The following is a 57671-nucleotide window of genomic DNA, read 5'->3' as shown; positions in this document are numbered from 1 at the left end:
CCACCGGAATCAGCCAGGGGCTGGCCTATGGCCGCGCCATCGACCTCGGTCAGCTGGAGCTTCGGCCGAAGATCGGACTGGAAGGGCTGCGTACCACCCGTACAATCACCGAGTCGACGACCTACGCGCTCGACACCACAATCTCCACCGCTGGCGGCCTGCCGACGGTGAGCCTCGGCCAGACTGAGCGGCTACGATCCACTTATCTCGCGCTGATGCTCGGCGCTGATGCAAGCCGCCCGATTGGAAACGGCTGGGCCCTCGATGCAGGCCTCTCCATCGGACGCGGGCATATGACCGGGCGCTACAGTGGGGCCAGCACTATCAGCATCTCCGGCACCACGTCGGCCAGTCAGCAGACCGCCGAACAGCGCTATTCCGCCTCCTCCTGGATGGGCCGTACCAGCATCGGACTGAGCCGTAAAGTCTCGCCCAACCTACGGGTTTCCATGGGGATTTTCGTCTCCTACCTCTCGGCAGTGCCAAGCCTCGTCACCGTGTCTTCGGGCAGTGGCTCCGCCGGCTCAGGCACCACTACGACAGCCTCGCTCAACGCCGGGGGGCAGGTGCAATATACCCGCTCGGTGGTCGAGCATTCGCAGCTAGCTACCGGGATCAGCTTAGGCCTCGTCTACCGGTTCTGATGTCGGTTCTTACCGGGACGCGGCCCTCGAGGCGCTTCATGGCAAAAAAGGGTGCTGCCAGCGCCCCACGGAAAGGGGTGGGATCGCCCGCAGCACCCATATCCTCGATCCGGCGGCCGGTATCTCGTCGGGGATGGGAGAGGACAGGACCATCTGCCATCGGATCGTTCCGAGGATATAAACAGTACATCGCATCTAGTGCGGATCCGCGATGACGACGCGCAATGGCCTGCATTTTCTGCAAAAATTCCGATCTTCTTGCGGTAGTAGAACCAGCGGGGGAAAGAGTGGCGCGCGGGCCGGTTGATTCCATTCAAAATCTATCGTGCTATACTAAATATGAATGAAGGTGCGGCCGCTTCCACGGCCGAGGATGGGTCCAGGCGTAAAGGTCTTAGCGTTGAGGGCTGTTTCTAGCGCGGGGGCCGCATGACCAGGAAAACGCCAAATCCGGGCGTTGTGAAAATGGGCGACGGAGGCCCTGATGATCGCTTCCAGCGGCTGCTGGAAGCGTTCCCTGAGCCATTGCGCGATCGATTGACGGCCGAGCTGAAGCGCGTGGCCATGGCCGAGGGCACTGTTCTGGTTGAGGATGGCGACACGCCGAGCCAGATAGGTTACGTGCTAAGCGGTCTTCTGGGGATGACCAAACACCTGCCCGACGGGCGGCGCCACATCATTGGCCTGCTTGCCCCCACCGACATGTACGGTCGCTTCCACGAGCAGCAGTTCAGCCACCGGATCGAGGCGCTCGCGCCCTCCGAGGTCTTGACCTGCCCGCGCGACCTTTTCGAGACTCTGCTGCGCGAAGCCCCTGCGGCGGAACGGCTGTTTCTGATCGACATGCTCGACGAACTCGATGCCGCGCGGGAATGGCTGCTGGTGCTAGGTGGACCTAAGGTCGTTCAGCGTGTTGCCTCGTTCCTGCTCGTGCTCAGCCGCCGCAAGCTGCGCGCGCGCGGCCGCGACGCGGCCGCGCACGATCAGCCGTTGAACCTACGGCTGGACATCCGCCGTGCCGATCTGGCCCAGTATCTGGGTGCGCGTGCGGAATCGCTCAGCCGCGCATTCCACGAGCTGGCCGAGGCCGGAGCGATCCGAATCAACGACCCTTACGATTTCGACGTGACGGACTTGGAGGGGCTGGCATATTTTGCCGGCCACGACCTCGCTGCTGATAGCGATTATCCCGGGCCGGGAGACCGCGACCCTTGACCGCCGCCACTGGCGCGGGCCTCCCTGTGCTGCTTCACGCCGGGAGCCCTCATTATCCGTTCCTCAGATGCCACGGTCGCGCAACTCGCGATTCAGATCTTCGATCCGGTCATCAAGCTCGGCCAACAGGAACTGCACCTGCTGTTCATTGCGCCTGCGCTCGGTGATGTCGACCTGCGCGCCGGTCAGCCGCTGCGGTCGGTCGTTTGCGTCACGTTCCACCAGTCCGCGGGCGAGAACGTAAAGCACCGTGCCGTCCGGTCGCACCACCCTCCAATCGCCTTCCAGAACCCCGGATTCTAAGGCGATCTCAATCGCGCTAACGGCGCGGGGCAGGTCCTCGGGGTGAATGGTGGCGATCCAATCTTCATAGGTGCCGCCGAATTCCCCCGGCTGCAGGCCGAGGATGTTCATAAGCTCCGGGCTCCAATGGCCCTCATTGGAGTTGATAATCCAGTCGAAGGTGCCGACTCCGGCCGCCTCCTGGGCCAGCCGCAGCCGGGTCTCGGCGTGGTGCAGGTCCGCCTCTACCTGCTTAGAGGCGCGATGGGCGGCATCGGCGCGACTGCGCTCAACCGCTTCCCAGGCGCGGCAGGCGGCCTCCTGGGCGATGGATATCTCCTCCACGCTCCAGTCGCGCGGGTGGCCCTGACCAAGTGTCACCGCTGCCATCAGCCGGCCGGAGCACAGAACCGGCACGCTGACCTGCGACCTTGCCGCGAGGTCGAGGAACCGCTTGCCGGCCCGCGGCCTGTCGCCCTCCGCCAGGCTCTGACCCGCCCGCAGTCGCGCCACATCCTGAGCGAATTCGCCAAGATCATAATCGTCGATCCGCATCGGCACGCCGTCGGCCCGGCGGAAATCGGTGCGCAGCCGTGCCACGCCCTTGTCGATGTCGATCTGGCAGAAGCCCGCGCGGTCGGCGCCAAGGTAATCCCTGAGCATACCCGCGGCAGCGGCCTGAATCTCCATCGGGTCCTCCAGCCGGCCCAGGCCGTCAATAAGGTGTAGCATAAAGGTGCTTCGATGCTCCCGCGGCCGCTCGGGCCCAAGGCCTAGGGTCGAGGCCGGGCGAGGGGAGCCGGGCCCGAGCTGCACCAGCATTCCCTGGCCAACCCCGGTCTCGCCCACCACTGGCGTGCAGGTAGCCGATGTCGACAAGTCGCAGGCGCCAAACAGCTTCAGCGTGTCGAACAGCTCGCCCGCCTCGCCTGCCTCCATCCGCTCTAGCCGGGTCAGGTAGCGAGCGTGCAGGTCATGCGACAGCCACGCGGCTGGCCGCCCCAGAAGCGCGGGCGGCAGGCTGATGAAGGTCGCGGCCCATGCATCGTTGTAGAACATCAGCCCGTCCTCCCCCCAGAACAGGCATGCCGCCGTGGCGGAATAGAGCACCAGCTCCACGACGGTGCGTAGCCGCTCGGGCCAGGTCTCGATCGGACCAAGCGCCGTTTGCGACCAATCAATGGATCTGATGTCCTCAGCCAGCCGCCCGGGCCTCGTCAATTCGCGCATGTTCCCACCCAAACGTCGCCGCAGCGCGTTGGTCCGGCACCTTGCAGGGAAGCGGCCCAGGAATCTAACCTTTTCTGTATTTTTTTGAGGATTTGATTGAGTTCAGCGCGGCAGGCCTCCCGTCTGTCGCAGCCCGCGACCGGGCCAGGCATCACGCATCCGGGCCTTTTCCCGCATTTTTCCACAGGGCGACCCACATAGCACGGGCGCGAGCGTTGCGGCCTGCGCCGGCCGCTCGCCCGCCAGGGTCGGGGGAGGCGGCTCGCCCCGAGAAGCCCGGTGCAGACATCCATATCTTCCGCCGGAGGGGCAGGGGGCTCCAATATCTGCCCTATACCCGCCTGTATCCATCAGACCCAACAGTGTCGCTGGCGGCCAGCGCTAAACGGGCATGCGGGAAACGGTTGGTCGCGAGGGGCGCGCGTACTGCCCGCCCGGCGCCCATATCCACAGAGATGCCGCGCGAATGTATCCACCAATGGCCCCCGCCGCTCGGGATGTCCGCATTTCAGGCATCCGCACGGCGTAGTCCACGGTTCAAACAGGTCATTTTATCCCTCATCTGAACCGTAGGCCGCCGTGATTCGGCCAGCATGCGACCGCGTCGGGCCTTGCCTTTCGCTCGCGAACGTATTCTCAGAGGGAGAGAGGAGCGGGACAGGCCCGGGAAGACGTGCCCGGGCGCCGGCTTGGTCACAATCCTGGGGGCAGCATGATCGATCTTCCGCAATCTGGCTTGTTCGTTGGCCGCGTCTGGCGCGCTGGCATTGGCCCCGCGCTCGTCACCCTGCGCGATAAGCATGTCTTCGACATCACTACTCGGGCTGCGCCGACCATGCGCGATCTGCTCGAACATCCGGACCCGGCCGGCTTCGTCGCAGACTTGCCCGGCGAAGACATTGGCGGGCTTGAAGAGATCGCGCGCGCGTCCGTCGAGCCATGGGAGGGAGAGGCTACCCGGCTACTCTCCCCCTCAGACCTACAGGCGCTGAAGGCCTGCGGAGTGACTTTCGCCCGCTCTATGGTGGAGCGCGTGATCGAGGAACGTGCGGCGGGCGACCCGGCGAAGGCCGAGGAGATCCGCGCTCGCGTCGCTCGCGCGATCGGCGACAGCCTGCGCGACCTCGTCCCAGGCTCTTCAGAAGCCGCCGAGGTAAAGCGCCTTCTGCAAGCCGAAGGCCTTTGGTCGCAATATCTGGAGGTCGGCATCGGTCCCGATGCCGAAGTCTTCACCAAGTCGCAGCCGATGAGCGCGGTCGGCTGGGGCGCCTCGGTTGGCCTGCACCCGATCAGCCATTGGAACAACCCCGAACCGGAGCTGGTGCTCGCCGTCTCCAGCACCGGACGGATCGTGGGCGCCACGCTGGGCAATGACGTAAACCTGCGCGATGTCGAAGGCCGCTCGGCTCTGCTTCTGGGCAAGGCAAAGGACAACAATGCCTCCGCCGCGCTTGGGCCCTTTATCCGGCTCCTCGATCGCGACTTCACTCTCGATCATCTCCGCCGGCTGGAGCTGACCATGGTAGTGGAGGGAGAGGACGGCTTCCGTTTGGACGGGCGCTCCTCAGTCGCGGAGATGAGCCGCGATCCGATCGATCTTGTCCGCCAGACCCGAGGGCGGCACCATCAGTACCCCGATGGTTTCATGCTCTATCTCGGCACGATGTTTGCACCAATCCAGGACCGCGATGCGCCGGGGCAGGGGTTTACCCATCACGCAGGCGATCTCGTCTCGATCTCCTGCTCGGAGCTCGGCACGCTCACGAACCGCGTGCGGCTGTCCACGGAGGCACCGGAATGGACCTTTGGGACCGCCGCGCTGATGCGCAATCTGGCCGGGCGGGGGCTGCTCTAGACCGCGCTAGCACAAAGCGGCGAGGATAATTCACTTAGCGAATCCAGTGCGTTAGATTGGTGCTATGCTGAGACCCTCTTCCACCTGCTATCGCACGATGAACTGGTCCGCCTATAGCGCGGCGCTGTGCCAGCGGAGTTCGCTCTCGGTCTGGTTTGATCCCGACACGGTCTGGCACGCCGGAAAACCGGCAAACGGGGACGACCCGAGACGTTCTCCGATGCAGCGGTCCAGGTCTGCCTCACGCTGAAAGTGCTGTTCGGGCACCAGCTGCGGAAGACAGTCAGACTGGCCGAGAGCCTGATCCGGAATGCGCAGGCTGGGCTCGACTGGTCGGTGCCGGACTATTTGACCCTGTGCACGCGGCAGGCGTGGATCAGGGTGCAGATTCTCTATCGCTCTTCAGGCAAGCCCTTGAACCTGCCTATCGATCGCACCGGCATCAAGTTCCGTGGCGATGGCGGATGGCGCTCCGCCTGTTCAGGACTGAAACGAGCCGCCGGATCGTTTCCAAGACGCCCTTCACCCTGCAAGCATGTTCCGTCACGTCGGAGGCAATGGAGGAAGGTTCATATCACCATGGACGCCGAGACTGGCGACTTACACGCGGTCGAGTTCACCTCGAGCCCGTCAAGGGGACAGCCCGCTGCTGCCGGACCTGCTGGCCCAAATTCTCGAGGAGGAAGGGATCGCCCCCCGTCACCACGGATGGCGCGCCTGACACGCGACGATGCCAAGCCGAAATCATCGACCATCCCGCCGATACCATCATCCCCATCCGCCATAACGGCCGTGCATGGAAAGAAAATTGCCCGGCCGCGACTGTCCAAAACAAGATCCTACGCACAACGGGCCATCTGGGCAGGGCACACTGGAAGCGATTGGGGGGCAATCACGTCCGAAGTCGGGTCGAGGCTTGGATGAATTGCCTGAAGCGTTTCGGCGAGTGGATCGTGTCACGAGACCCCGATCGACAGACCGCCGAATTCCAGATCCGCATCACTATCATGAACGCCTTCACCGCCCTCGGCAGGGCGGAAATCGAAGCCATCACCTGAACGACAGTGGGAAGGGGCCGATCCAGGCCAGAGGCTGAATTGCGCAACACCGCCTATTGGATGGAAGCATGTATTGCCTCGAAACCCCGCAAAGTGGTTACAAGTGTTATGATGTTTGATCGTCGGGGACGATTTTGGATTTGATCTCCCGCCCTGAGCAGCAGCTCTGAAGCCTCAACATTGCACGTCGGTCGCCAAACCTGCTAGCCCACGGATTTTCATGGATTTGGATGTCACCTACCGACTAGGATGCCTCAACACTTTTGAAATCACCGACTTGGCACGATCGTGGCGGACTTGAATGGATACCGGTGAACTGTCCAATGTGGTGCACGTGCCAGAGCACGCGGGCAGGATCGTACGGTCCCGGTTAGGTTTGTCTGGGTCGGACCCTTTGAGGGTGACGTTTGTCCCGGGACCGGGAGATGTCGCGGGAACCTTCGACTACTGGCGCTCAGGTCAACACGACCCCAGGGTTCCATGCATCACCTATTCCTTGATGTTCTACGAACTGATGACGCAGCTGAACGCATATTGTCAGATCATCGCCCACCACAGGATAGGGGATTCCGCGGCCGCGGCAGGCAAACGGTTTCGCTTCGACCAGGTCAACGAGAGGTCCGCGAAAGGCTGGATCGATCGCGTGCGAAGCCGCGCGGCACTGGCGGACGAAATCGTTGACCTGACGAACGACTTCAACCCTCATGTCGTCGTCATCTCGACGCACGCCCCAAAACGATCATGGCAGCCCCTGTCCCGAGGAAGGACGCTGATACTATCGATGCATAACACCTTTTGGCCGATGCAGCGCCCACCGCGGACCCTGAAGGGTCGGCTTCGCAAGGCCATGCTTATCCACATGGCCCGGTCGCTGGACGGGGCGATCTGCACCTCGCACGAATGCGCCCGGCAAATTGCGGCCTTGACCGGTGGCCGCTTCGAGGCGGAGGTTGAGTGCCCTCAGATCCTGCGAGAGCAGGCCCTGATCGAACCCGACGCGGTGCGCGACCTTCTATTCTTGGGGCGGATCGAAAGATTTAAGGGCGTGTTCATGCTGATCGACGTGTTCGAACAGCTCGCGGCGGCCTATCCCTACTTGACGCTCACTCTTGCAGGGTCTGGCTCGGCGGACACGGCGGTCACGCAACGGATTGCCGCATCCCCGCACCGGGACAAGATATCGTTCGTTGGCAGCCTGGAGAGCGAACAGGTTCATGCCGCCATTGCCGCTGCCGATCTTCTGATCTGCCCGACCATGGCGAGCTTTAACGAAGGCTTGGCCCTGGTCGGATTCGAGGCCGCCTCTCACGGTGTGCCTTCGGTACTCAGCTCGGTCGTCCCAGCGGCAGATCTGCTCGCGGACAGCTGCGTCGTCTATGAAGCCGACAACCCTGAGGCCCTTGCGGCGGCAATGAATGGGCTGATCGCAGACAAGAAGGCCTATCGGGATCTTTGCGCGGCAACCGCTTCGGTCAGGCAAAAGATCTTCGATCGATCGCTGTCCTGGGGGTCAGGCTTGTTCAATGCGCTCGCGAAAGACCCTACCTCCGGCGACACAGTCCGATCTGAACAGGTTATGGGTTATTGATTTTGCACGATTATGGTGATGTTCGGGTCGCTTTTGACTGCAAGGTTCCGCATAATTTCTTTTATGAAAACCCCGCGGATTTGGAAGCCGCGATGAAGCATCGTCCGCGTACCGAGGAAAGAGACGCAAATCCGACCAACGCCCGGCTCTACGAAAAGGCCTTTGAACCAGAGGTGGCAGATGCACCCCACAAACCCCAGTAGCGGCCACGCAAGCAGGGATTTGATCAGTTAGGGCATCCGAAACTACCGGACGAAGGCGGGCGTCAGTCGAAGATCCACAGGAGGAAGAACTGATAAGGTAGCCTACAGCGGACAGAGATGCGGCCCCTTAAGCAACTCGCGGACCAGAATGGACCACTAAAGAATATCCTAACAGACCTGATGCTCGACCGCGAAATGGTGATGAGTCAGCCGATAGTCACACGAGCACCATGCCATTGCTACACATATCATATTGAATTTATTGAGGAACGCCGTACGAAGCGGGCTGACCACATTCTACCATCATGCAGTCTTCAATGCTTCCCCCAAACAATCGTTGAGATCTCCGAGGCATAGGATTTGGGCAATCTGCATCGGTGAAAATTGAATTTTGTAAGCATGTTCCACAGCTTCAATTAGCTGAAGATGCGCAAGTGAATCCCAGCCAGTGGTATTGTATGGGTTCGAAGCCATAGAGAGTGTTTCGACCGGCACGTTGAAGCACTTCGCCGCAATAGAGAGGACATCCAGCTTCGGCGCGGCCGTTTCTCGCGAGAGCATTGCGAGTTCTTCGAGTTTTACCTTTCCGCTTGCCCCTCGTGGAAGGCTGTCCACAATATGGTACTCGCGCGGCGCCCGCTCAGCGGAAAGTGACAAGCGGCAGTGTGCGGCCAAGTCGGCTTCGCTGATCGTATGTGCTGGTGAAATAACGACGGCAGCCACTAGTCGCTCACCCATCGCCTCATCTGGCACTCCGAATGCGACTGCTTCCAAAACGCCGGGCATGGACGATAAAACCTGCGTTGCGGCCTCCGGATGGATGGTGTTCCCTGCTGACACGATAGACGTTTTCTTGCGCCCGACAAATTCGAAAAGCCCACTCTCATTGATCCGCATGTAGTCGCCAGTATAAAACGAGCCACTCTTGAGGACAGAACCAGTTACCTCTGGCGCATTGAAATAGCCTTGCATCACAGTCGGCCCTGAAAGCACCAGCTCTCCAGTCTCGCCCGCGGCCACTTCAATTCCGGCATCGTTGATAAGCAGTGCAGAACAGCCGACCGCACGTCCAAGTGTTCCTATGTGCCTGGTCTCACTTTCAGGTCCGGCAAAGAGCGCATCACACACCACCTCACTCAACCCGTAGGCATTGGCAACCGAAACAGAAAAACGTTCCTCAAATCGCCGCCACAGAGCCGCATCTAGCATGTCAGCGCTTGACAGGACAAAACGGAAATCGGGAGTATTAAAGGCTGTTGGGTGGTCAGCTCCTGCCCGTTCTATGATCCGTAACATTGCCGGAACCGAAATTAGGTGCGTTATACGCTTACTTGCGACCTCTTCTAAGATCCCGGGCACCGCCTGCATCGAGAAGGATCTGCTGCGATGGACAGAGCCGCCGAACCACAATGCGGAGAGAGGTCCGCGGATCAAACCGTCGACATGGTGAAGCGGAAGCAGGTTAAGGAGCCTAATACCAGGCCCGAACCCGTATACCTCCTCGAAGATGTCGAGCTGGGCAATGAGATTGGCATAGGTCAATTGCACCGCTTTGGGCGTGGAAGTGGTGCCGGATGTTAACACGAGAAGAGCAGTTTCCGCCGTAGGCATCTTTGGAAAATTGGTCGGATGTGATCCCTCCAACCGGCTGTTTATTAAACCATCAGCCTCGATAGCAACCAACTCCACCTCCGGAAGAACCGGGAAAGTCTGGTCCGCGAAAGCTGCACGAATCTCGCAATGTCTTGCCAGGTCCGCACATTCAGCATTGGTCGCCCCGGCATCAGCAATCACGGGCGTAATACCGGTTCGCAACATTGCCAGGAAAAGCGTAATCACCTGACTGTCATTTTTGGATCGAATGAGCGCTCTGTCGCCTGCTGTGAGGCCTATTTGTGCGAAGGCCCCACAGTGAGCATACATCCGTTCTTGGCAATTCGCGTAACTCATAGGTCCGGATGCAAGGTCGGCAAACAGCTCACTGCTATTTATGCGCAGCATATCGTCGACGCGCGCAGCAAACCGCGATGCTGCAGGCTCAGGGGAATGTACTTGCACGAGCTCTTCTGTCATGTGACATTCTCTCTAATTTCAGATCCGGAGCGCCGGATATTTTGTCCATTTGGCGTAGCTTCTACCAGCAAGTCTGTTCGAATTAGATCGGCAATGTAGTTTGCGTTCTCGTGTTGCCTAAGCATTGAGAGATGGTTCCCGGGCACGTCGATGCTGCGAAATGGCCCGAGCGAAAGCTCTCGCCAACCTAATCCATCCTCATAAAAGGCGTCGATCTCTTCAATCGCTTGAAGGACCGTAATGGGAGATCCGCTAGGTCGCGGCCGATACTTTAGCAGCGCTGCATAGTTGCGGCGGATGATGTCCCGATAGGATTCAGGATGCTCAGTCAGATTAAAAGGCATTACGCCATAGGCAGAAAGTATATCCGGATTTTGCCGCCTGAGGAAGAGACGTCGCCTGTTGGCCAAGATATACTTCGACAGGCCCTTAAAGTGAGCAAAGGGGTGACGAGAGACCTCGCGGAGGTTAAATCTACGGCGCCGAGAGAGGTCGAGCAACCAGACCATGTCTGGGGCGGCGCCGCGCTGCGCGAGCTGGCGTCCGGTTTCATAGGCTGGGATGCCTGCATAGGAATGCCCGAGTATGTGTATGGGGCCACTTAATTGTGAACCAATTATCTTTGATGCAAATTGACTACCCAGCTCTTCTATTGAAGGCGCGCCCGATGGGGAAAGGAATTCCGGAGGCAAAAGCATCGAATAGCAATTACAGACATCAGATAGAGCCTTCACGAGTGGACTGGCATATATGACGTTGCCGCCAAAATCTGGCATAAATATCAGTGTGGCACCGTTCGTTTTACCTGCTAACCATCGCAGGGCCTTGGGTTCTTCTTTTTCTGGCGCAGCCATCAATCTCTCCCTGCCACGAACGGGAGTAGTGCCAATTCTGATTCTCGCTCCGTCTCCGCATCCTTCGTTCTACGTTGGCAGATGGCTTCGATGACCTCCCGCATTGCTGGATCGCGAAACCAGAACGCATGATGCACCGGCTCTGCTCTTAGGCCACGGACTGACTTGTGCGATCCGAGTCCGGCAAAGTCCAGCCGTTCCACACCGGTAGCCAATGCGCGCTCAATGGATCCATAGATGACCTGTTCAAAATGGAGATGGCGATAATCCCCGCCCTGACCCCAGGCGATGCAATGACCCGATGATGAGCCTTTCAAGCTGTACATAGCGCCCGCCCAGTCGCTCCCGTCAAAGGAAACAGACAGGTCGACGAGTTCCGGCATGGTTGCAAACACAAGCTGGAAATAGGCCAGGTTCAATGCCGGTACGGTCGAATACCTTTCGTAGGTTGACTTGTAGAAGTTGAAGAACTGCTGGGCCATTTCAGCGACCAGATCTGGGCCCCTGAAATAATGATAGGTCAGGCCGAGATCCCAGGCCATCCGCCGCTCTCTGCGAATCTTTGCTCGGTGGTGTGATGTCATGCGTTCTAGGTATTCGTCAAAGGTCGTCTCAGAACCCCGCACCCAAACGAACGTATTGGATTGTGTGGAGGACATACCCATATCGCGCAGGAGTTCCGCATGTTCAGACCCAGGACGCATAAACGAAATCTGAACAGACGAAGCGCCTCGATCCATCACGATCTGCTGAAGGACACCCACAAGCTCACGCGCGGCCCTGCGCAGGTCGACACCCTTACGAACAAGTAGGCGCATGCCAGCCTGTGGCATCATGGGCAACTCTACCTGGAGTTTCGGGTAGTAAGGACCTGCAAGGCGTTCATGGGCCATCTGCAGCCCCAAATCGACGCCCAACTCACTTCTCGAGTTCGACCTCAGATAGGTAGGCGCCGCGGCAGCTATCTTGCCTTCGGAATCACGAAGGACGACATGGCTTGGCGTGAATCCACTCTCAGGAGAGGCGACGCCAGAATCTTCAAGTGCGGCCAGGTGACGATGAATGAGAAGCACGTCCTGCGGACCGACGCACATGTCCCACTGTTCAGCAGGGATATCGTGGATCGACGAATATGTCTCGGCCACCCAACCCATCGGTCTATACGCGCCCGAAAATGCAAGCAGCGGCCTGAAACGGCAAGGCCGCGTTGCCCGCTCGCATCCCTAACATTACCAGCACATCCAGCTCCCGAAAGCCTCCTGAAACCTCGTCGATCGATTCTCTGCCCCTACGGCAATGTCAGGCAGCTAAAGCCGCTGCAATGACAATTTTATGACCGCAAAATGTCAATACTATTCATTCCCAGCCATCACTACTTGTTCTACGGCGCCTCACCCTCAGAAAAATCTGTGCGATGTCACGATTCAAAAGATCATCACAACATCCCTTTCGTCGGTCAAGGGTAACGACCCGGAAAAGGATAGCCGGCATTCAATTGCCCAAACAACCGGCTGATCACCGACGTCCGGCCTAGCACTCGAGGTGCTTGCGCTCGGCCACCCTTTCTGCCTCGGCTAGTGCACACTTGTGCTGAGAGGCCTTCTCCGCGATCACGCGCATGGCGGCATCGGTGAACCAGAATGCATGCGCCATCGGCTCCAACACCAACCCTCGCCGGCCCTTGTGCTCACCGATTCCACCGAAATCCACCACATCGAGTCCGGTTACAAATCCGCGCTCGATGGAGCGATAGATAAACTGTTCAAAGTGGAGATTGGGTATGTCCCCAGCCTGACCCCAATAAAGTGCGCGGCCTCTGCTAGAACCGTTGATACTCATCGAGGCACCTGCCCAGACATTGCCCTCGATGCTCACTGAAAGGTCAACAGACTCTGGCATGGTTTCAAAAACACGCCTAAAATAGTCCATGTTTAACGGGGGCTTGTTCGCATGTCGTGCAAAGGTCGAGACGTAAAAATCAAAGAATTGGCTGGCCATTTCAGGCTGTAGCCCCCCCCCTCTGAAATACCGAAAGTCGAGGCCGCGGGATTGGACTTGCCGCCTTTCGCGGTTTATCCGTTGACGCCGACTGCCTGTCATGCCCGCGACATATTCGGAAAAGGACATATCGTCGCCGGCGCGCCAGACAAAGGTGTTGCTCTCGCTTATGGCCATATCCAGCCCGCGCAAGATCTGGGGATCCCCAGATTCGGGCGCCAAATACGCAATCTGAACGGACGAGGCCCCGCGGTCCGCTGCCAGTTGCTTAAGCGAACCTATGAGCGCGCAAACGGCTCTCGTGCGGTCGACATTAGGGCGGACAAGAAAGCGCGTACCCGAAAACGTGGTGAACGGCACTTCCACCTGCAATTTTGGAAAATAACTTCCTACCAAGCGCTCATGCGCCAATCGTAGACCCATATCTACGCCCATTTCTCCTTCGTTGTGCGACTTTAGATATGCAGGCGCGACCGCAACAACTCTGTGTCGCGCATCACGCAGCACCACATGGCTGCTCGTGAAGCCATTTTCCGGCCCAGCTACACCTGAATCCTCCAAGGCCGCGAGGTGGCGATGACTCACCAAGAGATCATCGGGGCCGCAGCACCGATCCCACTGCTCCGCATCTACATCATGAATTGACTCAAGAATGCTCGCCCGCAATTCCATCAGAGCTCACCCACAACCAATCCTAAATGCTACACCGCCAATAACAGTTGAAGTGTCTCAACTGCGTAGGAGGTATTTATCTTAATTGTTGCCGCCATAGCCGGTTTGAACAAGCCAAGTAGGCGCTTATGGAATGGGCCCAAATGGAGCACTGACAATAACATCGCAACATGACGATGCGGCAGCTCGAAACTTTCGCCCCACCTCCGATCACACCCAGTTAACTGTATTGCTCCCACAAACCGCAAGCCCAGCTTCAAACAGTCCGTCGGCGCCACAGATGGTATGTCTCCCAGCCGCGCTCGATGGCCCACGACGCGGCAATGCTTCCCAGGAAAGAGAAAGCGAATGCCAGCGGCTTTGGGAAGGAAAGGTGGTATAGCAAGACATAGGCAATGATCCCATTAAGTACGAAGATTTGGAATGTAGCAGCACCAACGGCTTGCACACCATCTCGCAGCAGACCAGGCACCCTAACTGTGGGGAGGTAGAGCACCGTAATCGTGCCCAGCAGTATCCACACAGGGTAACGAAAGAGGTCAGTGAGCACATAGTCAATAAGGATTAGGGCCACCCCTAGGATGAGTGCAATAAAGCGGCGCGGAGGCGTGTCGGCGAAATAGCAACACCAGCCCAGCCAGAGAATTGCCAGATAGCGCTGAGGAACGTTGTAATCAAGGTACGATGTGTTCCAAACTGCAGGAGAAACCAACCAGACCACTACGAGGCTCGTTGCCACAGCGAGAGAAAACGGCCAGGGCCTATTGGTTGCAAACTTTCGAACGGCTGGAATGAGAAAAAATGCTCCCATCAAAAGCAGACACTGTACCAAAACCTGAACAAACCAGTATGGAAAAATTAACGTGTAGTGAGGCCCAATGAAATTCGTATAGAGAAACAGGAGGTCCGGATAGAACCGGTGCTCTTTTAACATATAGAGAGCGGAGAACAAAAAATATGGAATCAAAAGTACCCTAGTATAGCTAAATAAGGGGCCCCAAATATTACCACGAAAGAACGCCGAAGACTTAAAGCGCGCAAGGTTGTAGCCAATAAGGAAGAATAGAAGCTGGGTGCCGCCATAAACAAAAGCAGGATCCCACCTTGAATGGGTCGCAACGATAGCGGTGATGGCCAGGGCACGGAGGAGTATATTACTTTCCATTTCAGAAAGCCGCCGCTTTATACCTCCCTCTAGTTTTTCGAGTTCGAAAACTGGTAGGTTGTCCCAGTTGGACGGCAAAGCGCCAAGCTCTTTCTCAAGAGCAATGGTCATCTGAACGTAGTTTAGTGAGTCTCCTCCCAGGTCACGGAAGTTAGCGGTCGGAGCGATGTCCTTGCGATCGAACATGTGCTCGTAAAGAGAGATGACTCCGGCACCCTCAGCGTGACTTCGCCTTTCGGGGGCGGCTTCCATTCGACAAAGTGCTGCTAGTGCCTTTCTCTGGATCTTTCCAGTTCCAGTGGATGGTATTTCTCCAACCCCTTGGACCCGCACGGATTTTCCGGGCACAATGCCCCGGTCCTTGAGCGCATCGTGCACCGCACTCTTCACGACCTCGAGGTCCAAGCCTCTACCTTCCTGGACACCAACGAAAAATCCTTCGCCTCGCACGGCATCGGGTATCCCTGCGATGGCGATGCCACTATCGACCCCCAGGCGTCCCTGCACGTCCTGTTCGAGGTGAGCCGGATCCACTTTGATCCCGCCGCTATTGATAATGTCGTCGGCGCGGCCATCGAAGAACAAGTTCTCGCCTTCGAAGTGCCCGTTGTCGCCCGTGGTAAACCACCCATCCTTGCCAACCAGGGGGATAAGCGTTCCGTCTTCGACCCGAGCCATGGCCACATGAGGCCCCCTGATCTTGATGCGGCCTTCATCTGAGATCTGGACTTCGGCGCCGCCAAATGGGCGTCCTACGGACTCCAGCGCGGCCCCCTCGGTGTCACTGATGAGAAGAAATGTGGTTCGAGAGGCTTCCGTCAGGCCATAGTGCTGGAGGATGACAGCGTTGGGAAACAGCTCCTTCATCTCCTCCTTCTCAGCGCGGCTCATGTACTGGCTTCCGATTTCGATCCATTTCACTCGGGCACCTAGTCCAGCCAGCACCGAAGGATCCTGCAAAATGGTACGGAAGAGCGTAGGAACGGCAGAGATTGCGTTGATTTCCCCCGCCTCAAGCATGCGGCGGATTTCTATGGGATCGAAGCCGCGCTCAGGGATGTAGAATTTGCCGCCGGCCGCCGCCACAGCTCTGCATCGCCCAAGACCGAAAGAAAAGGTTATCGGAACTCCAATGTACTCACGGATCGAAGAGTCAACACGCATTGCAGAGTTGAGTCGTTCAACCGTGTTTGCCAGTGCTCGGTGAGATATCAGGATGGCCTTAGGCCTTCCCTCTGTGCCGGAACTGAAGAGAATCTGGGCCGGATCCTCCGTATCCTGCTGAACGATCTCTCCGTCGAACCAACCGCCACCAGCCTCCGGTGAAGCAATACCGTGTGCCTCATAACCGGGAACATCAGGAAGCCTTCCAGACGGGTCCAGAGCGGCGAACAGCGTATTGTCTCGATAGGCCTCAAACACCCGTCTAACGAAGTCGACAGAACTTATCTTCCGGATACCAATCACTTTCGGCACATCTGCCCCCCTGTGATGAAGCGTCACCGACAGGCACATCTTCCCTTTGCGGAGGCCAGAATCAAAGAAAAATCACTCGTTTTATTACCGCTTTATTCGCACAAGTCGGAGGGAACCGTTGCGGGCACCTGAAAATGCTTCGGATCCAGGTCGAAGGTAAGGACCCAGCCGCCCCCAGGGGAGAGCCTTCGAACGCAACCGCTCAGAGGGAGGAACGCCCTATGCAGATCGTGAGAACTGGGTTGGACTTGGCGAAGTACCTGTTCGAAGTTCATGCCTGCTGACCACATGTCTCGGATGTGAGGTCATGCACGTTGCCGGAGACGAGATGGCCCGGGTAGCCGGAACCGGCAGCAGCTTGGGCGACCTCTGCGAGAGTGTCTAGCGAGCCGCATTTTGGGTGGCACTCTGACCACAGATTAACGCGCTCCACTGGGCATTCCCGAAGCACACCGCCAAGGGAGCATCAAACAGATCTGCAAAGAGCCGCTCGGGGATAATCAAGTAAATCCCAAAACCGCTGAATGACTGCTTCTGCACCGCTGAAGGATGCTGCCAGATGGATGGCGGCTCCACTGCTTAGGAACCGGGCCGCCAACCATCCAAAATGGCATCCATCAGCAACCCGCAAGGGCACTTGCGGCACTTCACCGACCAAGGAGCTTCCGGGCTGTTGCACAACCCGGCCCGTCGCGGACTGCTTTAGCAGTGCGCAGGGTGAAACATGCTCCGCAATCCAGATAGAAAGCCGACTACTTCAGAGACCTGCTCTGCGTACATTCTTCGTCGGCGTGCTGCAGGCGGTCTGCAGGACACGGGTGTCGATCAGCGCGCATTGCACCTTGTCGCCTGCGATCTCCAGCTCCGGGCCGACGCCGGTCGCCGTCATCCCGACCCGGTTCATCCAGCGGATCAGCATGATTGGCAGCAGTGCTATCACCAGCTTCGCACCCACACCAACGGCCGCATCGCCAAGCGCCTTTAGCAGGCGGCGATGCACGAGCGGCCGACGCGAGGTCGGCACGTCGGGCGACAGGAAGAGGCGCGTGCCCTCCCAGACCTGCTCACCCACCGGGGCGGCGAAATACATTAGATCCAGGGGCAGATCCGACAGCTGACCTAGCTGGGCGTCGCGGATCATGTAGCTATGCAGCCCGCAGCGTGCCGTCGTCGGCGCGATCCGCACGCTGGCAAGGATCTCGCCACCCTCGTGCAGCAGCACCCAGCGGCATTGCGGCGTGTCGTATTGGTCGAACTCCATCCCATCGGCCTCGGGCAGCGCCCATTGCTTGCCCTGGATAAAGATCTCGCGCCGGAGCTTGAGATATTTGACAAAGAGATCGCCGTGCTCGTGTAGATTGGCGACGGAAAGCACCGCCATCTTGATGTCTTCCCCGGAATCCGCCGGCGTGGCGGCAGGGAGCGGTGATTTCGGGGCCGGCGCCACTGATGTTACCGGCTGCGCTGCACGAGCGCGGTGCGTCGTCGGCCCCGGGGACTGCCGCGCCTCCAGCTCCTCTTGAGGAACCAGACGCGGAAACACCCGCCATGCCTTGGATGTCAAGATCTCGGCTGGTGAACTCACCCTGGGTATTCCTTCGTTGGCGCAACAACAAGCACTATGGAGGCACGCCAAACTAGACGTAATCTACCTGAACTCGAAAGGTGATGTACTGCCACTCGCAAGCCCAACAAAGGCTGTCCCCACGAATCAAGCGTAATGGCCGCCCCCCAAAGTTGCAAGTATTTGCCGCAATTCTGCCACAGACTGTTTTCAAAATGTGCCAGTGCGTACCAGTGGTCTAGCCAGTCTTAACAACCAACCCTGAGTATCCAGGAACACGCGAATGAATCTTCCCGTGATGGGGCAGGACGTCGGAGTGGCAGGGTCCGCCCGGCAACCGGCCGCACCATCTACATCGATGCACCTGCCGCAACAGATGCATGACTATGCGTCGACGGGAATCGCGCTGTTCTGGCAGCGGATGATGAGTTGGGGCGCCGGCTTTGTGCTGGCGGCCTATTATTACAGCTTCTGGCTCGCACTGCTGAACCTCGGCATTGTCCTGCTCAGCGAGATCTTCGATCTGTGGAGCTGCCGCCGCATCCTTCGCCGCCCCCTAACGGATGTGAGAGACATCCGCCAGAACCTGACGTTACTCTACCTCGGCACCATCTTCAGCTCGATCGGGATCGTATATTTTGCCCTGTGGATCAGCGATGTGCAGGGACCGACGACGCATTTTATGCCGCTCTTCTTCCTCGTCGCTGCCTCCGTCTTCGCGGCGATGAACAACCACCAGATCCTCCCGATCCTGCGGCTGCGGATCACGATCTACGGTGCCGCGTTCCTCTTCATCCCGGCCTGGGACATCTGGCGCACTGGCGCCAACATCCATTCCGAACTCTGGATGCAAATGTTCACGGCGGCCTTCGTGCTTTATTTCCTGATCGATTGCTCGCGCATCTTCCTCGGTCTCTATCGCCGGCAAATGCGACAGATGGATGAATTGCGGGCTGAACACGAACGCACCAAGATCGCTTATAAGGCGAAAACCGAATTCCTCTCGACGATGAGCCATGAGTTGCGCACGCCGATGACGTCGATCAATGGCGCCGTTTCGTTGGCGCGCTCAGGCCAGCTTGGCGAGGTTCCGAAGCGGGTCGATTCGGTGCTCGGCATCGCCCAGCAGAATTGCGGCAAGCTTTCGGCATTGATCAACGACATCCTCGATCTGCAGAAGATCGAGGCCGGCAAGCTGGAAATGAATTTTCGTTCGTTGGAACTCGGCGGTTTCCTGAAGCGCAGCCTCGAGATCAACGCCCCCTATGGGGCGAAATGCAACGTGACATTCAGAGCCGAAACCTCGGGCGAGCCGGTTTTCGTGGAGGCCGACGAGAACCGGCTGGAGCAGGTGATGGCCAATCTGCTGTCTAACGCAGCCAAATTCTCACACCCCGGAAGCGAGGTCGTCGTGCGGCTCGAGGCGGAGGACAAGCTGGCCCGCATCCTCGTCATCGACCAGGGCGTGGGCCTTTCCGAGGAACATCGCGAGTTGGTCTTCGATCAGTTCAGCCAGCTCGACAGTTCCGACACCCGCCGAATCGGTGGCACCGGACTGGGGCTGAACATCTGCCGGCGCATTCTCGATCTGCACCACGCCACGATCGACTACCGCAAGAACGAAGGCCCCGGCACCTGCTTCTTCATCGAGATGGAGCGTTGTCAGCCCGCGCATAAGGCCGATCCCGACGAGGGCAAGGCCGCCGCCTGACTGCACGCACCCGGCGCCATCAGCCGCGCGGTCCGTAACCCATTGCGCGGATCTTCATACGCACACGCTCGATCTCGTCCTCTGGCAAGACCGGCGGCTCGCCGAGAACGCGCGCGGCGACATAGATTGCGGCCAGCGTCTCCACCTCCACCGCAAGCCTCAGCGCGCCATCGAGCGTTGTGCCCAGTGAGATCTGGCCGTGATGGCCCAGAAGACATGCCACCCGCCCCTCCAGCGCCTCCAGCGCCGCGTCGGAAAGCTCTTGCGTGCCGAAGGTCTCGTAGCGCGAACAGCGGATGTCCGGCCCGCCGGCCAGCGCGATCATGTAGTGGAACGCCGGGATGCCGTGACCGTGGACAGCCAGCGCCGTGGCATTCAGGGAATGGCAATGCAGCACCACCGCAATATCCGGCCGCGCCGCGAGGATGTCGCGATGAAAGCGCCATTCGGAGGAGGGCGCCCGCGCCCCATCGACCGCGCCATCGGGGCGCAGCACCACAAGGTCCGCTGGCACCATCCGCTCGTAGGGCAGCGAGGACGGCGTGATCAGGATCCCGTCCTCGCAGCGGATCGAGAGATTGCCGGAGGTGCCCTGGTTTATCCCGGTCTCGTTCATCCGGCGGCAAACCGCCACCATCTCTTCCCTCAGCGCCGCATCACCGCTTTGCATCCGCTTTACACCCGTTCCGGAAACAGCGCCGCCAGCCCGGCGCGAGAGGCCGGTGCCACGCCGCGCTCAGTGATCAGCCCGGTGACAAGCCGCGCGGGCGTCACGTCGAAGGCCGGGTTGCCGGCCGGCGTCGCCTCGGGTGAGATTCTGACCTGCGTCACGTGGCCCTCCGTGGTCTTGCCCCAGACCCGGCTGACCTCCTCCTCGTCGCGCTCCTCGATCGGGATCTCGGCCCCGTCCGAGACGGTCCAGTCGATCGTGGGCGAGGGCAGGGCCACATAGAACGGTACGCCGTTGTCCGCGGCGGCAAGTGCCTTCAGATATGTGCCGATCTTGTTGCAGACATCACCCGAAGCGGTGGTGCGGTCGGTGCCGACGATCACCATGTCAACCTCGCCCCGCTGCATCAGGTGACCGCCTGCATTGTCGACGATCAGGCGGTGGGGGATGCCGTGGCCGGCCATCTCCCAGGCCGTGAGCTGTGCGCCCTGGTTGCGGGGGCGGGTCTCGTCGACCCAGACATGAACGGGGATCTCGGCCTCGTGGGCAAGGTAGATCGGTGCGGTGGCGGTACCGTAATCGACCGTAGCGAGCCAGCCAGCGTTGCAATGGGTCAGGATGTTCACCGGCGCGCCGGCGGGCTTTTCCGCCGCGATCCGGCGGATGATCTCCAGCCCGTGGGCGCCGATGGCGCGGTTAATCTCGACATCCTCGGCCGCGATCTCACCTGCGCGGGCATAGGCCGCCGCCGCGCGCTCGGCCTCGGGCAGGGGGCGCAAGCGGCCCCGAAGATCGTCGAGCGCCCAGCGAAGGTTGATCGCCGTCGGCCGAGTGGCGTGGAGCAGTTCCCACGCGGCATCGAGGGCCGCGTCGGAGGGGTTCTCAGTCATCCGGAGGGCCAGCCCGTAGGCCGCCGTGACCCCGATCAGCGGCGCGCCGCGCACCCACATCTCGCGGATCGCGCGGGCGAAGTCGTCCAACGCACCTAGAGTCGCCACGCGGAACTCATGTGGGAGCCAGCGCTGGTCGATGATCTCGGACCGCCATCCGTCGGCATTAAGCCAGATGGTTCGGTAATGCTGTCCGTCGACCTTCACGCGCCCGCCCTCCGGGTTGTCCGGCCCGATCATGCCGCATTCAGCGGGGAAAGCCAGCCCTCGCGGGAACGTGGCCCAAGAGGGCCGCAATATATTAAAATCTATGGTATAAATTCAGGCTGTCGTGGTGCTGACGGGTGCCTTACCCTCGGTCAGAAGCTCTGCCTGGCGCTGACGCAGGCCACTGATGATCAAATGCAGCCCATGTTCGAAATTGGCATGCGTATCCTGGGTGCGCCGGGCAGCGAGCGCCTCTTGCAGGCGGGGGAATTGGGCCTTTTCCTCGGGGCAGAGAGCGGGGGTGCCGGCGCGTTCGCGGGCCACTCTCGCCTGGTATTCCAGTGCCGCGCCGAGGACAAAATTGTTCGTAGCGAGGATCGAGTTCAGCGCCTCCCCCGGCGGGAAACCGGCGCCGGTCCAGAGGCCGAGCCACTCCTCGATCATCGGCAGCATCGCCTCGGTCGGCCGCTTGCCGGCCATGGCCAGAGGCGCATCGCGATGCGAGATCAGTACCTTGTAATGCCGCCGCATCACCAGGGTGACCTTTTCCCACCACTCGATATTTTCCGGCAGCTTCTGTCGAGAGCGGGGCCCCGCCATCATCTGCTCAACCATCAGGTCCAGCAGGTGACGCTTGTCGCGAAAGTGCCAGTAGAGCGTCGGCGCGGAAACGCCCAGCCTACGAGCCAGCCCCCGCAGACTGAGCCCCTCCAGCCCCTTCTGTTCAAGAAGGCCGATGGCCGTCTGAACGATCTCCTCTCGCGTGAGCGCCATTCGCCCTGTCGCGTCCTCTCATCCCAAACTCATCCGAGCAGTAGCGCAAAGCCTGAGCCATGGCAAAATCTCATCGCCCCGATCCCCGTCGGCAAGGTTAAAGAATACTTGACGGACTGTAACGCAGGTCGCCCGGAGGCTCAGCGAAACCCGGGCAAGCCCCTGAAAAAAGGCAAAAAACCAGATACCGTCCCATGCGATCGCAGAGGCGGGAAGTCACCAGTTATCGCAAGGCGAGCTTGAGCGCCTACAACAGATTGTCTTGCAGGATGCGCGCTTCGTGAAAATGGGTGTTCGCAAGGAGGGCGGATTTATTGGTGGCCACACCCGCGACGGAAGGATCCCGGAGCCGGTGCACATCGGCGCTCGGCATGAGGATCTGGCAGGCCTTCTGGAGGGAATTGTGCTCTATGAAGCGCGGGCTCTCGAGGGCGGCATTGACCCGATGGTGGTCGCGGCTGCGGTGTCGTTCGGCTTTGTCTACATCCATCCCTTCGAGGATGGGAATGGCCGTCTCCATCGGTATCTGTTGCACCATGTCTTGGCCCGTGGCGGGTTCAATCCAGCAGGCCTGGTCTTCCCGATCAGCGTCGCAGTCTACCGCCGCATCGAGGAATACAGCGACGTTCTAAGGTCCGTGTCGGAGCCGATGATGGAGTTCATCGACTGGAAACCCACGGCCCAAGGGAATGTGGAGGTTCTGTCGGACACTGCCGTATTTTACCGCTTCTTTGACAGCACCATGCATGCCGAGTTCGTCGCCGATTGCGTCAGAGAAACGGTTGAGCAGGATCTCCACAAAGAAATCGACTACATCGAGCGCTATGATCGGTTCAAATCCAGTGTCGACGAGATACTGGAAATGCCGGCACGTATGGTGGATCTGCTGCGAGGATTTCTGGAACAAGGCAATGGTAAGCTATCCAGGCGCGCCTTGCGCAAGGAATTCTCGGCACTGACCGAAGAGGAAGTCTTCCTGATTGAGGAGGCCTACGAGGCAGCCTGGTCTTCCGATTTAGCTCCTCCAGACCACGCGCAGACGATCTAAATCTGCATGGTCGGACTACGGACTCGGAATATTGTCCAAGATCCCCTGCTTCTTACGGCGGATAGGCGGGGACATCGTAACAGCACCGCTTCTGCACCGCATCGAACCCGCGTCCGGGACCCCTTCGGCCGCCGCCCGCCGCCTCAGCCGCGGCTCTCGGGCTTCAGCCGGAAGACGGCGAGGTAGAGCGCCGGGACGAAGACCAGCGTGATAATCGTGCCAGCGATGATGCCGCCCATCATGGCGAAGGCCATGGGGCCCCAGAAGATCTCTCGCGAGATCGGGATCAGGGCGAGGCTCGCAGCCGCCGCCGTCAGCAGGATCGGCCGGGCGCGGCTGTCGGAGGCCTGGAAGACCGCCTCCCACGCCGGCACCCCGGCCTCGCGCAGGACCTCGATCTCGTGCACGAGGATGATGGAGTTGCGGATCAGGATGCCGATCAGCGCCAGCACGCCCAGGATTGCCACGAACCCCAACGGTGCGCCGGAGGGCAGGAGCGCCACCACCACCCCGATCAGCCCGAGCGGCGCGGCGCAGAAGACGATGAAGGCCAGGCGGAAGCTCTGCATCTGCATCATCACCAGCGTGACCATGATCAGCAGCATCAGCGGCACGACCGCGGCGATGGGCGCCTGGCTCTGCGCCGAGGATTCGACCGTTCCGCCGACCGCCACCCGGTAGCCCGGCGGCAGTTTGGCGGTGAAGGCGCGGATCTTCGGGGCCAGCGCGCCGACCAGCGTCGCAGGCTGGTCCTTGCTGCGGATGGAGGCGGAGACAGTGATCGTCGGCATCTGGTTGCGCTGGTAGATTACTGGCGGCTCAGTGCCGTAATGAAACACCGCGACGGAGGAGAGCGGGATGCCGGTGCCGCCGGTGCCGAGCAGCTGCAGCCCGCCGAGCGCCTCGATCGAGCTGCGGGCGGATTTGTCGCCGCGCGCCACGATGTTGACGAGGTAGGTCGCGTCGCGCAGCTGGGTGACGACTTGGCCCGAATAGACGGTGTCGAGGGCGCCGGCGATATCCTGCGGCGTCAGGCCAAGCTGGCGGGCCTTGTCCTGCAGGATGTCGACGCGGATGACGCGGCCGGGTTCGTTCCAGTTCATCACGATGGAGCCGAGGCGCGGATCGCTCGCCATCGTGGCGGCAAGGTCGCGGGCGCGGTCGCGCAGCACGGCGATATCGGGGCCGGAGATGCGGTACTGCACCGGCCGGCCGACGGGCGGGCCTACCTCGAGGAACTTCGGGAAGATGTCGGCGTTCGGGAAGTCATTGGCGGAGAGACGCTCGATATGCGCTTTCAACCGGTCGCGGGCGGCGACGGAGGGGGTCTGGTAGACGATCTGGCCGATGTTCGGCCCCGGAATGCCGACGTTGTAGGACAGGATGAAGCGCGGCGCCGTGGTGCCGACATAGGAGGTCCAGAAAAGCTTGTTCGGGTCGCGGCGCAGCGCGGCCTCCAGCCGGTCCATCGTCGCCTTCGTGTCGGCGATGGAGGCATTGCCGGGCAGCGTGACATCAACGATCAGCTCCGGCCGGTCGGAGGTGGGGAAGAACTGCCGCTCGACGAAGCGCATGCCGTAGACCGAAAGGCAGAAGGCCGCCAGGGTCAGCCCGATGGTCAGCCAGCGGACGCGCATCGCCCCACGCAGCACAGCATGGAAGGCGCGGCGCAGCCGGCCGGGGGCGGCGGGGTCGTGGGCCTTCCATTTCGCCGGCAGCAGGGTGACGCCAAGGAGCGGTGCAAAAAGCACAGCGGCGATCCAGCTCACCAGCAGCGACACGGCGATGACGACGAACAGCGAGAAGGTGTATTCGCCCGCCGCGGAATCGTTCAGCCCGATCGGGATGAAGCCTGCTGTGGTCACCAGCGTGCCCGAGAGCATCGGGAAAGCGATCGAGGTCCAGGCATAGGAGGCGGCGCTGGTGCGGCTTTCGCCTCGCTCAAGCCGCGAGATCATCGTCTCGATCGTGATCATCGCATCGTCGACGAGCAGCCCGAGGGCAATGATTAGCGCGCCGAGCGAGACCCGTTGCAGCGAGATGCCGAGGTATTTCATCACCACAAAGGTAATGGCGAGCACCAAGGGGATCGTCACCGTCACCACAAGCCCAGCACGCAGGCCCAGGCTGATGAAGGACACGACGAGGACGATCGCCACCGCCTCAGCCAGCGCGCGGAGGAAGCCACCGACGGCGTGCTGTACCACCTTCGGCTGGTCGGCGACATGGTGGACGGCAATGCCGATGGGAAGCTGGGCAGTGGCGGCCTGGATTACGCCGCTCAGCGCCTTGCCGAAGTCGATGATGTTGGCGCCGGGCTTCATGCCGACCTCAAGCCCGATGGCGGGTTCCCCGTCGTAACGGAACAGCGCGCTTGGCGGGTCGGTGTAGGTGCGGCGGATGGTGGCGACATCGGTCAGCCGGAAGAAGCGGTCGCCGACGCGGAGGTTGACGTTGGCGAGGCTCTGCGTGCCGCGGAACTGGCCGCCGAGATGGACCAGCACCTTCTCGGGTCCCGCGTCGATGGTGCCGGAGGGCAGGATCGCGTTCTGGGCCTGCAGCGTGCCGAGCACGGCCTGTTCGTTCAGACCGAGGGCAGCCAGTTTGCGGGGCGAGAAGTCGAGGTAGATCGCCTCCTCCTGCGTTCCGAAAAGCTCCACCTTGCCGGCCTCGGGCATGGCCTGAACGTCGCGCTTCACCCGGTCGACATAGTCGCGCAGCTGGCGCGGAGTGAAGCCGTCCGAGGTGAAGGCGTAAAGGTTTCCAAACACGTCGCCGAAGTCGCTGTTGAACTGAAAGCCCTTAAATTCCTGCGGGAAGTCGGGGCGGATGTCGGCCATCATGTTGCGCACATTCTGCCAGATCCGCGGCAGCTGGGCCGGCTTGGTGGTGGGCAGCAGGTTGACGTAGACGATGGCCTGGCCGGGCCGGGTGACGGAGCGGGTGAAGTCGAGCTCGGGCAGTTCCTTCAGCTTCTTCTCGATCCTATCGGTGACCTGGTCCAGCGTCTGGTTCACCGAGGCGCCGGGGAGCGAGGCGGAGACGATCATCGTCTTGACCGCGAAGTTCGGATCTTCGGCGCGGCCAATGGTCATGTAGGCCATGATCCCGGCGATCAGGCAGACCAGCATCAGGAACCAGGTGAAGGAGCGGTGCTTCAGCGCCCAGTCGGAAAGGTTGAAGCCCTTCATGCCGGCACCCGCGGGCCGACATGCTGGCCCTCCCTCATCGAATTGACGCCCTTGGTCACCACCTCCTGCCCGGCCTTTAGCCCGGCGCGGATCAGCACCCGGTCGCCCGCCCGGGAGCCGAGCGTGACGGTCTGGCGGTGGACCGTCCGGGTTTCAGGATCGACGACCCAGACCGCCCCCAGCCCGCCGATGAGGGCCGTCACCGGCAGCGTCAGCTGCGCCTGCGTGCGCGCGTCGGGAGCGACCATGACCAGCGCGCCGAGGCGGAACGGGACCGGTGCGTCGGGGGCAAGCGTCAGGTGAAGGCGGCGGGTTCGGGTCGCGGGGTCGGCCACCGGATCGATCAGCCGCAGCGTGGCGGTGGATGCGACCTGCGGCGCGGCCTCCAGCGCGACGCGGAACTCCGCGCCGGGCGCCAGGCCCGCGGCATCCTGTTCGGAGAGGTCGATCAGCACCTCGCGGTCGCCGGTCGATGCGAGGCGGACCACGGCCTGCCCCGGTGTCAACGAGGTGCCGGGCTGGACGTAGACATGGGTGATCACCCCGGCCATCGGTGCGCTCAACGTGGCGAAGCCGCGCAATTCGCGGGCCTGGGTGCGCGAGGCACGGGCCTGGGAGAGCTGCGCCTGGGCGGTGACAAGCGCGCTGTGGGCGGCCTCGGCCGTGGCCGGGCTGTCGACGCCGCGCGCGACGAGCTCGTCCGCCCGCCTGGCGGCATCCTGCGCGGTCGACAGCTGCGCCTCGGCCACGCGGACCCCGGCCTCCGCCGCGCGGACCTCCGCGTCCAGCTCCTGCGGATCGATCAGCGCCAGCGTCGCGCCCTTCTTGACCACGTCGCCCTCCTCGATCGGCCTTTCGGCGAGCGTGCCTGCAATGGGGAAGCCGAGGTCAGTCTCGGTCCGCGCGGCGACGGTGCCGGCGTAGCTTGCCTGCAGGCCCGCCCGAGGGCTGACGATCTCGGACACGACCGGGCGGGCGCCGGCGCGCGGCGCCGCCTCGGGCTTGCAGGCGGCCAGCGCGAGCGGCAGCAGGGCGATCAGGACTGCGCGGCGCATCAGAACCCCTCCGCCCGGCGCACCGCACGGCCGGGATAGAGCCGGTCGGCGCCGAGGCCGACGACCATCTGGCCGTCCTTCAGCCCGCTTTCGAGGATGATCCGGCCGGTTTCATAGCGCAGGATCTCCACCTGCTGCAGGTGGACGCGGCGGGTCTTCGGGTCGACCACCCAGACGGCGGGCCCGCTCTCCGTCGCGGCCATGGCCGTCCACGGCAGCGAGATGCGTGGCGGGTCGACCTGGCGGATGGTGCCGACGATCGCATCGCCAATGCGCGTTCCTGCCGGCAGCGCGGGCATGGCGACCGTCACCTTCACCGTGCCCTGCCGCGGATCGACCAGGGGCGAGATCAGCCGCGGCATGCCGATGACAAAGTTGTCCGGCTGGTCGACCGGGGCGAGCACCACCTTTACCGGCGCACTGGTACTGCGGGTCAGCAGCACCTCGGGCACCTGGAAGATCGCATCTGTGCGCAGGCCGACGGCGAGTTTCAGCACCGGCTGCGCCGCGCCCACGACCTGGCCGACATCGGCCATCTTGGCGATCACCTGCGCCGCGGCGGGGGCCTTCAGCACGGTGTCGGTCAGGGCCTTCTTCGCGCGGTCAAGATCCGCCTGGGCCTGGGCCACGCCGGCCTCGGCGGCGCGCAGCGCGTCGGCCGACGCGTCACGGGCGCTGCGGGTGGTCGCGCCCTGCTTCAGCAATCCGTCCTGACGCGCGGCATCGTCGCGCGCCTTCACCCACGTGGCCCTGGCGGAGGCGAGTGCCGCCTCGGCCCCGCGCAGCGCCTGCTCCTGCTGCACCGAATCCTCGCGCGCCAGCACCGCGCCCGCCTTCACGTGATCACCGCTCGCCACCATCATCTTCGCGATCCGCCCCGAGCTCGGGAAGGAGGCGGTCAGCGTGTCGCGGGCCGCGACCTCTCCTGTCAGCGACAGGCTCTGCACGTCGGGACGGGGATGGACGGTGAGGATCTGAACGGCCAGCGGCGCCGGATCGGCGAAGACGGCCGAGGGGGCGGTGAGCGCAAGGAGGGCCGCAAGACAGGCGCGGGAACGTCGCCGCATGTTCTCTTTCCAGACTTCTCCCGCCCCGTATAACCCGAAAAATGATGATTCAAAGAAAGTTACGCTCCGGATTTCCGGATTTTTCGACCCACAGGCCGCTCAGATGCCACCATACCAGAGCGCGAGATGTGGCCTGGCTCCTTCAACCGGCGTTTGTGGCCGGGGGGAAGAGGCCGAGACGCGCGACCTCCTCCGCGCTGAGCGCCAGATCGAAGCGTTCGGAAAGCAGCCTGCGCCAGTCGGCGGGCGAGGCGACGATGGTCTCGCCTTCGGGGGCGGAAAGGCGGGTTCCGGTCAGGGTGGCCAGGCCCCGGGGCTCCGGCCGGCTGACGAGGGGGCCGGCGGTGAAGCGACTCTGCGGCGCGGTCGCGGTGAAATGGTTGGCCTGGACAAGGTCGATCGGCCAGACCCGCGCCTCGGTGAAGCTGTATTGCGCCGCGCCGTTGCGGCGAAGCATCCAACCGTGATCGGCATCGCGGGCAAGGGCGTGGGTGATCCCGGCCGCATCCGTCACCGCGCCCTCGGCCAGCGGCAGCAGTGGGGCGATGGCGCCGCCGAAGCCGACATCGGCGATCCAGTCGCGCCCGTCGGCCTGCACGAGGATCAGGGTATGGGTGCGCGGCGGCGGGTCGTCCGGCGTCGCGGTCAGCCAGACCCGGCCTAGAAGCGGGCGGGCGGGGAAGCCGAGCGCCGTGAGGACGCGCAGGAAAAGCGCGTTTTGCTCGAAGCAATAGCCGCCGCGGCGGGCGGTGACGAGCTTGTCGAAGATCGCCTCGGGCGCCAGCGAGATGCCGCGGCCAAGCGTGATGTCGAGGTTCTCGAACGGGATCGCGCGGCGGTGGAGCGGCTGCAGCGCGGCGATGGTTTCGGCTCGCAGCGAGGTGGCGCTGGAAAACCCGATCCGGGCGAAATAGGAGGCAAGGTCTGTGGGCGTCATCGGGGCCTCCGGCAGGATCCGCCCCCGGTTCTAGGCGGGGTGGCGGCGCGGCTCAACCCTCGGGCGCGGCAGGCGACATTTCTTCCGCGAGCGCGGCTATCATCTGCCGCCGGAGATCGCCGAGCCCGGCCAAGGCGGCGGCGGGGGGTGCGGGATCGGCCTTGCCCGCCGCGTCGTTCCGGATCAGCGCCGCCTTCAGGCGCAATGCGCCCAACATGCCTACCGCATCGGCAAGGGGATGAACCTCTGCCGCCAGCGGTCCTAGGGCCCCGCCCACACCGGCGGCCCCTGACGGGCTTGCCGAAGAAGTCTCGACAATGTATACATTTTGGGAAGGCGGGGGAGGGCTCGATGGAGACGCCGGGCAGCGGAACACAGGCGATGCGGGCGCTGATCGCACTGCGCGAACGCATCCTTGCCGGCACGATCGGCCCCGGAACGCGGCTTCTCGAGGTGCCGCTCTCGGAGGCGCTGGAGATCTCGCGCACGCCCTTGCGCGAAGCGATGGCCCGGCTGGTGGAGGAGGGGTTGCTGGAGCGGGTGCGCGCCGGCGGTTTCGTGGTCCGCAGCTTCGGCTTCCAGGACGTGATCGATGCAATCGAGCTGCGCGGCGTGCTGGAAGGCACCGCCGCACGGCTTGCCGCGGAGCGCGGGGTGGGGGAGGAAGCGCTCACCGAGCTCGGCGAGGTTGTCTCGGCGCTCGACCTTTGCTTCGGTGCCGCACCCGGGGAGGTGGAATTCGAGCGCTATTCGGAATTGAACGCCGGTTTTCACGAACGCCTTTCCGGCCTTGCGGGCAGCAGTGTGATCAAGCGCGAGCTTGACCGAGTAACGCGACTTCCATTTGCCTCGCCTTCGGCGTTCCTGCCCGACAAGGCCGATATCGTGGCGTTCCGCCGCTCTCTGAACGTGGCGCAGGACCAGCACCGTGCCATGGTTGCGGCCATCGCGGGGCGGGAGGGAGCGCGGGCAGAGGCACTGGCGCGCGAACATGCGCGGCTCGCGCGGCAGAACCTTGAATACGTAATGGAGGAGGACCGCTCGCTCCTCTCCCGCGTGCCGGGCATGGCGCTGATGGTGGGGTAGGGCGCGGGCGCCGACATCCGCTTAGGCCGACCCAAAACGGCGGGCGTAGCCCGCCGGGCCAGCGCCCGTCCACCCCCCCAGGGCGGGCGCTTCTGGTGCATCACCGCCCCGGTAAGCCGAAGGGGTTCGCTGCGCCATAAACGGACAGACCGACCCTTCCACTGGCGCCTCCCGGCGGACGGCCCCCTCCTCGGCGCGCGGGTCCGCCGCAGGGTGGGCATTCATTGCGCAAGGCCGCCCCGCTCTTTTCCGCGTAGGGCGTCATCGTGGTTCTCGACAGCGGCCTCTCACGAATGTATACAATCCGCAGCTCATTGAGGGAGGAGATCATGGCTGCTAGCAGTCTCGAAGCGCTTATGCAGGAGCGTGGCAATGTCGTCGACATGCTGCGCAATTCCCGAATCGGGATGTATGTCTATCCGGTGGTGACCCCGGAATTTTCCAACTGGCGGGACGAGCAGCGCGCCTGGCGTGACAGCGCGGTGCTGTTCGACCAGAGCCATCACATGGACGAGCTGATCGTCGAGGGCCCGCAGGCGGAGGCCTTCCTCGCCCATCACGGCATCAACAGCTTCGCCAATTTCGCACTGAGCCGGGCCAAGCATTTCGTGCCGGTCACGCCGAACGGCCATGTCATCGGCGACCACATCATCTTCCGCGAACGTGAGGACAAGTTCATCCTCGTCGGTCGCGCCCCCGTCTCCAACTGGCTGCAGTTCTGCGCCGCCTGGGGTAAGTGGAATGTGCGCATCAAGCACGACCCGCGCTCGCCGTCGCGCCCCGAGGGCGAGCGGGTCCTGCGCACTCATTATCGCTTCCAGATCCAGGGGCCGGACGCGCCGAAGATCTTCGAGAAGATGAACGGCGGCCCAATCCCGGAGATCAAGTTCTTTCATGTCGACTGGATCAACATCGGCTCCAAGAAGGTGCAGGCCCTGCGCCACGGCATGTCCGGCGCGCCGGGGCTGGAGGTCTGGGGGCCCTACGAGGACAAGCACTACGTCCATTCGACCATCCTTCAGGCCGCCCGCGACGCAGGTGTGAATCTCGTCCAATGCGGCAGCCGGGCGTACTCCACCAACACACTCGAATCCGGCTGGATCCCCTCGCCGCTGCCCGGCATCTACACCGGCGACGGGATGCTGAAGGACTATCGCGAATGGCTCGGCGCCGAGAGCTACGAGGCCGCGGGCTCGATCGGCGGCAGCTTCGTGTCGCAGAATGTCGAGGACTATTACGTCAACCCCTTCGAGCTAGGCTACGACTTCTACATCGGCTGGAAGAAGGATGACTTCATCGGCAAGGCCGCGCTCGCCAAGATGAAGGAAGGCCGGAACCGTAAGAAGGTGACCTTCGAGTGGAACCGCGAGGACGTGCTGAAGGTTATCGCCTCGAACTTCGAGGAGGGTACGCCCTACAAGTGGATCGACTTCCCGCAGCCGAACTACGCCTCGTCTTCCGCCGACATGGTCACGAAGGACGGCAAGATGTTGGGGATGTCGATGTTCAATGGCTATTCCTACAACGAGCGCTGTCTGCTCTCGCTCGGCGTCGTGGCGCCGGAGGTAGAGGTCGGCGACGTGCTGACGCTAGTCTGGGGCGAGCCTGAGCCCACAGGCAAGACCTCGACCGAAACGCACCGGCAGGCGGAGATCCGCGTCCGTGTGGCGCCCACGCCCTATGCCCGCGAGGCGCGCGAGAACTACGCCGACAGCTGGCGCACCCGTACCAACGGGTAACGGAAAGGGCTGGGGCGGGTATTTCCACTCGCCCCGGCCGGAAACAGCGGGCGAAGCCCGCCGGGCAGCGAGCGCCCTACCCGTGGACGGTCGCGGGCCCTCCTCGGCGGGTTGACGGGCGTAGGATGCGCATTCACTGCGCGCCATCGGAGCCTCAGAAGCTCGCGACCACCTTGCCCGCGCCCTCGGCCATAAGCTTGTCGAGCACCGCACGGGTCGCCGTGACGAACACGTCCGACGCCGGAAGATCCTCTCCGAACACCTCCCGCAGGCTCAGCGCCGCCTCGTGGATCGCGCCCGCGTCCCGCGCCGCGCCAAGCCGCTCGCGGAACACCCCGGCAAGCGGATCCTGCACTACGATCTCCGCCCCCGCCTCGTCGAAGCCCGCCGCGTATCGCATCCAGGCCGCGACGCCGAGCGCGAGATGCGGGAAGGGCCTTCCCGCCGCGATCAGCTCGCGTACCGCGCCAAGCATCCGCTGCGGCAGCTTCTGCGATCCGTCCATCGCGATCTGGTAAAGCCGGTGCCGCAGCGCCGGGTTGCGGAAGCGCTCCCTCAGCTCGGCCTTGTAGGCGGTCAGGTCGAAACCCGGCAGCGCGGGCAGGGTCGGCGTGATCTCCTCCATCAGCCCCTCGACCAGGGCTGAGAACCCCGGCGCTTCCATCGCATCTGACACGGTCTCATGCCCCGCGAGATAGCCGAGATAGGCGAGGCTCGAATGGCTGGCGTTCAGGAGTCGCAGCTTCACCAGCTCGAAGGGGGTGACATCGGCCGCCATCGTCGCGCCGGCCTTCTCCCAGGCCGGGCGGCCGCCGGGGAAGTGATCTTCGATCACCCATTGGGTGAAGGCCTCGGTCACGATGGGCCAGGCGTCGGTCAGCCCCGTGGCGCCCTCGACGAAGGCACGGTCGGCGTCGGTGGTGGCGGGCACAATCCGGTCGACCATAGTTGAGGGGAAAGCGACCTTCGCCGCGACCCAGGCGCCGAGCTCGGGCGATCGCAGCTCGGCGAAGCGGATGGCGACGCGGGCGAGCGTTTTGCCATTGGCCGGAAGGTTGTCGCAGGAGAGCGCGGTGAAGGGCGCGACGCCCGTAAGGCGGCGGCGGTCAAGCGCCTCGACCAGGAAGCCGATCGCGGTGCGGGGCGTAGCGGGGTGGGCGAGGTCGTGCAGGATATCCGGATGCGCCTCGTCCAGCGTGCCGGTCGCGGGCAGGTGGCAGTAGCCCTTTTCCGTGACGGTGAGCGAAACGATGCGGGTCGTGGGCGCGGCCATCAGCTCCAGCACTGCCCCCGGATCCTCTGTCGCGACCAGCAGCTTGGGGATCGCGCCCACCACGCGGAAGGCATCGCCCGCCGCACTTCGGGTCGCAACGGTGTATAGCCCGTCCTGTGGCGCCAGTGCGTCGCGCGTGCCGGGACTGCGGAGAGAGACGCCGGCGATGGCCCAGCCTGGATCCTCCGCCAGCAGGCTGTCCGTGTAGACGGCCTGGTGCGCGCGGTGAAACGCGCCGATGCCAAGGTGGACGATGCCGAGCGTCAGCCCGGCGCGGTCGTAGCCCGGGCGGGCGACCGTAGCGGACAGGCGGTCGAGGGTGGCGGCGGAAAGACGGTCGGTCATGTCGGGCTCGGCTTTGGGAGGGGTCAGAGCTTGTAGGCCTTCTTTACCAGCCGGTAGGTCAGGTCCTCAGCCACCTCGGCGGCCTCCTCCTCGCTCAGCCGGTGGGTGGCGACCAGCTCCGCCAGATAGGCGCAGTCGATCCGCCGGGCCATGTCGTGCCGCGCCGGGATCGAGGGGAAGGCGCGGGTGTCGTCGTTGAAGCCGACGGTGTTGTAGAACCCGGCCGTCTCGGTCGCGGCGCGGCGGAAGCGCAGCATCCCCTCCGGGCTGTCGTGGAACCACCAGGGCGGCCCGAGACGAAGCGCCGGGTAGACGCCGGCCAGCGGGGCCAGTTCGCGGGTATAGGAGGTCTCGTCCAGCGTGAAGAGGACGATGGTCAGGTCACGCTCCATCCCCACCGCGTCCAGAAGCGGCTTCAGCATGTGGACGTAATCGGTCCGCACTGGGATATCGGTGCCCTTGTCGCTGCCGAAGCGGTTGAAGAGTGCGGGCGAGTGGTTGCGGAACGAGCCCGGGTGGATCTGCAGCACCAGCCCGTCGTCGAGGCTCATCCGGGCCATCTCGGTCAGCATCTGGCCACGGAAGAGGTCCTGTTCCTCCGGCGTCGCGGCACCGGAGAGGACCTTTGCGTAAAGCGCCATCGCCTCGGCCCGCGGCAGGTCGGCGGTGCGCGCGCTGGGGTGGCCATGGTCGGAGGAGGTCGCGCCATGGGCGATGAAATGCGCGCGCCGCGCGCGGTGGGCAGCAAGATAGCCGTCCCAGGTGCGGGTGTTCTCGCCGGTCAGCTCGCCGAGGTTCGCGATCCGCTCGGCGAAGCCCGCAACGGAGGGGTTCACAATGTCGTCGGGCCGGTAGGCGGTGACGACGCGGCCCTTCCAGCCCGAGGACTTGATGCTGGCGTGATGGGTCAGCGGGTCGAGAGCGCCCTCGGTCGTCGCGATCACCTCGATATTGAAGCGTTCGTAGAGCGTTCGGGGCCGGTAGTCGGGGCTTTGCAGATGCTCGGCGATGCGGTCATAGATGCCGTCGGCCGTGGCCGCGGTCAGCCGCTCGGCCACGCCGAAGAGCGAGACAAGCGTATGTTCCAGCCACATGCGCGAGGGCGTGGCGCGGAACAGCTGGAAATTCTCCGCAAAGCGGCGCCAGATCGCCCGGCCGTCGGTCTCGTAGGCGCTCCCGTCGTTCGGGGCGACCCCCATGTCCTCCAGCCGGATCCCCTGCGAGATCAGCATGCGCAGGATATAGTGATCGGGCACGATCAGAAGCTGCGCCGGATCCGGGAAGGGCGCATTCTCGGCAAACCAGGCGGGGTTCGTATGGCCATGCGGGCTAACGATCGGCAGGTCCTTCACATGGGCGTAAAGGCTGCGAGCGATGCCGCGGGTGTCGCGGTCGGCGGGGAAAAAACGGTCGGGATGCAGGGTCATGAGCGGGGCCTTCAGTACGGTTTGGATGCGCCGAGGGCGCGCATTACACCGCGGATCTCCGCGAGCCCCTTCATCCGGCCGATCGCCGGATAGCCGGGCTGCGCGCCGCGGGTGAGATCGTCGAGGATGTCCTGGCCATGGTCCGGCCGCATCGGGATCTCGGCATCCGTCCGGCCCTCGGCCCGCCGCCGAGCTTCCTCGTCCAGAAGCGCGCCGATGAGGGCCACCATATTGGTGCCGCCGTTGAGATGCTCCGCCTCGTGGAAGGAGCAGGGCGTGCCCTCTGTCTCGCGCGTGACGTTGCGGAGGTGGGCAAAATGTATCTTCGGCCCGAGCGCCCGGGCCATGGCGGCGAGGTCGTTGTCCCCGCGGGCGCCGAGCGAGCCGGAGCAGAGCGTGGCGCCGTTGGCCGGGCTTTCGACAGCGGCGAGGGTGCGCTGGTAATCCTCTAGCGTCGACATGATCCGCGGCAAGCCCAGAAGCGGGAAGGGTGGGTCGTCCGGGTGGCAGCAGAGCCGCATGCCGAGGCGCTCGGCGTCCGGCACGACCTCGGTCAGGAAGTCGATGTAGTTTTGGTGCAGCCTTCGGGCCGAGATGCCCGCATAACGCTCGAGTTGGGCGGAAAGGTCGGCCAACGTCCAATGCTCCGCCGCGCCGGGCAGACCTGCGGTGACGTTGCGGGCGAGCTTCACCTTCGCCTCGTCGCTCATGCTGGCGAAGCGGCGGTCGGCCTCCTCCCGGAATTCCTGCGGGTAATCGGCCGCGGCGCCCTTGCGGGCGAGGATATGGATGTCGAAGGCGGCGAAATCGGAGAGGTCGAAGCGCATCGCTGTGCCGCGGTTCGGCAGCGGCCAAGCGAGGTCGGTCCGCGTCCAGTCGAGCACCGGCATGAAGTTGTAACAGATCACCCGGATCCCGGCCGCGGCCAGGTTGCCGAGACTTTCGCGCCAGTTGTCAACATGGGCGCGCCAGTCGCCGGTCTGGGTCTTGATCGCCTCCGACACCGGCAGACTCTCGACCACGTCCCAGTCGAGCGTGGTGGGCGCGCCGTCGGGCGCGTGGCGGACCTCCTGCTGGCGCTTTGCGATCTCCGTCGGCTGCCAGACATCGCCGGTGGCGACGTGATGCAACGCCGTGACGATGCCGCGGGCGCCGGCCTGCCGGGCCTCGGTAACGGATACGCGGTCCGCGGGACCGAACCAGCGCCAGGTTTCCTTCATTTGCTCTTTCGGCTCCTCTGCCGGCCGCGGGATCGTCCCGTCTGCGCGCCGCTTGAGATTTTGCTCGCGCCCGGCCCTCAATGTCTCCATACTAGAATGGTAGGTCTCGCCCGTCAACGCGGGGGACCCCCACATTTGCGAGGAGTCGTCGATGGCTGAGGCGTTCACCTTGCCCGCCCGCGAGCCGCACGAACCGAACGCCGCGTATGTGCTGCGCGCGCTGAGAATGGCGATTGTCACCCACCGGGTGGAGCCGGGGCAGATGCTCTCTGAGCAGGAGATCGCGCGGCGGTTCGCGATCTCGCGCCAGCCGGTCAGGGAGGCCTTCATCAAGCTCTCGGAGGCCGGGCTGGTGCGGGTGCTGCCGCAGCGGGGCACGCAAGTGGCGCGGATCTCGCTGGCCGAGGTGGGCGACGCGCGCTTCGTGCGCCAGGCGGTGGAGATCGCGCTGGCGGCGGAGGCGGCGCGGCAGATCACCGGGGTCGGGGCGAAGGCGCTCGCCGCGCATATCCGCGCGCAGTTGGCGGCGGCGGAGGAGGCTGAGCAGGCAGCCGGGCAGGGGGCAGAGGCCGCGCGCGAGCGGTTCTATTTCCTCGACGAGGCCTTCCACGCTGATCTCGCCCGCATCGCGGAGCGCCCGGCCAGCTGGAAGATGCTGGAGACGGTGAAGGCGCAGATGGACCGCGTGCGCTTTCTAGCCATCGAACGCAGCTCGCCCCTGGAGGCGATCATCGCCCAGCACCGCGCCATCGTCGACGCGGTCTCCGCCGGCGACGCGGCCGCAGCCGCGGCGGCGATGGAGGCACATCTTTCCTCCATCCTCGGCGAGCTGCCAGAACTGCGCCGGCTCTACCCCAGCCATTTCGCGGAGGAGGGGTAGGCCCTACCCCCGGGCCCGCCTTACCGAAACCCTTGCGACGTCAATGATTGTCGCGCGGCGTGAACTTCGCGGCGATGGACTTGTAGTTTGGCGCGTCCCGCAGGGTCATGCCCTCCGAGAACGGGCCGACCAGCTCGCGGAAATACTGCTGCCAGGGCGACTGGCTCTCGGGCACCTTGTAGCCGCCCTCGGCCACCAGTTCCCGCGCGCGCTCGGCCAGGGCTTCCGCCGACATTAGGATATCCGCCGTCCCGTCCTTCAGGTCGATCCGGATCCGGTCGCCGTTCTTCAGAAGCGCCAGCCCCCCGCCTGCAGCGGCCTCGGGCGAGGCGTTGAGGATCGAGGGCGAGCCGGAGGTGCCCGACTGCCGCCCATCGCCGATGCAGGGGAGCGAAGCGACGCCGCGCTTCAGCAGGTAGGCCGGCGGGCGCATGTTCACCACTTCCGCGCCGCCCGGGTAGCCCAGAGGCCCGGCCCCGCGCATGACGAGGATCGTATGCTCGTCGATCCCCAGGGCCGGATCGTCGATCGTGGCGTGGAACTGCTCCGGCCCGTCGAAGACCGCGACCGGCCCTTCGAAGGCCATCGGGTCAGCGGGGTTGGAGAGGTAGCGCTTGCGGAACTCCTCGGAGATCACCGAGGTCTTCATGATCGCACTATCGAAAAGCGTGCCCTTCAGGTTCAGGAACCCCGCTTCCGCCTTCAGCGGTTCGGCGACGGTACGGATCACCGCGTGGTTCTCGCTGCGGCGTTCGCCGCAGTTCTCGCCCATGCTGTGGCCGTTTGCGGTGACCGCATCGGGATTGGGCAGCAGGCCCGCCGCCATCAGCTCGCCCACCACGGCCGGAACACCTCCGGCCCGGTGGTAATCCTCGCCAAGGTATTCGCCCGCTGGCTGCAGGTTCACCAGAAGCGGCAGGTGATGCCCGATTGCCTGCCAGTCGTCATTGTCGAGCGGCACGCCAAGGTGGCGGGCGATGGCGTTGAGGTGAATGGGCGCGTTGGTCGACCCGCCGATGGCGGAGTTGACGGCGATTGCGTTCTCGAAGGCGGCCCGCGTCATGATGTCGGAGGGTTTCAGGTCTTCCCAGACCATCTCCACGATGCGCTTGCCGGTCTCGTAGCCCATCTGCCCGCGCTCGCGGTAGGGGGCGGGAATGGCGGCGGAGCCCGGCAGCTGCATCCCGAGCGCCTCGGCCAGGCTGTTCATCGTCGTCGCTGTCCCCATTGTGTTGCAATAGCCGGTCGAGGGGGTGGAGGAGGCGACCATTTCCATGAACCCGTCATCGTCGATCTCGCCCGCGGCGTGCAGCTCGCGGGCCTTCCAGACAATGGTGCCTGACCCGGTTCGCTCGCCCCGGAACCAGCCGTTAAGCATCGGGCCGACGGAATAGGCGATGGCCGGGATGTTCACGGTGGCGGCAGCCATGAGGAGCGCCGGCGTGGTCTTGTCGCAGCCGATGGTCAGCACCACCCCATCAATCGGATAGCCGAAGAGCGACTCGGTCAGGCTCAAATAGGCGAGATTGCGGTCGAGCGAGGCGGTGGGCCGCTTACCGGTCTCCTGGATCGGATGCACCGGCACCTCCAGGGGGATGCCGCCCGCAGCGATAATCCCGTCGCGCAGCCGCTTGGCCAGCTCGATGTGATGGCGGTTGCAGGGCGAAAGATCGGAACCGGTCTGCGCGATGGCGATGATCGGCTTGCCGCCCTGCAGCTCTTCCCGTGTCAGGCCATAGTTGAGGTATCGCTCGAGGTAGAGCGCGGTCATCTCGCGGTTGGCGGGGTTGTCGAACCAGAGCCGGGAGCGGAGCGAGCTGGCGGTGCGTTTCTGTGTCATGGCTTGTGTCTTTCGGGGTTTGGCGGGGTTTTGCTCTCCGGGGCGCGATCCTAACGGATCACCCGCTCCCGTCCGTAGAGCATCATCATCACGATTATGACAAGCCCGAAGACGACCTGGCGGAAGACGTCGTCGGGCAGCTTCACGCCCAGCTGGGCGAAGTAATCCTGCGGCTGCAGAACCGAGAGGATGGATTGCAGCAGCGTGATCAGGATCACGCCCGCGATCGTGCCCAGGTAGGAGCCGCGGCCACCCAGGACGTTGGTCCCTCCCAGCACGATGGCGGCGATGGTTGGCAGCAGGTAGGGATCGCCCATCGCCTGGTAGGACCGGCTGGCCCAGCCGGAAAGCAGCACGCCTCCTGCTGCGGCACAGGCGCCGGAGATGGCGAAGACGAGGACCGTCACCTTGCGGCTGTCGACGCCAGAAAGGAACACTGCCCTCTCCTTGTTGCCTATGGCGTAGATCTGCCGACCAAGACGGCTGCGCGTCAGCATCCAGACGATCACGCCGCCAAGCACGATCCAGATCAGCAGCGGATTGGGCACATCGGGGATCAGGTGACCGCTCGCCAGCGCCACCATCAGCGGGGTTGCCGCGTCCTGCGGCGCGAAGCCGCCCGTGTGCCAGACCATCAGCCCCTGGGCGACCGCGTTCATCCCGAGCGTGAAGATCATCGACGGTGCGCGCAGATAGGCCACGCCCACCCCGTTCACGAGGCCGGCCAGCAGGCCGCAGCATATGCCGAACGGGATCGCGAGCGGCTGGCCCAGCGTGTGGCCCAGGATCCCCTCAGCCCCAGTCGCCATCATGCCGCCCATGGCGATGACCCAGGGGATCGACAGGTCGATCTGCCCCATTAGCATCACCAGCATCACGCCGGAGGCGATGATCCCGAGGAACGAGGCCGTCTGCAGTTGCTGAACCAGGTAGGCGGCCGACAGGAACCCCGGCTTGGCGATGGAGCCTATGCCAAGGAGAAGCACGATGCAGCCGAAGGCGATCAGCACTGCCGGGTCGATCTTCGCGAGGGTTTTCGATGTCATCATGGTCCCCTAGCGATAGAGATCGAGCTTGTTGCGGATGCGCAGCAACCTGAGCGAGCCGAGGCTGACAGCGAAGAGTAGTACGACCCCGACGAAAAGCGGCTGCAGCACCGGGTTGATGTTGAAGACGATCAGCAGGTCGCCCACGGTCCGCATTACGAAGGCCCCGAAGATCGATCCGATCGCGCTGCCGAAGCCGCCAAAAAGCGAGGTGCCGCCGATCACCACTGCGGCGATGGAGTTCAGGGTATAGTCGTTGCCGAGCGCTGCCCGCGCCTCACCCGAATAGGTGATGCAGGTCAGAAGCAGTCCGCCAAGGGCCGCAAATAGCCCAGCCAGCGTATAGGCCGAGAGCTTCGCCCGAGCGATGTTGACGCCGGAGGCATAGGCCGCCTGCGGCGAGGAGCCGACGGCATAGATCGAGCGGCCGAGCACTGAATTGCGGTAGGGCAGCCAGACCAGCACCACGGCCGCCAGCAGCAGCACGGCTGAGGAGGGGACGGCATAGGTCGACCGCGTCATCCAGTCGGCGAATGCGCCGTTGATATCGCCGCCGGGCGTCGGCCGGACCGCCAGCGCGATGCCGAAATAGATGGCCGAGGTCGCAAGCGTCGCGATCAACGGCTGAAGCCGCCCGTAGACGACGATCAGCCCATTGACCAACCCGCAAAGAAGCCCTGCCACCAGCACGATGACGATGCCGAGCGCGGTCATGCCCGGGCTGCCGGAGACGACGGCGGAGGCCAGGCAATTGGCCAGCATGAAGGTCATGCCGACCGAAAGGTCCAGGCCCCCCGTCAGCACCGGAAGAGTCTGCGCCATGGCAACCAGTGCCAGCAGCGCACCTTTGTTGACGGCGGTGTTGACCACGTCGGCGGACATCCCGATCGGCTGGGCCGCGCCATAGACGGCGAACATCACCGCGAAGATCGCTACCGCGACCAGCACGCCGCGCTGCGCCGCGAACCAGTAGCGCCAGCTGCCGCGCTTCGGCCGTTTCATCGCCGGGTCCTGCGCCACGGTCATAGCGCGGCCTCCTTCTGCTCGGTGGCCGGCGTGCCGATGTTCAGCGCCGCGCCGACAAGGTTGTGCTCGGTCAGCTCCGCGCCCTGCAGCATCCGGGTGATCGTGCCGTCATAGAAGACGGCGACCCGGTCGCAGCAGCCGATCAGCTCGTCGTAGTCCGTTGAATAGAACAGGATCGCCGTGCCCTCGGCGGCGAGCTGCCGCAGCAGCTGGTAGATTTCCTGTTTGGTGCCCACGTCGATGCCGCGGGTCGGGTCGTTCAACAGCACGATCCTCGGCCGCGTCATCAGCCATTTGCCGATCACGACCTTCTGCTGGTTGCCGCCGGACAGCGCCGCCACCGGCCCGTCCACCCCGTCCGCTTTGATAGCGAGCCTACGCACGATCTCATCTATTAGCTCGTTCTCCTTCGCCCGGTCCACCCGGCCGAAGCGGCTTACCGTGTCGAGGGCCGCAAACGACAGGTTCTCGCGCACCGTCATCGGCAGCATCAGCCCCTCGTTCTTGCGGTCCTCCGGGATCAGAGCCAGGCCCAGTTCCGGCGATTTCGCCTGTTTCGGGCTGCCGATCTTTACCGGCTTTCCGGCAATCTCGATCTCGCCGCCGACCCCGATCAGCGCGCCGAAGAGTGCCAGCAGAAACTGCCTCTGCCCCTGACCGTCGAGGCCGCCCAGCCCCACCACCTCGCCCGGGCTCACCGACAGGGTGATGTCCTTCAGCTCCCCCGCCCAGGACAGGTTCTTCACCGAAAGGGCAGGGGACCCGGCCCGCATCGTGTCCCCCAGCGGCGGGAAGGCGGAGGAGTATTCCCGCCCTATCATCATCTCGACGATCTCGTTGTCGGTCTTGGTGCCGGCGCGGAAGGTCTCAATATACCGCCCATTGCGGAAGACGGTGCAGTCGTCGGCCAGTTCCGCGATCTCGTTCATGCGGTGGGAGATGTAGATGATCGCCATCCCCTCCTCCCGCAGCCGCTTCAGAAGCGCGAAGACCTTGGCGACATCGCCCGCGGTCAGCGCCGATGTCGCTTCGTCGAGGATCAGCACCTTGGGATTGCGCGCCAGCGCCTTGGCGATCTCTACCATCTGCTGGCGCGACAGCGGCAGCTCGCCCACCGGCGCATCGGGGTGAATGTCCTCGCCGCCGATCCGCGCCAGCATCTCTGAGGCCAGCCGCCGCTGCCCGGCCTTGTCGATCAGCCCGAACCGGCGCGGCGGCGCGGTGATGCAGATGTTATCGGCCACCGAGAGATCTGGCAGCAGCGACAGCTCCTGGAAGATGCAGGAGACGCCAGCGGCCGAGGCCTCGCCCGGCGTAGCAAAGGCCATCGGCCTACCGCCCAGCTCAATCTTGCCCGTATCGGGCTGCACGACCCCTGATAGGATCTTGATGAAGGTGGACTTGCCCGCCCCGTTCTCCCCCAGCAGCGCGTGGATGGAGCCGGCACGACAGGCGAACTGCACGTCCTCCAGCGCCCGCACCCCGCCGTAGTGTTTGGAGACGCCCTCCACCCGCAAAAGCGGGCCCGGTGCGCGTTCGCTCATGTTTCGGCCTTTCCTCCCTGCCGATGCGCGGCGGGGGCCAACCCCGCCGCGCATCCCGATCTTAGTTGTTCTTGGCCGTCTGCGCAGCGATCTCGGACGCCGAGAAGCCAATGTTGCAGCTCGGGAAGTTGTTACCCGCGAAGAAGCTGCCGGGAAGGTTCGGGAAGACGGTCTTGCCGTCCGTGAACGGCGAGTAGTCCACCGCTGTCGGCAGCGCGATCTCTTGCGGGATCACCTTGCCTTCCAGCGCCGCGATAGCGGTCTTGATTGCCACCGCGCTCTGCGCCGGGCCCGTGCCGCCGGACTGGCAGGTCAGCTTTGCCTTGTCGCAGATCTCGCGGAAGGCATTCTCCGTCTCGCCGGAGATCGGCGCCTTGAACTTGCCCGCGTCGAGCATCGCCTGCGCCGTGCCCTGGCTGCCGCCCTGTACGTAGATACCCTGGAAGACACCCCCGGCGGCGATCGCATCGGCGGTCGCCTTCTGCGCGTCGCCCGGCGCCCAGTTCCCGATCACATCGACCACCTTAACCTTACGCCCGGACGCGCCGAGCACCTTGTGAAAGCCGGTGTTGCGGGCGATGTCGACCGGCTGGCCGGCCGGACCGCGGACGTGCAGGAAGGTCAGGTCGCCCGTCTTCGGCGCTTCCTTCAACAGGAATTTCGCTGCCATCTCGCCAAGGCCTTCCTGGTTCACGTTGACCGAGATCTGGTCGGGGCTGTCGATCACGTTGTCGAAGGAGACGACGACGACGCCCTTGGCATTGGCCTTGCGCACCACGCCCTTGAAGGCGGCGGAGCTGTTGGCGTCAACGATGATCGCGTCAAAGCCCTGGTCGATGAAGTTATTAGCCGCGGCGATCTGGGCGGCGATGTCCTGGCCGACCGAGACGACCTTGAACTCCTTGATCTCTTTGGCGACCGAGGGCTGAGCAACATAGGCCTTAGCGACCCGGATCATTTGGACCCGCCAGTCATTGGCGATGAAGCCGTTCACCAGCGCGATGCGGAACGGGGCCTTGTGCGCCTTCCACTGGAAGAATTTCGTGCTGGCCGACTGCGGCGTGAAGCAGCCCGGATCGGCCCCGGGGCCCTTCACGACACTCGGACCGGCAGCCATCGCAGCGGTCGCGGCCCCCGCCGCCAACAGCAGCCCAAGCGCGCACGACTGCAGCATCTTCTGCGTTTTCGTCATTGATCTTCCTCCCATTGGCAGGGCTCTGGCGCCCTGTCCTCCCAATTCTGTACGGAGGTCGATTTTAGCTGTCAACGACAATGATAGCGCTTCCATTGACGATGGAAGCGCTATCATATGCATACTGCATAGTCCTCGCCCGTGCCTGAAACACGGGCGGGGCAGCAAGGGAGGGACGGTTCCGCATGGTCTCGGCCGCGGGGCAACCCGCGGCGGGCTGAAGAAACCTTGCCTGTATAGGTGCGGGTAGTGGAAAGAGTGGCGCGATGACAGATAAGGACATTTCCACCCGGCCCCGACGCCGAACGACGCTTGGCGATGTCGCCCAACGGGCCGGCGTCAGCGCGGTCACGGTTTCGCGCGTCCTGCGCGAGCCGCATCTCGTCTCCGAAACCCTGCGCGAGCGGGTTGCGACGGCGGCCTCCGACCTCGGCTACGTGCCGAATCGGCTGGCGAGCGCGCTGGCCTCGGCGCAGACCAACACGATCGGCGTCGTGGTGCCCTCGCTGACCAACGGCGTCTTCAACGATTTCCTCAGCGCGCTGCACAACGTCTTCCTGCCGGCGGGCTTCCAGCTTCTCGTGCTGAACTCGCGCTACACCGATGCCAACGAGGAGAAGGCGATCGCCACCCTCCTCGGCCACCATCCGGAGGCGATGATCGTCACCGGGGTTGACCAGACCCCCGGGGCGCGGCGCATGCTGCAGCATGCGGGCGTGCCGGTGGTGCAGGTGATGGAGCTGACCGACCGGCCCATCGACATCAACATCGGCCTGTCGCAGGTAGAGGCCGGCCATGCCGCCCTGCGCTTCCTTATGGAGCGCGGCTGTTGCCGCATCGCTCATCTGATGGCGCCGCTCGACGCCCGCGCGGTGCGCCGCCGCGAGGCGTTCGAACAGGAAATGGTCTCGCGCGGGATGGAGCCGCTGGTCATCGCCTCCACCCGACCGACCAGCGTGCCCCTCGGGGCCGAGCTCCTCGCCGCGCTGATAGAACGGCATCCGGACGTGGACGCGGTCTGGTGCTCCAGCGACAACCTCGCCCTCGGCGCGCTCTTCGAATGCGACCGGCGTGGGATCCGGGTGCCGGAGGACATCTCCTTCATGGGGTTCAACGACCTGGAGTTCTGCTCCATTGCCCATCCCGCCATCACCAGCGTGGCAACACCGCGCTACGAGATGGGCGAACGCACGGCAGAGATCGTGCTGGAGATCATCCGAGGCTCCGGCAAGCGCCCCGAGGAACGGCGGATCGACATGGGTTTCGAGATCCGCGAGCGGGATAGCACGCGAAAGGCGCCCCGACCCTAAGTGGCAGAGGGCCAGCGGCCGTCCGCGGGTGGGCGCTGGTCCGGCGGCTTCGCCCGCTGTTTCGGGCCGGAGCCGCGCTCACAGCGCCGCGGTGATCCCGCCGTCGACGTAAAGGACGTGTCCGTTGACGAAGGAGGCCGCCTCCGAGGCGAGGAAGATGCAGGCACCCACCAGCTCCTCTACCTTGCCCCAGCGGCCGGCCGGGGTACGCGCCTCCAGCCAGCGAGTGAAGTCGGGATCGGCCACCAGCGCGGCATTCAGCGTCGTATCGAAATACCCCGGCGCGATGGCGTTGCAGCAAAGCCCGTATTGCGCCCAGTCTGCCGCCATTCCCTTGGTCAGGTTCCCCACCGCCCCCTTAGTCGCCGTGTAGGGCGCGATCGAGGGCCGGGCGAGCGCGGTCTGCACGCTGGCGATGTTGATGATCCGCCCCGTACGGCGCCCGATCATGTGCCGTGCGCAGGCTTGGCCCACGTTGAAGACCGAGGCGATGTTGGTCTGCAACAACAGCTGGAACGCCTCGGCCGGGAACTCCTCCAGTGGCGCGCGGAACTGCATCCCGGCGTTGTTGACCAGGATGTCGATTGGCCCGGCCTCCGCCTCGAACCCGTCCACCGCCGCGCGCGCCGCGGCATGGTCGGTCACGTCGAAGGCCAGGGTTTCCGCCCCGCCAAGGCCCTCCGCCGCAGCGGCGAGCTTCGCCCGGTCGCGCCCGTTCAGCACCAGCTCCGCGCCGGCGGACTTCAGGCCCCGCGCGAGTGCCAGCCCGATCCCCTGGGAGCTGCCGGTGACCAGGGCCCGCTTGCCCGCCAGATCGAAGATCCCAAGTCCCTGCATCATCGCAACCCCTCCCGCTTGCCTCCCCAAGCCCTCCCGTCGCGGGCGCGCGATGTCAAGCGCTCGGCCTTGCCGCCGCCCGGCGTTCCCGCCAAACTGGCACGATGTGCCGGAGCGGGAGGAAACCATGGCATTCTTCGAGATCGTGGACCCGGCCTTCCGGTCCTATGTCCTCTTCAACGCGCCGGTGAAGCAGCTTGCTACCGGCTTCGACTGGGCAGAGGGGCCGGTCTGGTTCGGCGACGCGAATTGCCTTCTGTTCTCCGACATCCCTAACAACCGCATAATGCGCTGGACGCCAGGGGTGGGGATCACCACCTTTCGCCAGCCCTCGAACTACGCCAACGGCCACACCCGCGACCGCGAGGGCCGCCTTGTCTCCTGCGAGCACGGGCTGCGCCGGGTGACGCGGACGGAGCTTGACGGCAGCATCACGGTGATCGCTGACGGCTACCAGGGCAAGCGGCTCAATTCTCCGAACGACGTGGTTGTGGCCTCTGACGGGGCGATCTGGTTCACCGATCCGCATTACGGCATCGCCAGCGATTATGAGGGCTTCAAGGCCGAACAAGAGTTGCCCTGCAATGTCTACCGCGTCGATCCCTCGGGTGGGATCGACGCTGTGATCACTGATTTCAACTGTCCCAACGGCCTCGCCTTCAGCCCCGACGAGAGCCGGCTCTACGTCGCCGACACCGGTCGCATTTTCCAAGGCGATCCGCAGCATATTAGGGCTTTCGACGTGGGAACGAACTGGCGGCTTTCGGGCGGCGAGGTTTTCCACCGGATCGAACCCGGGGCTGCGGACGGCTTCCGACTGGATACCGAGGGCAACATCTGGTCCTCGGCCGCTGATGGGGTGCATTGCGTGGCGCCCGACGGGCGGCTTCTGGGCAAGGTTCTGGTGCCGGAGCTGGTCTCCAACGTCTGCTTCGGCGGCCGCGCGAAGCAGCAACTCTTCATCACAGCGACGACGAGCCTTTACTCGGTGGCACTGAACAGGAACGGAGTGCAGAGGCCTTGACGGCCCGAAACATCGTTACGCAGTCCGGGGACTAGTAACAGCCGGCGCAGTCGCACCGCCGGTGAGTCACCAGGCATCGGCATGGCTGCAGCGCGACGATGATCAGACCATTGGAATCGAACTGGCCAATAAGAATAACTTGGGAGGATCAATGCCGGCGGATGAGCCTTTGGCCCGCGTAGCAACCCTACCAGGGTCGAAAGCGAAGTCCAGGCCGAGGGTAGGTCAACCTGGGGGGCGGAACAGCCTCCGAAGAGGGGTAGAATATGAGGGTGTAGACGCTCGCCGACGGCCTCAGTGCGCCATGGTGGGTTTGAGTGACACGCGACAGGCTGAACCCGCGGGAGTAACAGCAACAACCAAATGAGGGCCAAACCAAGAACAACAGTAACCAACTCGCTCGAACCGGACGGGACCGCGTCACCTAATCAGTCCGGAAACAGAACGATCGGCATCCATCTGCCTACGTACGGCCTCAATCTACTGGCGGCCTTGTTGACCCGGATCATCAGCAAATCTATAGATCACCCGCAATGGTCTAGGGCCCACAAGCCACCTTCCCGAAACAGCACAAAGTCCAAGACAATGCCAAATTTTCACCCCCGATACCGATGGTGTCCGCATTTGGATAGATCCCTCTTAATTGTGCAAATAGTATCTACCAGACTGCCTTCTTGTCACGAGCAAGCCCCCACACTGAATTTGCGCTGGGAATGAGGCCATATGACAACCCGAAGAAATCAAAGCATACCAATCTTATGGCTCAAGTCGGCGCTCTTGGCAAAGCTAAGCAAAGTCCCCTTTTTCTCACATCGAGCCCGGGCAAGATTTTCCAGGTCGGCGGAAAAGCGCAGGAAGAAGATCGCAAGCATAGTTGGCGAACAATTTTATTTTCACGCCCAGACCACCACACCCTCAGAAATGGAAATTAAGGACAGTACCAGAAGTGCCTTGGATCGCGGGTTGCTCCAAGGCCCCAGGAGGCTTGAATCAATTCAGGGCATTAAGCTCGATGTTCAAACGGATATAGAACCTCAATACGCAACAAGCCAAATCTTGGTGGTCTGCCTGCACGCTCCTACGGTCAATCACGCTGGGGGACTGCGCATTCTTGATATGATCCGTCAAATCAAGAGCAAGCATCCTCATGTCTATGTCGAGCTATTTACCGCAGCGAACCTTGAATCTCTTGGCCCGATGGGTGAGGCATCACAGATCTTTGATAATATTGTTTTGGCGGACGGCTACAATTTTTCAGTTTTGGAATATTTGCGGCGCGCGCGCCATCCGAGATATTTCGATGTTATTGATTTTCAGTTTCCGCAACCCCCAGAAATTATCGAATCCTATCGGAAGATTGGCCGCCGGCTAATCTTCACTCCGATGGAGAGTCATATACGTAATGAGTGCATAGAACGCGGCACTGACGCGAAATCGGAAGGCGGCCTCACATCGGGGAGCGCCTTAGAAGAGGCAAGGATTTGCCGAGTTGTTGATCAGACCATATGTGTCTCCATGAAGGACTGTGCAGCAATTCGCTCCTTTGTTGAGGCTGACGTGGTAGCCATTGAGACTGGGATCTCTGAGATCGAATTCTCGAGCGACATATCTCCGATCGATCAAGAGGATCACGCAGTATGCTATGTCGCTTACTTCGGCTCCGACACCAACAAGGACGCCTTACGATGGTACCTCAATGAGGTTCATCCGAAGGTTCGTGCAGCGGTACCAGAATACGAATTCCGCATCATTGGTCGAGGGGATATTTCGGATATCCTTCCCGAGCAGATGGACGGCATCAAGCATATTGGCGAAGTCGACCACATTGCTCCACATGTCATGGCCGGGGCGGTAGGCATTGCGCCGGCACTCAGCGGCGCCGGATTTCGAGGGAAAATCAATCAATATGCCCATTTGAATGTCCCTGCTGTTGCATCACCTCTGTCAGCCGAAGGCCTCGCATATATTGATGGAGAGTCCATCCTGATTGCTGAACGGCCATCTGATTTTGCTGAATGCGTGGTCACATTGCTGACAGATCCCGAAACCCGCCGCTCGATTGCGGCAGCGGCGGCTGTTGTATGCAGATGCAACTATAGCTGGGATTCGAAGTGGCCACAAATAGCGGATTCCTATGGCTTACCAGCCCGCACCGACCTAATTGAAATGCCTACTGTCCATGCCGTCGTCCCGTCGTATCAACATGCTGCCTTTATCGAAGAGCGTCTGCGATCGATCTTTGATCAGCAATACCCGAATATTCGCGTGACGGTGATAGACGATCACTCCACAGATGGGTCGCATGAAATTCTGGAGCGGCTGCGCAACAAATATAATTTCGAATATATCAGGAGGGAACAACAGAGTGGCTCTCCATTTTCAGCGTGGAAATATGCCGCCGCAAACACCAAAGAGGATTTGATCTGGATTTGCGAGAGTGACGATTCCTGCGATCCCTTGTTTGTGGGTAGGCTCGTCAGGTACATGACAACCCGGCGCGCTGCTAAGATTGCCTATTGTGCGTCATGGTATATCGATGACGCCGGGGAGTATATTGGGTCAAGCCTTCAATATCACTCACAGCTCTTTCACAAGACCCGGTGGTCGCGCCCTTTTATTGCGCGCGGAGATCAGGAGTTATGGGAGTTTCAGCGCTTTGGCATGATCATTCCTAACATGAGTGGAGCGCTATTTGATGCCGATGTATTTCGCGCGGCATTTACCAATGATGTATGCAATTATAAGCTCGCCGGCGACTGGCTCTTCGCTGGGCAGGCCATGCTGCATGGTGATGTCATTTATATTCCAGAGCTCCTTAACAAATTCCGACAGCACGGCCAAACGGCGCGCATCAAGACCAACGACGCGCGACGTATGGCGGAACATATCTCCGTGCGTCTCAATCTATCGAAAAAATCTGGTGCCTCGGAGCGGGAAGTTCTACAGACGCTCGAGCCCGACTTGGAGAAGTTGCTCGACCGGCCCGAAATTGTTGTTTCCGTGTTAGCAGAACTTCGTGCGCTTGGTCTGGAATATGAAGTGCAGCTCGTTGCCTTGCTCGCTGAGCGTCGCGGCAAGGCCGCTGTGGACGCGTTGAGGTAGAGTTGGCTCGCCGAAATGCAGCAATTGGAAGTCAAACGAATGTCGGTCAGGCGGAGGGCGAGACTTGATATCGATAGATGAGTATCTGACCACTGTATCGAAGAACTTTGAGACGTTGCGCGAGATGGCCGCTGATATTGAAGCGGCAGCGTCTATTTGCGTCCAAAGCCTACGATCTGGTGGGAAAGTGATATTTTGTGGAAATGGTGGCTCCGCAGCGGATAGTCAGCATTTGGCCGCCGAGCTGATGGGTCGGTTTCTTGTCGATCGGGCGCCGCTGCCAGCGCTTGCGCTGACGGTGGACACGTCTGCATTGACTGCAATTGGAAACGACTATGGCTACGATTTAGTCTTCGCGAGACAGTTGCGTGGCATTGGACGCGAAGGCGATGTCCTCATCGGACTTTCGACGAGTGGCACCAGTGCGAATGTCGTTCGCGCCTTTGAAGTTGGGAGCGAGATTGGCATTCGTTGCATCGCGCTGACCGGAAGCGCCGAGAGTCCTCTTAGTAAGATGGCTGCGCTGGCGGTTCGTGTACCGTCGAACCAGACCAACCACATTCAAGAAATGCACATAGCGATCGGCCATATTATTTGCGGCATAGTGGAGATAGAGCTTTGCTCCGACAAGCCGTAGTGCTGGTCGGTGGTCTTGGCACCCGCCTTGGGGCTTTGACCGCCGACGTACCCAAACCGATGCTGCCGGTAGGCGGCGAGCCGTTTCTCGACATCCTCTTGAGGAACATTGCGCGTCATGGTTTCGAGGAAGTCATTCTTCTTGCCCGGCACCAGGCGCAGAAGATCCGCGATCACTATGCTTCCGGGAGGATCGGAGGCGCAAAGGTCAAGGTCATCGAAGAGGCTGGCCGGGCGGGGACAGGGGGGGCCCTTAGGGAAGCGGCAGACCTGCTGGATGATGTGTTTCTGCTGAGCAACGGTGACTCGTTCTTCGATTTCAACTACCTCGCCCTTGCACAGCGGTTCGGGCGCCAGCACTGCAACATCGCGCTTGCGCTTCGCGAGGTGCCGGACACGGGGCGCTTTGGCCAGGTTAGTATCGACCAAGGAGGCAGGATTCTTCACTTTGCGGAAAAGTTGCCAAGTATTGGCCAACCCGGCTTGATCAACGGCGGCGTCTATGTTGCCGCGCGGCGGATCATCGATGATATCGGCCCCGGTGAGGTGTCGCTCGAAACCGATGTCATGCCCCGCCTAGTGGAACGCGAACAGATCATTGGCATGACGTTTGAGGGCTACTTTCTCGATATCGGCATGCCAGAGACTTACGAGCAGGCTCAGGTCGAACTGCCGGCAGTGGAGCGCCGCAAGGTAGTCTTTCTCGACCGCGACGGTACTCTGAACCGGGACGACGGCTATACCCACAGGACCGAAGATCTCGTCTTTCTGCCAGGGGCCGTCGATGCGGTCCGGCGCTGCAACGACGCCGGACGGTTGGTCATCGTGGTGACCAATCAGGCCGGTATAGCGCGCGGCTATTTCGATGTGGCGCAGATGCGGGAGTTCAACCGGGAAATGAACCGCCGCCTACAGGACGCGGGCGCTCATGTCGATGCATTCTATTTTTGCCCGCATCATCCGAACGGATCGGTTGCCGAATTCTCTAGGACATGCGACTGCCGAAAACCCGGGACAGGCCTGTTCGAGCAGGCCCGTTCCGACTGGCGCATGGATCTGGACGAAGCTATCATGATTGGGGATAAGCCCAGCGATCTGCAGGCGGCAAGAGCGTTCGGCATTCGGGCGGTTCAGACCGACGGAACGGACCTCGGCAAGATCGTCGAAGATATGGGACTGTAATGCTCACAATTGTAAGAACTCCTCTCCGGATTAGCCTCTTCGGCGGCGGCACCGACTATCGGGAGTATTTTGAGCACAGCGGCGGCGCGGTCCTCGGCGGCACTATCGACAAGTTCATCTACATGATCTGCCTGCCGATGTCCCCGGTGGCCCAGACCCGGTACAGGCTGACCTACAGCAAAGTCGAGACGGTGGATCATGCCGCCGAGATACAGCACCCGGTGATTCGCGAAGTGCTGAAGGATGAGGCCTACGATGTGCCGTTCAATCTCGCTGTAATTTCCGACATTCCGGGAGGCAGTGGGCTCGGAAGTTCATCCGCCTTCACCGTCGGCTTCCTGAACCTCGTGCGACATCTCAAGGGGATCGCACCGACGAAATACGATCTTGCGCGGGCCGCCGTTCGGGTCGAAAGCGAACTCCTGCTGGAGCGGGTGGGCGTCCAGGATCAGTTCCACGCCGCGTTCGGGGGATTTTCGCTCTATGAATTCAAGAAAGACAACACGGCGATCTCGCCGATCCAGATGAGCACGGGATTCCGCAGGAAGCTGAATGAGTCTCTGGTGCTGGTCCACACCCAACGATACCGATCTGCATCCACTATTCTCGAGGAGCAGGTGAAGGTTACCCGGGAAGGGAAGGTCAACAGCGACCTGCAGGCCATAAAAGAGTTGTGCTTTGAGGCGCGCCAGCATTTCCAGAGCGGCGATGCCGATATGGCGCTGACCGAGATCGGCAGGATGCTGAGCGAGAACTGGCGGATCAAGCGGTCGCTCTCGTCATCTATCTCCAACACTCACTTGGACGAGATCTACGAGGCCGGCATGAAACTCGGCGCGTATGGTGGAAAACTGGCGGGCGCCGGAGGCGGCGGGTTCTTCATCTTCCTCGCGCCGGAAGACGCCATCAAACGGATGCAGTCCTGGTTCGGGGCGGAACGGGTGATAAAGGCGGAGTTCCAGGATGAGGGCTCACGGCTTGTGAAGGCCCTCTGACGCGGAATACGACCCACCCAACAATGCAACCATCGGAAGAGAGGCTATGGCGAAGAAGCGTGCACTGATTACGGGCATCACCGGTATGGTGGGCTCTCATCTGCTAGACTACCTGATCAAGGAAACGGATTGGGAAATCTGGGGCATGCTCCGTTGGCGCAGCCCGTTGGTCAACATTCGCGAGCATCTCCCTTTGATCAATCGGAAAGAACGGATACATCTGGTCTATGCCGACCTGCGCGACACGATGTCGATCGATGCCGCGGTACAGCAGAGCAAGCCAGACTATGTCTTCCATTTGGCGGCACAGAGTTATCCCAAAACGTCCTTCGACAGCCCGCTTGATACGATGGACACCAATGTTCAGGGCACGGAACGCCTCCTGGGTGCGCTCCGCAAGTATTGCCACGATTCGGTTATCCATGTCTGCGCCTCTTCCGAGGTCTTCGGTCGTGTGCCGCGCGAGAAACTGCCGATCGATGAAGAGTGCAGTTTCCATCCCGCATCGCCCTACGCAATCTCGAAGGTTGGCACGGATTTGATCGGCCGGTACTACGCCGAGGCGTACAACATGACGGTAATGACGACCCGCATGTTCACCCACACCGGCCCGCGCCGGGGCGACGTCTTTGCCGAATCCACCTTTGCCAAGCAGATCGCTCTGATTGAGCAGAACAAGACCTCTCCCGTCGTGCGCGTGGGAAACCTCGACTCGCTGCGCACCTGGGCGGACGTGCGCGATGCCGTTCGTGCCTATTTTCTTCTGGTTACCCACAACCCACAGCCGGGCGCATACTACAACATTGGCGGTGATTTCACCTGCACTGTCCGCGAAACGCTCGACACACTCATCGGCATGTCGACGCATCCTTCGATCGAGATAGAGGTCGATCCCGAACGGCTACGCCCCATCGACGCCGATCTTCAAGTTCCCAACATTGCCAAGTTTGCTGCGCACACCGGCTGGAAACCGGAAATACCCTACAAGAAGACGATGCAGGATCTGCTCGACTACTGGCGCGAACGCGTTCGCGAGGAGAGCTATTTTCTGACGCGTTGAGACCGAGGTTAATACCCAAAACCACGAGGCAAGACTTATGGAGAAGACCGATCGTATCCTGGTAACGGGTGGGCGGGGACTCGTCGGCTCTGCCGTGGTTGAGCACCTGCGGGACAAGGGGTACGCGAACGTAATTGCCATCGGCCGGCAGGACTGCGACTTGATGGATCGCGGCGCGACGGAAACTGCGATAACCGAACTCCGCCCGGACCACATTTTCCATGCCGCCGCACGAGTATATGGCATCATGGGGAACATGAAGAACCAGGCTCTGTCGTTCTTCGAGAACGTCACTATCAACACCAATGTAATCCATGCGGCAAAACTCGCGGGCACACGTAAGATCACGGTGATGGGCACTGGGGCGGTATATCCTTACCCCTCCCCACGCCTTCCGCTAATGGAGGACGACATCTTCCTTGGCCGTCCTCATCCAGCCGAGGCTTCGTATGCCCAAGCTAAGCGCGCAGCGCTGGCAATGCTTGAGGCCTATGAGGACGATCATGGGCTCGAATGGGCATATGTCGTTTCCTGCAACCTCTTTGGGGCGCGTGACAAGTTCGATATCGAATTCGGACATGTCGTTCCTTCTCTGATTGCAAAGTTCCACCATGCAAAGATGACCGGCGGACGCGTCACGGTCTGGGGCGACGGCTCGGCCCAGCGAGACTTTCTCTATGTAAAAGACTGTGCGACAGCGATAGAGCGCATCATGAGTAAGGGTCGCGGCACAGTTAACATCGGAAGTGGGAAGATATATAGGATCCGCGATGTTGTTGATACTCTCGCTCGATTGACTGAAATGGAAGGCAGGCTCGACTGGGACGCAGGTAAACCCAATGGACAGGATTATCGGGCGTATGATCTTTCCCGTCTGTCGGCACTTGGCTTTGAACCGAAGTTTTCATTGGCGGACGGACTGAGAGAAACTTGGAATTGGTACAGAGATTCATTTAACTAATAGGACTGGCCATGAAAGAGATAAGTCACGCAAGATCAATTTCAGAGTATGCTGAGTATGTATCTGAAACGCACGCCTTGCGCGCCTTCAAGACCGAGATCCTAAAGCATCTTCTAAACGGAACAGATCAAGAAGGAACCCTCCCGGGCTTTAGTTCAACTGCCGGACACATGGTTGATTTCCTGATTGACCCAAATCTCCGCCTTGCCGATGGAAAGATCAACCTTCGAGAAACGGTGAATTGCCCCGAGACTTGGTTCAACACGAGAATGCGGGCTGCAATTCAGGCTGTGACGCACCACGAAAATAATAGGCATGAGGATGCCTATATCATGGAACAAAAAACGCCGCTCTATAAATTCCTTAAGGGAATTTTCCCTCACCTGATCGGGAGCGAATTTCTTGGAGATGATATCCCTCTTGGTCAATCCGATCGAACCGGATTGAGGAATGAGGACGCTACTCGCTTAACCTTTCCGGAGGAGAGCTTCGATCTCGTTATGTCATTTGAAGTTCTTGAGCACATCCCAGATTACATTGACGCGTTGAAAGAGGTGCGGCGAGTGTTGCGGCCGGGCGGGAGGTTCTATTTTACTGCACCTTTTGTGACAGGGCGCAATGAGCACATAATTAGGGCAAAGATTACAGATGGAAAAGTCGTGCATATCTTAGAGCCGGAATGGCATGGAGATCCTATTAAAAACGAGGGGATACTCTGCTTCCAACATTTTGGATGGTCTCTTATAGATGAGCTTTCGGACTGTGGATTTTGTAATGTTGAGGCGTTGCTGTTTGATCAGATCGAATACGGCTACTATACCCTTGATCCGATCTTAGTGTTCCGAGCGCTCGCCTAGAGTTTTTAATATGGTTTCTCCCTAAAGAGAGGATATAGTCGACATTACCACCTGCAACCAAAATAAAATTAAATAGATCTGATTCTTTTAAAAGATTCGGCCACGTATCTTCCGTAAGATCACATTCACTACTGATCGTAAACTAAAGCAGATCGAGCCAAAGCTCTCTGCGTGAACTGTAATTGGGCGCATCTTTCCTGACATCAAACTTCTGTCCGAAAACTCTCTTGCCAGTCAACGCCGCGGCCAAAATCGGCAGAACGAGGAGCATCTGCCGAGAAATTCAGGAAGGTGGCCACTAAACCCCCGGAAGCAGGGCCCCAGGTTAGGGCCGCTTGGGCAATACCTGTGCCCAAGGGCAAAGGGGTGCCGTACGCCGCCCCGTAAACTGTATCCGAATATTCCGCCTAACTCTAAATTTGGGGGCGAGTACCAGGCTGAACCTACATCCCGGCTCGGGACAGCATCCTGGGTGAAGTGTGATTGACTTAAACAAGGTCGACAGGCCGCGGTCCGTGCCGGAAGGCCAGGCGCTACTATAAGCCCGCCTGTTGCTTAAGCAATTTGACGGTGCACTTGCCCCAAACGACCGACCAGACTACAAATCGTCGAGTGTCGTTATCCACGAGTGTCCCGGGGCGGCAGCCCAAGGAAGGCGATGGCTTCGGAGGTGGCAACACGCCGGAGTGGTGAGGAGGGAGTAGTTGGTGGCACCCAAGCTCTATGACTGTTTTCCGTTTTTCAACGAATTTGATCTCCTCGAGATCCGACTGAACGAACTTGACGGTGTCGTCGACAGCTTCGTGATCATCGAGGCCGGTGAGACCTTCAGCGGCAAGCCGAAGCCCTACTGGCTTGAGGAGAATTTTGATCGATTTTCTCAGTTCCGGGACAAAATCATCCATCTTAAGATTGATCGTTTTCCGCCGAAGACTGCTCCTTGGGAGCGGGAACGGCTTCAGAGGGATAAGCTACTCGAAGGGCTGAGAGAGGCTGGGCCCAACGACCTAATCATGCTCTGCGATGCCGACGAGATACCTAGAGCCGATGTACTTGCAGGAATTAAGTGCGATCCGCCGATGCGGGGAGAAGTGCTTTGTTTGGAATTGCGATGGTTCTTCTTCTTCTTGAATATGGAGAAGCGCGAACGCTGGCTGCGTCTGGGCCCACGTGTGATCCAGCGGGCAGGCCTTACAGGCATGCAAGATCTGCGCTACGTGCGCGGCCCAGCGGATCGTTATTTCCGTGACTTACTGCGCTGTTGGAAGGCACGGTGGGGGATGCGACGCTGGATTACGCGGCGGGCAATCCATGATGCTGGCTGGCACTTCACCTGGCTCGGGGGTCGCGACGCCGTTGCGATTAAAGCAGGAGCGATCCCCTTTCACTCGCGGCTGCCGAGGAATATGGAGCGGCAGGACGTAGCACAGCAGGTTATCGATGGCTCTGTGGCGGCAGTAGGAACGGATTATGACATCGTGCCTGTCGACGAAAGCTTCCCGCTCTTCGTGCAACAAAACCGCAAGCTTTTCTCCCGACACATTCTCGAGGGCTGAGGCCAGGGATAGACTGTTTTACATCTAACCCCGCCGAATAGAGAAGTCGGCTCATTAACCGCACCCCGGACTTCGACACTTCGGGGCTGATTTTCCAGATTCCGGG

Annotated in this window: 43 protein-coding genes and 1 pseudogene (1 of these 44 running past the window's edge); 20 read left to right on the top strand and 24 right to left on the bottom strand. The window is 62.0% G+C overall.

Annotated elements, in window-relative coordinates; genetic code table 11:
• Together EIP85_RS18060 and EIP85_RS18055 are read left to right on the top strand one after the other, a co-directional pair.
• A protein-coding gene (locus EIP85_RS18060; protein WP_127903610.1) for a hypothetical protein crosses the window boundary here: on the top strand, positions 1-644 show its final stretch. 667 nt of this gene lie to the left of the window's left edge; 644 of the gene's 1311 nt are visible here — the last part of the coding sequence; the start codon falls outside the window, past its left edge; its stop codon occupies positions 642-644.
• A gap of 429 nt (positions 645-1073) precedes the next feature.
• Positions 1074-1859, top strand: coding sequence for a Crp/Fnr family transcriptional regulator (locus EIP85_RS18055; protein ID WP_127903609.1), 786 nt, complete (start codon positions 1074-1076; stop codon positions 1857-1859).
• A gap of 63 nt (positions 1860-1922) precedes the next feature.
• Here EIP85_RS18055 and EIP85_RS18050 read toward each other — a convergent pair whose 3' ends face one another.
• Positions 1923-3371, bottom strand: coding sequence for a PAS domain-containing protein (locus EIP85_RS18050; protein ID WP_127903608.1), 1449 nt, complete (start codon positions 3369-3371; stop codon positions 1923-1925).
• A 712-nt stretch (positions 3372-4083) separates the two neighbouring features.
• Between EIP85_RS18050 and EIP85_RS18045 the strand changes: the two genes are divergently transcribed.
• The 3 genes and pseudogenes from EIP85_RS18045 (at position 4084) to EIP85_RS18035 (ending at position 7872) form a co-directional block, all read left to right on the top strand.
• Positions 4084-5226 (top strand): fumarylacetoacetate hydrolase family protein, encoded by a 1143-nt coding sequence (locus EIP85_RS18045; RefSeq protein ID WP_127903607.1) that lies wholly within the window; start codon positions 4084-4086, stop codon positions 5224-5226.
• Positions 5227-5290: 64 nt separating this feature from the next.
• Positions 5291-6284 (top strand): annotated as a pseudogene (locus tag EIP85_RS18040) (transposase).
• A 301-nt stretch (positions 6285-6585) separates the two neighbouring features.
• Positions 6586-7872 (top strand): glycosyltransferase family 4 protein, encoded by a 1287-nt coding sequence (locus EIP85_RS18035; RefSeq protein WP_127903606.1) that lies wholly within the window; start codon positions 6586-6588, stop codon positions 7870-7872.
• A gap of 506 nt (positions 7873-8378) precedes the next feature.
• Here the strand turns inward: EIP85_RS18035 and EIP85_RS18030 are convergent.
• From EIP85_RS18030 to EIP85_RS18005, 6 genes are all read right to left on the bottom strand, one after another.
• Positions 8379-10148 (bottom strand): AMP-binding protein, encoded by a 1770-nt coding sequence (locus EIP85_RS18030; protein WP_127903605.1) that lies wholly within the window; start codon positions 10146-10148, stop codon positions 8379-8381.
• Entirely contained in the window at positions 10145-11002 is an 858-nt protein-coding gene (locus EIP85_RS18025) for a thioesterase domain-containing protein (RefSeq protein ID WP_127903604.1), read from the bottom strand. The genes EIP85_RS18030 and EIP85_RS18025 overlap by 4 nt, the downstream gene beginning before the upstream one ends.
• A complete protein-coding gene (locus EIP85_RS18020) occupies positions 11002-12147 on the bottom strand; it encodes a GNAT family N-acetyltransferase (protein WP_164871792.1) in 1146 nt (381 codons plus the stop codon). Before EIP85_RS18020 ends, EIP85_RS18025 begins: the two co-directional genes overlap by 1 nt.
• A gap of 385 nt (positions 12148-12532) precedes the next feature.
• Positions 12533-13672 carry a GNAT family N-acetyltransferase gene (locus EIP85_RS18015; RefSeq protein WP_127903602.1) on the bottom strand — a complete coding sequence of 380 codons (1140 nt, stop codon included), beginning with the start codon at positions 13670-13672 and terminating at the stop codon, positions 12533-12535.
• Positions 13673-13928: 256 nt separating this feature from the next.
• Complete coding sequence (locus tag EIP85_RS18010; RefSeq protein WP_127903601.1) at positions 13929-16352, bottom strand: AMP-binding protein; 2424 nt, start codon at positions 16350-16352, stop codon at positions 13929-13931.
• 718 nt (positions 16353-17070) lie between these two features.
• Positions 17071-17694 (bottom strand): acyl-homoserine-lactone synthase, encoded by a 624-nt coding sequence (locus EIP85_RS18005; RefSeq protein WP_127903600.1) that lies wholly within the window; start codon positions 17692-17694, stop codon positions 17071-17073.
• 466 nt (positions 17695-18160) lie between these two features.
• Between EIP85_RS18005 and EIP85_RS18000 the strand changes: the two genes are divergently transcribed.
• Entirely contained in the window at positions 18161-19588 is a 1428-nt protein-coding gene (locus tag EIP85_RS18000) for a sensor histidine kinase (RefSeq protein ID WP_127903599.1), read from the top strand.
• A 19-nt stretch (positions 19589-19607) separates the two neighbouring features.
• Here EIP85_RS18000 and EIP85_RS17995 read toward each other — a convergent pair whose 3' ends face one another.
• The 3 genes from EIP85_RS17995 to EIP85_RS17985 form a co-directional block, all read right to left on the bottom strand.
• Positions 19608-20258, bottom strand: a complete 651-nt coding sequence (locus EIP85_RS17995) for a class II aldolase/adducin family protein (RefSeq protein ID WP_127903598.1) — start codon at positions 20256-20258, stop codon at positions 19608-19610.
• A 5-nt stretch (positions 20259-20263) separates the two neighbouring features.
• Positions 20264-21355 carry an S-methyl-5-thioribose-1-phosphate isomerase gene (gene mtnA / locus EIP85_RS17990; protein WP_127903630.1) on the bottom strand — a complete coding sequence of 364 codons (1092 nt, stop codon included), beginning with the start codon at positions 21353-21355 and terminating at the stop codon, positions 20264-20266.
• A 114-nt stretch (positions 21356-21469) separates the two neighbouring features.
• Complete coding sequence (locus tag EIP85_RS17985; protein WP_127903597.1) at positions 21470-22129, bottom strand: TetR/AcrR family transcriptional regulator C-terminal domain-containing protein; 660 nt, start codon at positions 22127-22129, stop codon at positions 21470-21472.
• 184 nt (positions 22130-22313) lie between these two features.
• Here EIP85_RS17985 and EIP85_RS17980 point away from each other — a divergent pair, with 184 nt between their 5' ends.
• Entirely contained in the window at positions 22314-23177 is an 864-nt protein-coding gene (locus EIP85_RS17980; protein ID WP_127903596.1) for a Fic family protein, read from the top strand.
• Positions 23178-23320: 143 nt separating this feature from the next.
• Here EIP85_RS17980 and EIP85_RS17975 read toward each other — a convergent pair whose 3' ends face one another.
• From EIP85_RS17975 to EIP85_RS22880, 5 genes are all read right to left on the bottom strand, one after another.
• Positions 23321-26368 (bottom strand): efflux RND transporter permease subunit, encoded by a 3048-nt coding sequence (locus tag EIP85_RS17975; protein WP_127903595.1) that lies wholly within the window; start codon positions 26366-26368, stop codon positions 23321-23323.
• Positions 26365-27423 (bottom strand): efflux RND transporter periplasmic adaptor subunit, encoded by a 1059-nt coding sequence (locus EIP85_RS17970; protein ID WP_127903594.1) that lies wholly within the window; start codon positions 27421-27423, stop codon positions 26365-26367. The genes EIP85_RS17975 and EIP85_RS17970 overlap by 4 nt, the downstream gene beginning before the upstream one ends.
• Positions 27423-28490, bottom strand: coding sequence for an efflux RND transporter periplasmic adaptor subunit (locus tag EIP85_RS17965; protein ID WP_127903593.1), 1068 nt, complete (start codon positions 28488-28490; stop codon positions 27423-27425). The genes EIP85_RS17970 and EIP85_RS17965 overlap by 1 nt, the downstream gene beginning before the upstream one ends.
• Before the next feature lie 142 nt (positions 28491-28632).
• Positions 28633-29427 carry an arylamine N-acetyltransferase family protein gene (locus tag EIP85_RS17960; protein WP_127903592.1) on the bottom strand — a complete coding sequence of 265 codons (795 nt, stop codon included), beginning with the start codon at positions 29425-29427 and terminating at the stop codon, positions 28633-28635.
• A gap of 52 nt (positions 29428-29479) precedes the next feature.
• Entirely contained in the window at positions 29480-29644 is a 165-nt protein-coding gene (locus tag EIP85_RS22880; protein ID WP_164871790.1) for a hypothetical protein, read from the bottom strand.
• A 134-nt stretch (positions 29645-29778) separates the two neighbouring features.
• On the opposite strand from EIP85_RS22880, the gene EIP85_RS17955 reads away from it, so the two are divergent.
• Entirely contained in the window at positions 29779-30513 is a 735-nt protein-coding gene (locus tag EIP85_RS17955) for a GntR family transcriptional regulator (RefSeq protein WP_127903591.1), read from the top strand.
• A 329-nt stretch (positions 30514-30842) separates the two neighbouring features.
• A complete protein-coding gene (gene ligM, locus EIP85_RS17950; protein ID WP_127903590.1) occupies positions 30843-32252 on the top strand; it encodes a vanillate/3-O-methylgallate O-demethylase in 1410 nt (469 codons plus the stop codon).
• A 154-nt stretch (positions 32253-32406) separates the two neighbouring features.
• On the opposite strand, the gene EIP85_RS17945 is transcribed toward ligM, so the two are convergent.
• Genes EIP85_RS17945 through uxuA form a run of 3 tightly spaced genes read right to left on the bottom strand, consistent with a single transcriptional unit; the run spans position 32407 to position 36517 of the window.
• Complete coding sequence (locus EIP85_RS17945; protein WP_127903589.1) at positions 32407-33870, bottom strand: mannitol dehydrogenase family protein; 1464 nt, start codon at positions 33868-33870, stop codon at positions 32407-32409.
• A 23-nt stretch (positions 33871-33893) separates the two neighbouring features.
• Complete coding sequence (gene uxaC, locus EIP85_RS17940) at positions 33894-35297, bottom strand: glucuronate isomerase (protein ID WP_127903588.1); 1404 nt, start codon at positions 35295-35297, stop codon at positions 33894-33896.
• Between the two features lie 11 nt (positions 35298-35308).
• The gene (gene uxuA, locus EIP85_RS17935; protein WP_127903587.1) at positions 35309-36517 is read right to left on the bottom strand and encodes a mannonate dehydratase; all 1209 of its coding nucleotides are present in this window, start codon (positions 36515-36517) and stop codon (positions 35309-35311) included.
• 151 nt (positions 36518-36668) lie between these two features.
• Between uxuA and EIP85_RS17930 the strand changes: the two genes are divergently transcribed.
• A complete protein-coding gene (locus tag EIP85_RS17930) occupies positions 36669-37397 on the top strand; it encodes a GntR family transcriptional regulator (protein WP_127903586.1) in 729 nt (242 codons plus the stop codon).
• A gap of 40 nt (positions 37398-37437) precedes the next feature.
• Here EIP85_RS17930 and EIP85_RS17925 read toward each other — a convergent pair whose 3' ends face one another.
• From EIP85_RS17925 to EIP85_RS17905, 5 genes are all read right to left on the bottom strand, one after another.
• Entirely contained in the window at positions 37438-39237 is a 1800-nt protein-coding gene (locus EIP85_RS17925; protein WP_127903585.1) for an IlvD/Edd family dehydratase, read from the bottom strand.
• Positions 39238-39287: 50 nt separating this feature from the next.
• Positions 39288-40283, bottom strand: a complete 996-nt coding sequence (locus EIP85_RS17920; protein ID WP_241560084.1) for an ABC transporter permease — start codon at positions 40281-40283, stop codon at positions 39288-39290.
• Positions 40284-40292: 9 nt separating this feature from the next.
• Positions 40293-41309, bottom strand: a complete 1017-nt coding sequence (locus tag EIP85_RS17915) for an ABC transporter permease (protein WP_241560083.1) — start codon at positions 41307-41309, stop codon at positions 40293-40295.
• Complete coding sequence (locus EIP85_RS17910; protein ID WP_127903583.1) at positions 41306-42853, bottom strand: sugar ABC transporter ATP-binding protein; 1548 nt, start codon at positions 42851-42853, stop codon at positions 41306-41308. The genes EIP85_RS17915 and EIP85_RS17910 overlap by 4 nt, the downstream gene beginning before the upstream one ends.
• Before the next feature lie 61 nt (positions 42854-42914).
• Positions 42915-44045, bottom strand: coding sequence for a substrate-binding domain-containing protein (locus tag EIP85_RS17905; RefSeq protein ID WP_206615578.1), 1131 nt, complete (start codon positions 44043-44045; stop codon positions 42915-42917).
• Positions 44046-44311: 266 nt separating this feature from the next.
• Here EIP85_RS17905 and EIP85_RS17900 point away from each other — a divergent pair, with 266 nt between their 5' ends.
• Positions 44312-45355 (top strand): LacI family DNA-binding transcriptional regulator, encoded by a 1044-nt coding sequence (locus tag EIP85_RS17900; protein WP_127903582.1) that lies wholly within the window; start codon positions 44312-44314, stop codon positions 45353-45355.
• A gap of 78 nt (positions 45356-45433) precedes the next feature.
• On the opposite strand, the gene EIP85_RS17895 is transcribed toward EIP85_RS17900, so the two are convergent.
• Positions 45434-46195, bottom strand: a complete 762-nt coding sequence (locus tag EIP85_RS17895) for an SDR family oxidoreductase (protein WP_206615577.1) — start codon at positions 46193-46195, stop codon at positions 45434-45436.
• Between the two features lie 124 nt (positions 46196-46319).
• On the opposite strand from EIP85_RS17895, the gene EIP85_RS17890 reads away from it, so the two are divergent.
• From EIP85_RS17890 to EIP85_RS17850, 9 genes are all read left to right on the top strand, one after another.
• A complete protein-coding gene (locus EIP85_RS17890; protein WP_127903581.1) occupies positions 46320-47216 on the top strand; it encodes an SMP-30/gluconolactonase/LRE family protein in 897 nt (298 codons plus the stop codon).
• A 723-nt stretch (positions 47217-47939) separates the two neighbouring features.
• Positions 47940-50318 (top strand): glycosyltransferase, encoded by a 2379-nt coding sequence (locus tag EIP85_RS17885; RefSeq protein ID WP_127903580.1) that lies wholly within the window; start codon positions 47940-47942, stop codon positions 50316-50318.
• A 64-nt stretch (positions 50319-50382) separates the two neighbouring features.
• Positions 50383-50955, top strand: coding sequence for a D-sedoheptulose-7-phosphate isomerase (locus EIP85_RS17880; RefSeq protein WP_241560082.1), 573 nt, complete (start codon positions 50383-50385; stop codon positions 50953-50955).
• The gene (locus EIP85_RS17875) at positions 50937-52136 is read left to right on the top strand and encodes an HAD-IIIA family hydrolase (protein ID WP_206615576.1); all 1200 of its coding nucleotides are present in this window, start codon (positions 50937-50939) and stop codon (positions 52134-52136) included. The genes EIP85_RS17880 and EIP85_RS17875 overlap by 19 nt, the downstream gene beginning before the upstream one ends.
• Positions 52136-53131: a GHMP family kinase ATP-binding protein gene (locus EIP85_RS17870; protein WP_127903579.1), complete on the top strand. Its 996-nt coding sequence runs from the start codon at positions 52136-52138 to the stop codon at positions 53129-53131. The genes EIP85_RS17875 and EIP85_RS17870 overlap by 1 nt, the downstream gene beginning before the upstream one ends.
• Positions 53132-53177: 46 nt before the next feature.
• A complete protein-coding gene (locus EIP85_RS17865; RefSeq protein WP_127903578.1) occupies positions 53178-54191 on the top strand; it encodes a GDP-mannose 4,6-dehydratase in 1014 nt (337 codons plus the stop codon).
• Between the two features lie 37 nt (positions 54192-54228).
• Positions 54229-55152 carry a GDP-L-fucose synthase family protein gene (locus tag EIP85_RS17860; RefSeq protein ID WP_127903577.1) on the top strand — a complete coding sequence of 308 codons (924 nt, stop codon included), beginning with the start codon at positions 54229-54231 and terminating at the stop codon, positions 55150-55152.
• Between the two features lie 11 nt (positions 55153-55163).
• Positions 55164-56009, top strand: coding sequence for a class I SAM-dependent methyltransferase (locus EIP85_RS17855; RefSeq protein ID WP_127903576.1), 846 nt, complete (start codon positions 55164-55166; stop codon positions 56007-56009).
• A 707-nt stretch (positions 56010-56716) separates the two neighbouring features.
• Entirely contained in the window at positions 56717-57565 is an 849-nt protein-coding gene (locus tag EIP85_RS17850) for a glycosyltransferase family 17 protein (protein WP_241560085.1), read from the top strand.
• The last annotated feature ends 106 nt before the right edge of the window (positions 57566-57671 follow it).

The organism is Solirhodobacter olei, from assembly GCF_004010155.1.
GTDB classification, from domain to species: Bacteria; Pseudomonadota; Alphaproteobacteria; order Rhodobacterales; family Rhodobacteraceae; genus Solirhodobacter; species Solirhodobacter olei.
This window is presented reverse-complemented; position numbering and strand designations above follow the sequence as displayed.

Coding starts and splice junctions, on each gene's coding strand:
- EIP85_RS18055 (WP_127903609.1), top strand. CDS start 1,074: ATGACCAGGAAAACGCCAAATCCGGGCGTTGTGAAAATGGGCGACGGA.
- EIP85_RS18050 (WP_127903608.1), bottom strand. CDS start 3,371: ATGCGCGAATTGACGAGGCCCGGGCGGCTGGCTGAGGACATCAGATCC.
- EIP85_RS18045 (WP_127903607.1), top strand. CDS start 4,084: ATGATCGATCTTCCGCAATCTGGCTTGTTCGTTGGCCGCGTCTGGCGC.
- EIP85_RS18035 (WP_127903606.1), top strand. CDS start 6,586: ATGGATACCGGTGAACTGTCCAATGTGGTGCACGTGCCAGAGCACGCG.
- EIP85_RS18030 (WP_127903605.1), bottom strand. CDS start 10,148: ATGACAGAAGAGCTCGTGCAAGTACATTCCCCTGAGCCTGCAGCATCG.
- EIP85_RS18025 (WP_127903604.1), bottom strand. CDS start 11,002: ATGGCTGCGCCAGAAAAAGAAGAACCCAAGGCCCTGCGATGGTTAGCA.
- EIP85_RS18015 (WP_127903602.1), bottom strand. CDS start 13,672: ATGGAATTGCGGGCGAGCATTCTTGAGTCAATTCATGATGTAGATGCG.
- EIP85_RS18010 (WP_127903601.1), bottom strand. CDS start 16,352: ATGTGCCTGTCGGTGACGCTTCATCACAGGGGGGCAGATGTGCCGAAA.
- EIP85_RS18005 (WP_127903600.1), bottom strand. CDS start 17,694: ATGGCGGTGCTTTCCGTCGCCAATCTACACGAGCACGGCGATCTCTTT.
- EIP85_RS18000 (WP_127903599.1), top strand. CDS start 18,161: ATGAATCTTCCCGTGATGGGGCAGGACGTCGGAGTGGCAGGGTCCGCC.
- EIP85_RS17995 (WP_127903598.1), bottom strand. CDS start 20,258: ATGCAAAGCGGTGATGCGGCGCTGAGGGAAGAGATGGTGGCGGTTTGC.
- EIP85_RS17985 (WP_127903597.1), bottom strand. CDS start 22,129: ATGGCGCTCACGCGAGAGGAGATCGTTCAGACGGCCATCGGCCTTCTT.
- EIP85_RS17975 (WP_127903595.1), bottom strand. CDS start 26,368: ATGAAGGGCTTCAACCTTTCCGACTGGGCGCTGAAGCACCGCTCCTTC.
- EIP85_RS17970 (WP_127903594.1), bottom strand. CDS start 27,423: ATGCGCCGCGCAGTCCTGATCGCCCTGCTGCCGCTCGCGCTGGCCGCC.
- EIP85_RS17965 (WP_127903593.1), bottom strand. CDS start 28,490: ATGCGGCGACGTTCCCGCGCCTGTCTTGCGGCCCTCCTTGCGCTCACC.
- EIP85_RS17960 (WP_127903592.1), bottom strand. CDS start 29,427: ATGACGCCCACAGACCTTGCCTCCTATTTCGCCCGGATCGGGTTTTCC.
- EIP85_RS22880 (WP_164871790.1), bottom strand. CDS start 29,644: ATGTTGGGCGCATTGCGCCTGAAGGCGGCGCTGATCCGGAACGACGCG.
- EIP85_RS17955 (WP_127903591.1), top strand. CDS start 29,779: ATGGAGACGCCGGGCAGCGGAACACAGGCGATGCGGGCGCTGATCGCA.
- ligM (WP_127903590.1), top strand. CDS start 30,843: ATGGCTGCTAGCAGTCTCGAAGCGCTTATGCAGGAGCGTGGCAATGTC.
- EIP85_RS17945 (WP_127903589.1), bottom strand. CDS start 33,870: ATGACCGACCGTCTTTCCGCCGCCACCCTCGACCGCCTGTCCGCTACG.
- uxaC (WP_127903588.1), bottom strand. CDS start 35,297: ATGACCCTGCATCCCGACCGTTTTTTCCCCGCCGACCGCGACACCCGC.
- uxuA (WP_127903587.1), bottom strand. CDS start 36,517: ATGAAGGAAACCTGGCGCTGGTTCGGTCCCGCGGACCGCGTATCCGTT.
- EIP85_RS17930 (WP_127903586.1), top strand. CDS start 36,669: ATGGCTGAGGCGTTCACCTTGCCCGCCCGCGAGCCGCACGAACCGAAC.
- EIP85_RS17925 (WP_127903585.1), bottom strand. CDS start 39,237: ATGACACAGAAACGCACCGCCAGCTCGCTCCGCTCCCGGCTCTGGTTC.
- EIP85_RS17920 (WP_241560084.1), bottom strand. CDS start 40,283: ATGACATCGAAAACCCTCGCGAAGATCGACCCGGCAGTGCTGATCGCC.
- EIP85_RS17915 (WP_241560083.1), bottom strand. CDS start 41,309: ATGACCGTGGCGCAGGACCCGGCGATGAAACGGCCGAAGCGCGGCAGC.
- EIP85_RS17910 (WP_127903583.1), bottom strand. CDS start 42,853: ATGAGCGAACGCGCACCGGGCCCGCTTTTGCGGGTGGAGGGCGTCTCC.
- EIP85_RS17905 (WP_206615578.1), bottom strand. CDS start 44,045: ATGACGAAAACGCAGAAGATGCTGCAGTCGTGCGCGCTTGGGCTGCTG.
- EIP85_RS17900 (WP_127903582.1), top strand. CDS start 44,312: ATGACAGATAAGGACATTTCCACCCGGCCCCGACGCCGAACGACGCTT.
- EIP85_RS17895 (WP_206615577.1), bottom strand. CDS start 46,195: ATGATGCAGGGACTTGGGATCTTCGATCTGGCGGGCAAGCGGGCCCTG.
- EIP85_RS17890 (WP_127903581.1), top strand. CDS start 46,320: ATGGCATTCTTCGAGATCGTGGACCCGGCCTTCCGGTCCTATGTCCTC.
- EIP85_RS17885 (WP_127903580.1), top strand. CDS start 47,940: ATGACAACCCGAAGAAATCAAAGCATACCAATCTTATGGCTCAAGTCG.
- EIP85_RS17870 (WP_127903579.1), top strand. CDS start 52,136: ATGCTCACAATTGTAAGAACTCCTCTCCGGATTAGCCTCTTCGGCGGC.
- EIP85_RS17865 (WP_127903578.1), top strand. CDS start 53,178: ATGGCGAAGAAGCGTGCACTGATTACGGGCATCACCGGTATGGTGGGC.
- EIP85_RS17860 (WP_127903577.1), top strand. CDS start 54,229: ATGGAGAAGACCGATCGTATCCTGGTAACGGGTGGGCGGGGACTCGTC.
- EIP85_RS17855 (WP_127903576.1), top strand. CDS start 55,164: ATGAAAGAGATAAGTCACGCAAGATCAATTTCAGAGTATGCTGAGTAT.